Genomic DNA, 45901 nt, shown 5'->3' on the forward strand with positions numbered 1-45901 from the left:
GAACCCCTCTTACCAGGATGAAAACCTGGCGTCCTAACCGATAGACGAACGGGCCGTTGTTTGTCTAATTGCGGATGCAAAAATACAACTATTTTTGAATCGCGCAAGTGTTATTTTGTTTTTTTTTAAACCTTAATACGCCTTTGCAAATAACACCCTGATTTTGGATGGTTTACCGCTATACACACAAACACCATTTTCTTCTTTTGCATCAAAAGGAATACATCGTATAGTTGCTTTTGTGATTTCTTTAATCTTCTGTTCTGTTTCTGCAGAACCATCCCAATGTGCCGATATAAAACCTCCTTTAACCTCTAAAACTTCCTTAAATTCATCAAAAGTGGTCACTTGCGTAATGTGCTCATCTCTGTAATCAGTAGCTTTTTGATGTAAGTTTTCCTGAATTTCACGAAGCAAAGAAGATACAGTATCTACCACCTGTTCTTTCTCTACAAATTGTTTTGTTAATGTATCTCGTCGAGCAAGCTCTACTGTACCTTTTTCCAAATCTTTAGGTCCTATTGCAATCCTAAGAGGAACTCCCTGTAATTCATATTGAGCAAATTTTGCTCCTGGACGATGTGTATCTCTGTTATCAAACTTAACAGACACCCCTCTTGATATTAAATCAGCTACTAGTTCATTAGCTACTACCGAGATCTCTTCTAATTGATCCTCTCCTTTGTATATAGGAACTATTACAACTTGAACAGGAGCCAAGTTTGGTGGTAATACCAACCCATTATCATCACTATGTGTCATAATTAACGCTCCCATCAAACGGGTAGAAACACCCCAGGAAGTTGCCCATACATAATCTAACTTACCTTCTTTAGAAGTAAATTTAACATCAAATGCTTTTGCGAAATTTTGCCCTAAAAAATGTGAAGTCCCCGCCTGTAAAGCCTTACCATCTTGCATTAAAGCCTCTATACAATAGGTATCTTCTGCACCTGCAAAACGTTCACTTTCTGTTTTTCTTCCTTTAATTACAGGTATCGCCATAAAATTCTCAGCAAAATCAGCGTATATATTATTCATTTGTTCTGTTTCTGCAATTGCTTCTTGTTTTGTAGCATGTGCTGTATGCCCTTCTTGCCATAAAAACTCTGCTGTACGTAAAAACAATCGGGTACGCATCTCCCATCGAACGACATTTGCCCATTGATTAATCAACAAAGGTAAATCCCTATACGACTGAATCCATCCTTTATATGTACTCCAAATAATAGCTTCTGAAGTTGGCCTTACTATTAACTCTTCTTCTAACTTAGCATTTGGATCTACAATAAGCTTAGATGCATCTTCGGGATCTGTTTTTAATCTGTAATGAGTAACTACTGCACACTCTTTTGCAAAGCCTTCTGCGTTTTTTTCTTCTGCTTCAAACAAACTTTTAGGCACAAATAGTGGAAAATAAGCATTTTGATGTCCTGTTTCCTTAAATTTTTTATCTAATTCTGCCTGCATTTTTTCCCAAATAGCATACCCGTAAGGTTTAATAACCATACAGCCTCTAACTGCCGAATTCTCGGCCAGATCTGCCTTAACGACTAATTCATTATACCATTTTGAATAGTCTTCACTACGTTTTGTTAAATTCTTGCTCATATACTTCTATTTGGCACAAATGTTGTGGCTTTGTTAAATATAATTTAATTAGCGCAAAACTAACTAAATTTGTAATGTTCAACAATAAAATAAGAAGATATGCGACTTAAAAATTATTTTCAGAAGAATGGAGCTAAAAGATTTTTATTTCTAGGCACCATACTAATGTTGACATCCTGCGGTTCGTATGAGTATGTTCCTTATAGAGATGGCATTTATGGCGAAACAGGTCATAATGATACAGGAACAAGCACAGAAAACAGTGCTCCTAATACAAACGAGAAATCTAATTATTATGCTGATTATTTTTCAGAGAAATCTGCCCAAATCGACAATGCAATACAAGATGATCCGGTTTTTACCGATATAGAGTCATATTCGAGCAAAGATTATAATCCTGCAGATACTACTGCCACAGCTTTAAGTTATGAAATTGGACAACCCTCTTGGGGCAGCAATCCTTCTGAGATCAACATCAATGTCGTTAACACAGGATGGGCTGGCCGCCCATATTGGGGAATAGGATATGGTGTATGGAATACTGGTTGGGGAGGTTTTTATGATCCTTTTTGGAATGGCGGATGGAATTACTGGGGTATAGGATGGAATACTCCGTACTGGTATGGTGGTTTTTATTGCCCTCCTTACTATAACGGTTATACCAGTTACTACAGAGGTTATTACAGCAGATATCCTTATTATGGAAGAAGTCGCTATTATGCATACAACAGAGGATCCAGAAATGAGTATGCTTATTCTAGCAGAAGTCGCAGATCCTACAATTCATATTACAATTCAAGATCCAGAAATGCTTCAGACTATAGTAGAAGCAGACAAGGATATTCCAGAGAAAGAGTTAATGCAACAGGAAGATCAAGATCTTCAAGCAATTATTATAACAGATCCTCAAACAGTACAAATTCTCGTTCCCGATCTTCTATAAACAACACAAACTCTCGTTCGAGTTATCCAAGTACTGCTCGTTCCAGAAGTAATTCTTCCTCTGGCAGAAGCCAAGGATACTCTCCTTCTGGCAGTACCAGATCAAGGTCTGGCAACACCTCTGGTTATTCAAGAAGCGGCTCCTCATCACGCAGTAGCGGGTATTCTTCCGGATCCAGTGGAAGCAGCAGATCAAGAAGTAGCGGCAGCAGAAGCGGCGGAAGAAATTAATTAACCTAATTTAAGATCCAATATTATATGGGATTTCTTTTTATATTTTCCTGAAGTTCTATGAATCTAAAATTAAACTACTAATGAAAAAAATATTTTTATTCATAGGTATATTATCTATGTCTTTTTTAAATGCTCAAGATATTACCGATGCTTTAAGGTATTCACAGCAAGATGTGTTGGGAACTGCTCGTTTTCGAGCTATGAGCGGGGCTTTTGGAGCACTGGGAGGTGATTTATCTGCACTACAAATAAACCCGGCAGGATCTGCTGTTTTTTTAAATTCGTATGGCTCCCTAACCCTTTCAACAAAACATATAGATAATGATGCTGCTTACTTTAATAGGCTTAGTAATCGTAACTCCAAAAATGTAAACTTAAATCAAATAGGCTCTGTATTTATTTATCGAAATCAAAATAATGAATCTTCGGGTGTCAATAAAATTTCTTTAGGGCTAGCGTATGACCAAACCACAGATAATGCCAATAAATTATTTGCTTCCGGAAGAAGTTCAAATTCTGTAAGTGGTCTTTTCCTAAATGAAGCGCAAGGGCTTCCTTTAAAATTAATTTCGAGAAGAACAGGAGAAAGTATTGAGGATTTATACAGTTTTTTGGGAGAAAATGAAGGATATAGAGCACAACAAGCATTTTTAGGGTATGAAGCTTTTATTATTGAGCCAAATGACCCTGACAATCTGGATAGCACTTCTTATTTTTCAAATATTGCCCCTGGATTTTTTGATCAGGAATATTATCTTGAAAGCACTGGCCTAAATGGTAAGTTTACTATAAATGGGGGTGTACAGGTTAATAATAACTTTTATTTAGGTATTAACCTAAATTCTCATTTTATTAACTACGACAAAGTTACTAAGTTTATTGAAGGAAATAATAATACCGGAAGTACTACAAATGAAATAACCTTTATCAATAAGCTGTCTACTACAGGTGCAGGATTCTCTGCTCAAATTGGGGGGATTGCTAAAGTAAACGAAATGATTCGTCTGGGAGTTTCTTATGAGTCCCCTACATGGTATTTAATTGAAGAAGAAACTACACAAAAGCTGGAAACAATAAGTGATACTGATGGCAGATCTGTAGTAGACCCCCGAATAATTAATGTTTTTCCTGAATACAAATTACGAACTCCGGCAAAAGCAACCGGAAGCATTGCCTTGATATTTAGTCAACAAGGACTAATAAGCCTGGATTATTCTTACAAAGATTATTCTACTATAAAAATAAGTTCTGACGAGGGTGGTAATTTTGCGAACCTTAATAACGATATACGTTCTAACCTACAAGGAACTTCTACAATAAAAATTGGAACAGAATGGAGGTTGGATAACTGGAGTTTTAGAAGTGGATATAGTTTTGAAGAAAGCCCCTATAAAAAAGACTTTATCTTAGGGGATAAAACCGGATACTCTATTGGATTAGGATATTCTTTTGGGAAATTTAAAATTGATGCTTCTTATGATTATACAAAACAAGAATACACAGAGCAATTTTACTCAAACCCTAATTTCACCAATTTTGCAATTATAGATAATTACACCCAAAACATTACTGTTTCGGTTGGAATGAATTTCTAGAAAAATGCTTTAGATTTATAAGCAACTATGCTATAGAAAATCAAACTTTTTAATATTATAATTAGAGACTGAAAAAATCATCGGTTATTTAGTCTTTAGTTTTTTCTTTGGATATGTTAAATAACTTATTGCACTAAAAATAATCAAAGGGACATAAAAATATTTATCCCCTTATACATAAACACTCTTCATATTTTTCTGGTATACCGGGTCGTTATAAAACCATTCATTTTATATGAGTTTACCACTATCAATACTATTACAACATCAAATTAATTATGAAACATCATATAAAAAACGAAAATGCTTTTTTGTTTACATCTTTTTGAATTTCTTTTTTTTGATACCAAACGATAATAAAGTTTAGATTTTGTATCTATAATGCCCTATAATTTTAAAATCAAATAAACAATCTGCTAATACTTGACCCTTTCCAATATTGTGGACTATTAGATACCGGTTGCTATCGGATTTTTTATTAACAACCAAACCAATATGTGTTGTTCCTCCTAAGTCCCAACACACAATATCTCCTGGTAAATAGTCTTCTTTATTATTTGTTATTGCTTTTATTTTTCCAAATCGGGAAAAGTATTTCATTAAGTTAGGGACCCGTCTGTGATCAATATTAGTATCTGTTCTATACAACCCCCAATTTTTAGGGTATATATCAAAATTAGCCTTCATATCTTCATGAACTTCTTTTTGTAAGTCTACGCCCAATTTTCTGTAGGCACGAATTACTACATCTGTACAAACACCTAAATCAGAAGGGATATCACCATTTGGATATTTTATCACAAAATAATTAGGGTCATAAACTACTTTTTGATTGGTTAATTCCAAAGCCGCACACGATAATTCTTCAAAGAAGTTGTCTTGTGCGTAAGACGTTTGTACAGATATCCAAAAGAATATAGCTATTTTGGAAATATGTAATCCAATAATTTTCATTGAATTATTTTTTCTTTTAAGTTTATAAGGAACTCCTTTCCATTTTTTTTTCAGAAATAGCATAAGCTTTAATTTTTTCCATACTTTTTTCAAGCAGTGGTGGCAGTATTGTACTATCTAATTAGCGAAAAATTACCTGCAAAAACCCTTCTGCGCATATTTGGGTCTCTTGGCTCGTTAAATTCTACCCTGAACCAATAATCTGCTGAGGGCATATTTTTTCCATTATATGTCCCATCCCAACCCGGGCCTCCTGCTCTTAGCTGTTTCAAAAGCTTACCATATCTGTCAAATATATAAATTTGAGCTGTGGGTTGGTTTTCAATATTGATAAGACTCCAGGTATCGTGAAAGCCATCTCCATTTGGGGTAAAATATTTAGGATATCCCAATATCATAATTATTTCTGATCGTTCTTCACTATCCGGGCAATTAGCATATCTTGCTCTCACAAAATAATCCCCGGGAGGGACATTTGAAAAAACTGCTGAGGATTGATACGATCTGTACTCTATAAATCCATTTCCTAAATTTCTATACAGACTGTACTCAAAATTATCAAAACCAGCTGCTTCGATTTGGGGAGCTGCAACTACCTGTGCTGTAATTGTATAGCTTCCTGCAAAAGATTCTTCTGCAATAGTATATCCTACAGAAACAACTGCTGCAGAAACATCTAATACTACCAACTCATCCGGCGAATCAGGAACCTGAGCTCCCAACGCGTTATAGCCACTTAATCTATATACTCCTTCTGTATTGACTTCTAAAAAGGGAACCATACCTTCCGGATCCGGAATATCTACAAAGTTTGTAGTCCCAACATCGGCTCTTGCCCATCTAAAAGATACTGCTCCGGGTACATCAGGGGGATTCCCCGGAAATCTTCCTTCTATAGTAACCGGAAATTCTCCACAAGTGGCTATATCCGGGCCAACTCCTGGTTCTAAAATACTGCAATCTGTTGTCCCTGCTCCCTGTTCATTCAAATTGGTTTGTTGTAACTGTATTACACCTTGCTCATTTGCAAAATTTGTAATCAAAATAACGTAATACTCGTCAGATTGTGCATTTGGTATTGTAAATGTTTCTGTAAAAATATCATCATCTGGTGTTCTTGCATAGCTACAATCTACAATATTTGTATTGTCTTGATTTTCTGTATAATACAATAAATCATCTACGTTATTTACACACTCTGCGGGTCTAATATTATCTCCGTCTCCATTATTGTCACATCCTCTGGAAAGAATATCGCATACAATAAAAGAAGTATTAAATGGTCCCCATGCTATAAAATCAACATCTAATTGCCGTTCTCCTCTATCCAAAATATTATCTCCGTCTGTATCTACCCATTGCTGAATATTAAATACCAATTTTCCTGATTGGTCTATACGAATAAAATACCAGGATGGATTGGGTGTTGTGTTTAAACAACCTATTTCTCCCAGACCATCAATATCGCCAATGGTGTTAGGAAATGTTAGCTCGCGAGAAGCGTCTGAGCAAAAGGGCTGTGCTGTTCTGCATGCAACATCAAAATCCTGTGCATAAAAAAAAGTGCTTTTAAAAAGAAAAATGCTAAAAAGCAATAAAATCTGAGGTACTATTTTTGCCATTTTTATATAACGTTAAAAACTGTGTTCTTTGTGTATTTTAGTTCTATTCGGGATTTAAATATACGTAACTTCTGCAAGAAATCTAAACCTGCTAATTGTTTAACATAGCTTTTACTAAGTAAAACAACAAAATCGTATCTTTGCAACCCATATAATGAAAGTATTATTTAATAATCTTTCCTTATATACTTAAAAAGGTAGTAAAGTAAAGAATGGTTTTTATAAAATCACTTTACTTTATTATTTTTTAATGAAGTTTTAATGAATTATAAATTTTGAAGTGTGAAAATTGACAAGGCCCTTGAAGCTATTGAAGCGCTAGGTGATAATCATGTAGCTACTAGCGCAACCACTCCTCTTAGAGAAGATGCCTTTAAACTTAGTGATAACGAAAAAATTACTTTGATTAGAGAAGATGTAAAGCACATTATGGAAACACTGGGATTAGATTTAACAGATGACAGCCTTAAAGGAACTCCACAACGTGTAGCAAAAATGTTTGTAAATGAAATTTTTTCGGGACTTCATCCTCAACGTAAACCAGATGCTTCTACATTTAAAAACAATTACAAGTATGGTGAAATGTTGGTAGAAAAAAACATAACTGTTTATTCTACTTGTGAACATCACTTATTACCTATTGTTGGCAGAGCTCATGTTGCTTACATTTCTAACGGTACTGTAGTTGGACTATCCAAAATGAATCGTATAGTAGATTATTATGCCAAACGCCCACAGGTACAGGAACGATTAACTATGCAAATTGTACAAGACCTTCAAGTAGTTTTAGGAACAAAAGATGTGGCATGTATAATAGATGCTAAGCATTTATGTGTAAACTCAAGAGGTATCAGAGATATCGAAAGCAGCACAGTTACTAGTGAATTTGGAGGTAAATTTAAAGAAGACTCTGTAAAAAGAGAGTTTTTAGATTATATCAAACTAGACACGACCTTTTAATTTTTTAATATAAATTTACACGTATTATTCTATCATTATGGCAGCAACTCCGTTGTACAAAACTCAGGAATTACAGATTTACAATTCCATCTCTGGACAAAAAGAAATATTCAAATCTATCATAGAAGGAAATATTGGCATGTACGTTTGTGGTCCTACGGTTTATAGCAATGTACATTTAGGAAACTGCCGTACCTTTATTTCTTTTGATTTAATTTTTAGATATTTAAAACACTTAGAATATAAGGTTCGCTATGTTAGAAATATCACAGATGCCGGGCATCTTGAAAACGATGCAGATGAAGGAGAAGATAAAGTAGCAAAAAAAGCCAGGATAGAACAGTTAGAACCTATGGAAATCGTACAAAGATATACCTTGGATTTTCATCATGTTATGTCTAGGTTTAATGCTATTTCACCAAGTATCGAACCTACTGCAACAGGTCATATTGTAGAGCAAATTGAGATTATCAAAACTATAATAGGTAATGGTTTTGCTTATGAATCTAATGGTTCTGTTTATTTTGATGTTCAAAAATTTAATAAAACCAACCATTATGGTAAATTAAGCGGGCGTAATCTGGAGGATATGATTGCTAATACCAGAGAGCTGTCTGCCCAAAGTGACAAAAAAAACCCTCAGGATTTTGCGCTATGGAAAAAAGCAGAATCACAGCATATTATGAGGTGGCCATCCCCTTGGAGCGATGGTTTTCCTGGTTGGCACTTAGAATGTACTGTAATGAGCACCAAATACCTTGGGGAGCGATTTGATATTCATGGCGGTGGAATGGATTTAAAATTCCCTCATCACGAATGTGAAATTGCACAGGGAGAAGCTGCTTGTGGTCAAACTCCTGTAAATTACTGGATGCACGCCAATATGCTTACCCTTAATGGCAAGAAGATGTCTAAATCAACAGGAAATACTATATCTCCCGGAGAATTATTTTCTGGAGACAACGACTTTTTAAGCAAGCCTTTTGATCCTGCTATTGTGCGGTTTTTTATGCTTCAGGCACATTACAGAAGTATTTTAGATTTTTCTAATGATGCTTTGGAAGCTTCAGAAAAAGGATTTTACCGATTAATAGATGCTATACAAACAACAAACACATTACTTGCTAATTCTGGCACAGATGGTTTTGATGTACAAAAGTGGAGACAGGAATGTTATGATGCTATGAATGATGACTTTAACAGTCCAATCTTAATTGCAAAATTATTTGAGGCTGTTAAGTTTATCAATACTCTTAAGGAGAAAAAAGCTACTATATCCAAAACAGATCTTGATTTACTGCGTCAAACGATGCATAGTTTTGTATTTGATGTATTAGGGCTTGTTAATATAAATGAGACTTCGTCTGATATAAGCGAAAAACTATCGGGTACTGTAGAGTTATTAATTAACCTTAGAGCCGAGGCAAGAGCAAATAAAGATTTTGCTACAAGTGATAAAATCAGGGACGAACTTCTTGAAATTGGCATTCAACTTAAAGATGGTCGTGAGGGAACCAGTTTTTCTTTAAATTAATATATTTTGACTAAAACAACCATAAAAAAAATTCTGATACTTCCTTTTATCGTTTTGGTACGGATGTATCAGAATTTTATTTCACCTTTAACCCCTGCTACTTGTCGTTATCAACCAACTTGTTCTCATTATACTATCGAAGCGTTGCAAAAACACGGATTATTTAAAGGAGGGGGGCTTTCTTTAAAACGCATTTTTAGTTGCCATCCATGGGGAGGAAATGGTTATGATCCTGTACCCGATGTTGACAACAATCATAAAAACACAAATGCAGGTGGCTAAAATGATTTTTATGAGTTGTATTTTGAATTTTATATTCATTCTTTCATAACAATAATACCTCCTGATTTTGTTATATAAATACCTATATTTACTTTCGAAAAATAAAATTTACGCATGATATTATCAAAAATTATATGGAACCCTGTTGAGGGAATAGATCTTGGCTTTTTTGTTATTCGTTTTTATAGCTTAATGTTTGTTATAGCATTTTCTTTAGGCTGGTTTTTAATGAAAAAAATCTACATCAGAGAAAATGTCTCTATGGAGAAATTAGATTCTATATTTATTTATGCTGTGATAGCAACTTTATTAGGTGCTCGTTTAGGACATGTTTTTTTTTATGACTGGGATTATTACAAAAACAACTTGTTAGAAATACTTTTACCGTTTAGATTTAAACCAGAGTTTGAATTTATAGGATTTCAAGGATTAGCAAGTCACGGAGCTGCTATTGGTATTATTATTGCCATGTATTATTATTCTAAAAATGTAATCCAGAAACATATTTTATGGGTATTGGACAGAGTAGTTATTCCTGTAGCTTTTGGGGGTATATTTGTACGTTTGGGTAATTTTTTTAATTCTGAAATTATAGGTAATGAATCGGGGGATTCTCCTTTTGGGGTAAAGTTTCTTAGAGAAGGCATTAGTAAATCACAAGCTATAAAGGAAACTGGTATTAAAAATGTAAATGAAGCTTATAGTGCTATTGCAGAAAACCCGAAGTTTTCTGGTATATTAGATGCTATACCATATCGCCATCCTGCACAGTTATATGAAGCTTTTGGATATATTTTTGTTGCTATTATTTTGTGGTTGATCTATTGGAAAACAGACAAACGAAACAATAAAGGGTTTCTTTTTGGGGTTTTTCTTATTCTGCTATGGACTGTTCGGTTTATGGTTGAGTTTGTTAAGAAAAGTCAAGGTGGGTTTGAAGATGCTTTGGGCAAATCCCTTTCTACCGGTCAATGGCTAAGTATCCCTTTTATTATTGCCGGCATCTATTTTGTAATACGATCTCAAAAGAAAACAACTACTTAACAGAATAAAAGAATCCTTTTTTATAAATAGTATATACCAAAAAATCCGGTTTCTGGTGCAGAAACCGGATTTTTTTTGTAGATCTTTAAAAGCTAAAAAACTTCGTTAGATTCTTTTAATTTTTCTGTATTGGATACTAATTGTAGTTCATCTACAATTTTTTGTATATCTCCATCTATAATATTGCCTAAATCATAAAGGGTAAGACCAATACGGTGATCTGTTACACGACCCTGCGGATAGTTGTATGTCCTGATCTTTGCAGAACGGTCTCCAGAGGACACCATACTTTTACGTTTTTCGGAATCTGCTGCTTGTTTTTTTGCTAACTCTATTTCATATAACCTTGATCGCAGTACTTTAAGTGCTTTTTCTAAGTTTTTATGAGATGATTTTTGATCCTGACAGCTTACTATCATCCCTGTTGGTTCATGATGTAATTTAATGGCAGAGTATGTGGTGTTTACAGATTGTCCTCCCGGCCCTGTAGAGGTTGTTCTTTCAATTCTAACTTCGGCCATATCCAGTTCTACATCAAATTCTTCTGCTTCTGGCAACACCATAACTGTTGCGGCACTGGTATGTACCCGCCCTTGTGTTTCAGTTTGTGGTACGCGTTGTACCCGGTGTACACCTGCTTCAAATTTTAATGTTCCGTAAACATCTTCTCCATTTACTTCAAAAATAATTTCTTTGTAACCGCCACTTGTGCCTTCGTTAAGATCTACAACACTTGTACTCCAGCCTCTTCCTTCGCAATACTTAGTGTACATTCTATATAAATCTCCTGCAAAAATACTTGCTTCATCCCCACCTGTACCTGCACGTATCTCTACTACACAGTTTTTGGCATCTTCAGGGTCTTTAGGAACCAGCATGAAACGTATTTTCTCTTCCAGATCAGGAAGTTCTTCTTTTGCTTCTTCCATTTGCATTTTGGCCATTTCTACCATTTCTGCATCACTACCATCTGCTATAATCTCTTCAGCTTCTTTTAAGTTACTTGTAAGTTCTATATAACGCTCCCTTTCATCCATTAGCGCTTTAAGATCTTTGTATTCTTTATTAAGCTGTATGTATCTTTTTTGATCTGCGATAATATCTGGTTGAATGATCAGATCACTCACTTCATCAAACCTCTGCTTTACAATATTTAATTTATCAATCATAATGTATTCTTCCTAATCTTATAGAATCTACAAAAGTAAGGTTTTTTACCAAAAACACATACTTCCTGTATAAGATTAGGAATCATTTTTTTTACAATCTCCTTTTTTTTATTTTCCTAAAAAACAGAAAGATACCCTTCTTTATTTTCTGTCATAAATAACTTGTCTATCAAAAACGGTCATATCTACTTTTGTTTATGAATTTGAGCCGGAGTCACTAAAAAAATATTTTGATCTAATATTATAAAATCTGCTTTTTTACCGACTTCAATAGACCCAACTTCGTTTTCTTGTCTCATAACATAAGCATCATTAATGGTATATGCTTTTCCTGCTTCTTTTAATAGATATATTTTGTAGAAATCTGGTCACTGCATTTTGCATTCCTATAAAAGGGTTTATACTACTTACATCCCAGTCACTGCTTAATATTATTCTTCCTCCTGCATTTTTGATATTCTTAACGGGGACCAGATTTTATAAATTTGTTTCGCCTATGAGCTCTATATTTTCGTGCCAATTATCTGGTTGTGAAAAATCTCCTGCTACTTGAAAATCTGCTGTAACATTTAATTGTGAAAAACGATGTATCTCTTCTGGATTTACAATTTCTACATGGGTTATTCTATGCTTGCCAGATAAATTGTCTGCGGTTTCTATTGCGTTTAACGATTCTTTGATAATTTTGATAAAAATTCGCTTTCTTTCAAATCGTAATATTGTTTCATTCTACTACGATTTTTCGTATGTAACTTTTGCCCGGAGTTTCAAGCATCAAAAAATAAATCCCTGAGGATATTATTCCTTCTAATTTAAAGGGAACATTATATGATGTTGCCCCATTATCCTGATAGTGATCAATCATGGTATTATTTACTACATTAAACAATTTGAGATCTATGGCTGTTTCTTTATCAAAAGTAAGGTTGACGGTAAAATTTCCTGATGTTGGATTAGGGAATAAGATATACTCTTGTAGTCCTTGTCCCGGGGTTTTATTTTCATTTAAAGAACGTTCTCTTACTATGATAGTTTTTACTGTATATTCTTCGCAATCTCCTGAATAAGTTTGTAATCCTATCTTGTATTCTCCTGGTTTCTCTAATTTAATTTCGGCATACTGTTGTGTGTTTTCTATTATTTTTGCTGTATCAGGAATATCCCATTCGATAGTATCGGGTACTGGGTTACTTAGATTTACTATCGTAAAATTTTCATTTACAAAAAGATCGCTGGATACAATAAAGTCTGAAACAATAGTATTATTTACTGCTGTAATTTGAATAGACTTGCTAGTTACACAACCATTTTTTGTGGTTACAAAAACTGTATATGTGCCACTTTTTGATACTTCAATTTTTGCTGTCGAAGCTGTAAAACTGTTATCTGCCTGCCACTTATAAGTTGCCAAAGGGTCATTTATAGTAGCATCTACAATATAGGTTTGATCTTTACATAATGTTTTATCTTCCCCCAGTTCAATAATCAGGGGATCGGGATCTTTAAGAACATAGGTTCTTTTCAAAATTCGATTACCAAATCCTTCTATCGTTACAGAGTAGGTTCCTTTACACAGACCGGTAATTGTATTTGTAGTTTCTCCTGTACTCCATAAGTAGCTAAAACTGCCATTACCCTGGTCTACAACAATGGTAATACTACCACTACAATCATCGATACATACCGGGTCTTGTAAGGTTGCTACTACAATATCGGGTTCTGCTATGGTATATGTTTGTTGGATACTACATCCTTCTGCATCTACTATATTAACATGATAATTTCCTTCTTTCAGATTTGTAATTGCATTTGTGTTTCCGATTAGAGTATTATCTAAAACTCGAGTCCAATTTATTATATATGGAGGCAGTCCTCCTTCAACGCCAATGGTAATAGCTCCATCTGTTCCATCAAAGACTGAAACATCTGTTACCATAGTATTTTTTATATTCAATTGGTCATATTTGTGTGCTACTGGTATCTTTCTTCTTAGTAAACATCCATATTTGTCTGTTACTTCTACAGTATAGTTCCCTGCCAGAAGATTATACAAATCTTTGACAACTTCTCCATTCTCCCAAACAATAGTATATGGCGGAGTTCCTCCAGAAATATGCAAATTAATAGCCCCAGTAGCTTCTCCAAAACAGATAATGGGTGTTGTATCATAATCCACAATCAAATCCTCTGGTTGGGACACATAAAACAAATCTGAAGAAACCATTGCCGTATTTGCATCTATAATATCAACACGATACATTCCTTCAGCCGCACCTAGGAATAAAGAAGATTTATCTGTTAGTATGGTAAAAACACCTGCTGTTGTTTCTTTTAACCATGTATACGTATAAGGTTCTACTCCTCCCGTTACTGTTGCCAAAAGTTTCGCATTATCATCCCCATGACACTTTAGGTCACTATTTGGGGTTTCATACCCCAGAGTTACTTCTAATTTGTCTGGTTGTATTATAATAAAAGTTTGTGTAGTTGTACACCCGGAATTGTCTGCTATTGAATTGTAATTAGCATCTTTGATTACTACAGTATATACACCTGTATATAATTTTGCAATATCTTTACTTGTGGCTGTAAACCCGTTAGGACCAGTCCAACTATAGGTAAATCCTTCGTTTCCTCCACTTAGCTGTAGTTGTATAGCCCCGGTATTTTGACCATAGATACCAACGTCTGTTACTGTATTCGCTATTTGAATAGGATCGGGAGCATATACCAAATGTTCTTTTTGATCTGTACTACAATTATTGACATCTTTTACCAAAACGGGATATAATCCTCCTGATATATTGGTAAAGGTGTTAGATCCTTGATAGTTTGCACCGTTATCTATAGAATATTGTAAAGTACCTGTTCCACCAGTAGCATTAATGGTCAGGGTACCATCACTACCTCCATAACATGTTACCGGGGTAGTGACAACTTCATACTCAAGCAATGCTGGTTCTACAATATTATATACTGGCGAGGTTACCAACGTTCCTTCTCCATTAGTATCTGTAACCGTAACCACATAATCTCCTTCTGTTAATCCTTGTATTGTTGCTACTGTACCTATTACAGTTGTTAAGTCATTTTGATTATACCAGGCATAGGTATATTGTTTATCTCCTCCTACAGGGTTGGCTGTAAGTCCTGCCAGATTACCATGACATAGCAATTCTTCTCCCGGGGTAGTCGTTATGGTCACTGATAATTCTTCTATTATATATTCTTTTATGGCAATACAACCGTTAGCATCTGTGGCTGTTATGGTATAGATGCCATCTGGTATATTGGTAATAGCAGGTGATGTTTCTCCTGTATTCCACACATACATATATGGCCCTACGCCTCCTGTTGCTTCTACAACAATTCTTCCATCGGCGTTACTTGCTGTTGGGCTTGTAATTTTGGTAGTATTGATCTCTAGTTTTTCCTGAGGCTCCGTGATTGTAATCTCTCCTTGGGCGATTGGAGTAATTGCCGGGCATGTTGTAGAATTGGGATTAATTGTAGCTCCTTTAACAATCAGGATATAGGTTCCTGCTACAAGGTTTTCAGGATTTTGTACTGTACTATACAAAATGGCCCCGTCTTTATACCACTCTGTGATATAGTTATCCCATCCCCCAGTTATAGTTACGGCTGCTTTACCTGTAGCTTCTCCTTTACACAATACGTTTGTAGTACCCGTAATAACAAATTCTATGGGATTTGGTTCTTTAATTTCTATTACTTCAGATTCTATTACTATCTGCGGATTGGTAGTCCCTATATTATCGATAAGACGTACCTTATAGTTTCCTTTTGAAAGATCCGTAACTTTAAAAACATCACTCAAAGTATTGGTATTAAACACATCTCCTGTAGTGTTATACATACCTGTTCCATTATCTTTAAGAAGCTCAAATCGGTAATTTGGCAACCCTCCTGATCCTGAAATAGAAATAGCTCCATTGGTTTTGCCATTACAATCTATATTAATAACTGATAAAGAATGTAGCAGTAACTTATCTGGTTGGGTTATTGTATAGTTTTTTGATGTGCTACATCCTTTACTATCGGTTATAGTAAGGGTGTATACTCCTGCATAAAGATTGTTTATGTTAAACTGTGATGATGAATATCCATTTGGACCTGTCCAGTTAGCTCTATATCCTCCATTGCTCCCATTAACAGTTACATTGACAAAACCATTATTTCCTCCAAAATAAGTAGTCATCCTCATTGTTTCTGTTATGGTTATCGGGTTTGGAGGGTTTGCTATTGTGATTTCTTTTGTAGCAGACACACAACCTTTGTTGTCTTTTATTACTACACTATTTTTTCCTGGATTTACATTAGAAATGGTTGTATTACTTCCTGAAAATGGAACCCAATTCACAGTATTAAGGCTATAACTATATCCTCCGTTACCTCCATTAGCATTGATAATAGTTATGATACCTTTATCAGAATAGCACTTAGGATCTGTTTTGGACAGGGTAAAGGTAATTGCAGAAGGTGCCCCAATGGTAAACTCATAAAAAGAAGATGGGATACCAATGGACGTTCCTTTAAAAAAAGACTGGTATCTAACTCTATAACGTCCAGAAGCCAAAGAATATGGCCAATTGTATTTGTTTCCTCCAACTAAATGTGAAGATTTTATAGGGAATTTTACAAGGGGATCGGACTGTTGAATCCATTTATTTTCAATATCCAACATCCATAATTCTGGATAAACAGATTCATCTGTAACAAAAGAACGATCAAAATCCAATATAAATCCTCCGTCTCTATTATCTGAACATGTAGTGTCGGTAACTTGAGGTACAGTATCTAAACCCGGAGAACAACTAAAAATATTATAACTGATAGTATCAGAAAATTGATTTGTTGAGTTCAAATATCCAAATCTTATATATAAATTGTTTTTCCCTTCTATATCCTTAAAATTGCTATAGACAAGGTCATAAGATGCACCATGATATCCATACGGAATAAGCTCGAACCAATCCATATTATTGTAGCTATAGTTGATTGAATAAAATTGATCATCGCAACCAGAAGCTTTCAAGGTGGTTTTTCTTACAGGACAAATCTCTCTGGGTAAAGGATTTAGGTTTTTTAAGGGTTCTATATAGTGAAGTTTTAAAGTACTTATATTTAAAGATGTTCCATTTGTGCATTTATTCATAGATGATAAATCTAAAATACAAGAATCATTAAATTGAAATGTAGTAGATCTATCACATCTGGTGTTCCCGCAATCTCTTATGTTATTCATTCTATGTTTTGTCACAATCGAGATAACTTTTTGAGTAAATTCGAGATCATTTATTCCTTTTTTTCTAACAGTGCTAAAAGATTCTCCTTCTTTTAATAAAACTGTGTTTGTACCATCTTCAAAAAATGCAGTGACTTCAAAACTTGAAGAGAAATCACCATTACACCAGGCTTTATAAGTATAATCATATTCTAATTTATACTTATGTTGTGAAAACAAGGTTGTTCCATAAACAAAGAATAAGGCGAATATTATAAAATGAATGTTCTTCATAACGATCAGTATTTTATGTTGATTTCACTGGGTTGAGAATAGGCACCGTCTGTAAATACAACCCTAATAATATATTTGTATACAGAATTAATGAGTAATCCACTATCTGTAAATCGGGTACTACCCTGTGGTATTACTCTGTATAAAGAGGTAGGTGCATCTCCTACAGCACGATATAACTCAAATGCCGATATGTCTACTTCTTTATACCGCCAGCTTAGTTCTATTGTTTTATCATACGTATTTACAGTACCATAAAATCCTTTTACGGCTGGTTTTAAAGTTGTTTTTGGTATTATAACTGTGACAGGAGAGGCTGGATTTGATTCGAGACCGCTTTGATCTCTGGCTATAATAGTATAGTTATACAATTTTCCTTCTGTTACTTTTTTATCCATAAAGGTAGTGTGCTTTAATTTTGGGCTTTGAAACACCAAATTCCAGTTTGGGTCTTCTTTCCCCTTTCGATATATATAATGTGCATCTACATCATTGCTAGAACTGTTTGCCCACTCCAGGTGTACTGCTCCATCCACAATCCTGTAGGATGTAAACACCGGATCTGTTGGAGGAATTATATCGGGTTTTATCAGCTCTAAAATCTCAGAAGGTTTCGAATTATTATAGCGATGATCTACTGCAATAATCCTGTAAAACACCTTACTATTCAAATTATTTACTTGTACTGTATCGATATACGTATATTGCTCATGAGGAGATTGTGTGATTTGCGAATATTCCTCATTTTTTAAATTTCCACGATATATACGATAGCCCATAAGATCTTCTTCGGTATTAGGAGTCCATTTAAGATGTACCACCCCTGTACTATCCACTACACCTTCTAACCCTATGGGTTGTTCTGGAGGTATCGAATCTACTGGTTGTACCAACATTGCAAAAGAATCTCTTTGGTTATTTTGTTTCCCATTGGCTGTGATCTTAAAATAATTAGTAGTTCTTAATTTTGTGTATTTTACTTTTCTGGCTGTTGCAGGAATATGAGTTACAACTGGTTTGTATGCTCCTTTATCTGTATCTGCTCTTTTGAGTGTAAACCCTGTAATGTCTTCTTCTCCTTCTACAGGAAACTCCCAATGCAGTTCTACCTCGTGTTCTGAGGATAGATTTTTTGTGGTTAAGTGCGGTACATACTTAAGTACTTTTTTCCCTGATCCAGATACAACATTAGATACCGGACCAATTTCGCCAAAAGAAGTAACTCCTTTAATTCTATAAAAATACTCGGTATTATTTGCTATAGAATCTATGTATATTGTTCTGTTATTCTCTTTATTTGGTTTATGTATTGCTGCATAGGGTATATCATCCAAGCGTCTATAGCTATTTCCATCATTAGATCGTTCAACAACATAGCTATTATAGGTGTTTTTGAGAAGTTTAGAATTCCAACTCAATAAAGTATTCCCTTCCTGAAAAACCCCTACAAAATCTATCGGTTCTGGTAATGGCTCATGATCGATAATACCTATAAATACCCCACCTTCTTTTGTTTTTAGTTCGAATTCCGGGATATTGGAAATGACTTTATACAGATATTTCTCATTAGGTTTTACTGTAGTATCTACATATCCTAGCCCTGCTTTTTGGGCGATATCAAAATCCTGATCTGCTGCATATAGTGCAAAGGCAAAACGCTGCTGTTGTTCTTCTGCTCTATTGACCATTGTAGCTAACCCATCACCACCTTCGACCACAAAACTCTCTCCCCATAATGCCTGTGCCATAATTGCTCCTTTATCACTTGTATTTGCAATCCCTTCCCATTCTGCCATAGGAACGGGCATAAAATTCTGGGCAATGATTATTTTTTCGGGTTGTGGTAGTGTTTTTCGATTTCTCGAAATGGTATGACGCTCTACTGTATATCCATATCGATTTCCTTTTTTCCAGGATACAGGAGTATTTAATGCCCAACGTAATAGAATACGATCTTCTTGCGCTCTGGCAATTACTTTTACTTCCGGGATTTGCTCTATCGACTGCGCAATCGCATTCTTCTGCGCATAGCATAGGATTACTAGTAGTAAGATTAATTTTTTATTCATTTTTCTATATCTAAATGCTCATTTTTTCTATCTCTATTTTTTTACAATACTCTGGCAACGCTTCGGGCTAGCTCAGCGTAATAGCTCAGTATGATCACTTGTTATAACTCTATTGTTTGTTTTATTTAGGGTTTATATATATAAACCTATTTTGCGTTCCATTAATCCCTCCTGGTAATATATATGTATACTTACTATTATAATCTCCTGATTTTATATATGGAAAAACACCATTTATGATATGATTATATTTCCTTATTTCGGATTGATACTGTTCCGAGTTTCCTAAATAGGCATTTACTACTTTATATTGAATATCTATAAAATCTGATTTATAATATACTGGCAAATTATATGAGTGTGGTAACCGTTCCCGTAAGTACTTACTATTTGGATCATGTTCTAAATAGGTTTGATACCACGTTAGTTGATCCATTCCTTTCTTAGGAGGTAACCCTAATTTAGAAACATCTCTATTTACTGTAAATTGTGGTTGCAAGGGATACTCTTTATAAATCAGCGGATAAATTTCGTGTATGTAATAGTAATCATCTAATACAGCTTCTACCTGTACCAATGGTTTTTCTTCACTATATTTAGTTCCTACCAGTTCTGTTAGGTCAAAAGGCTCGGTATTTGCTACTACAGCTTTTAACTTGTGTACATCTGCATAAATAATTTCACGCAATGGAGAAATAAGATCTTTACTCTCTATTTTCTCTCTAAATGTATTATGTGTACTGGTTATAAACTTATAGGTTAACATTTCTATAGTTTCTGGATTGGTCGATAACCCATCGATACTTACAGTTTTGGTTTCTATAGTACTCTCTCCGTCACCCAGATTTTTTTTGGTATAACTATCTGATGTACCACTGGATACTGCTGCAGGAGGAAGAGTTAACAAAGTCATTGTATAGGGCTTTGTGTTTTCTAGTATTGGTAAAGGGATCATCACTTTTTGCTCTCCTGAATTATAGGATAGTGAACTCTCTAAAGCATTGCCATATTCATCTGCAAAATAAGCACGTTGTGACCACCCTGCATCAATAGTAAAGAGGTATCCTTGTCCTCTTTTTAATTTTACATAGGCACTGTTATGCTCTTTGGGGAAGAAATATTTTTGCCCTACCACTGGATAGCAATACGCAATATTAGACATTGGTATATAATCTGGTGCTGTACCTGTAGTAAAAGTTCTTTTTTCTTCTTCTTTTACCACTTTTCCATTCTCCTTGATCGCTGTCCATGTACCATTAATCTGTTCTTCAAAGGTTACCGATACATATAATTGCATAGTTTTTTGTGGTGGTAAAATTTCATCAGAAGTAAAACTCAATAGGTCGTTAGAAGAATTCCAACTTTGCGCTCCCTTGATCTGTTGTCCTGTTTCATCTTTGAGATAAAATTCATCGATTTTAAAACGATATTTTCGCAACCTCCCTTCATCATCTTCAAGCTCTATTGGTTGCTCTACCTGCATATTAAAAGCTACTTGTGGTACTGCAAATACATCTACTGCCGATGCATTGTCTGTTGGTTTTATATCGGCAATGATTTTCATACCGTCTAATGGAGATCCTCCCCTGCTAATCACATCACATTCTTCACCAAATTGCAATTCGAAACGAAAACGTCCTTTTATCGCTCCTCCCAACAGGTTATAATATCCACCCAGATATCCTCTAAACCAGGTTGGGTTAGGCAACTTGGCTTGTAACAGGGCTGCTGCACCTGCTTTGATTATAGGTATCTTTTTACGTACGCCCATAAATTTGATATTGATCCCCATTTCTCCTTGCAGATATACATAGGCTTGCCCATTGGCATACCAACCGTTTACCCCTATTTGTCCGCTGCCTCTACAAATCGTTTCTCCATAATCTTTTATCATGATATCAAATCCAAAACCTGCCTGAAAGCTAGCATAGAAGATTAAAAAGGTTATATCCCCGGTATCGAAACTAAATCTGGATCCAAAAGCGATTCCACGGCCTCCTTTTAAGGCATTTTCATCCCGCATATAATCCAAAGCAGAAGTGTCCAGTCCTAATATTTCTGCTACTTGTGCAGGTGGTGGTGGTGATCCCGGCATATAATCTCCCAGCATAAAATAACTTTCTGATCGTAATGCGATATCCCCCACTCCCATTTTTAACCCGATAGGATCGGTTGGGGTTCCTACATGAATATACCATTCTCCCGGACCAAAATGTACTACTGCCCATCCTGCACGACCACCATCACCTACTCCTTTAAGCACTCCTCCTAATACATCGATATATAATTCGAAAGTACCATGAAAAGTGTTTGCTGTAAAGTCAAATTCTATAGCCACATAAGCATTCAATCCTTTTTGCCCTTGCATGGTTGCCGGGTAAATTGCTTTTGAAGCGCCAATAAGGTCATTTTGCTTTAATTGATTTTGAATGGCGGGAGACATATTGGATTCTTTTTCTACAATACCCTTTAGGTTTTTAGTTATTTCTTTTTCAGCATCATCAAATCCAGGTAATTGCATCATGTGTGCTTCTCCATATAAACTCACCCTATTAATCCCCCCATTGGTGTTAAATGCGATCTCAAAACCAAAGCCTCCATTGGCAACACTACTACCTCCTGTTACTGTAAATAACATCATTGCCTTAACTCCTAAGCCCGAGTTTTTATCTGGTATATATTCTGCTCCAGAAGCTCCCGGGCTTATTGCAGAACTAAAGCCTTCTTTCTTCATTCGATACGAGGCTCCTCCTCCAAACCCTGTAATACTTATTCCTGTTGGTACAGGGATATCCAAACCACTTACCAAACCATCTACATACCAATATCTAAACTCTTTTTTACCAAATGTAGCATTGATCTTTACCGCAATCCCACCACTAAACTCTGCAGTTACCTGCCCGGCGAACCCATCGCCATATACGGGATCGTCTTCTCTAAAGTCTACAAAACCATTTATTTTAAAACCTATATCGGCGGCTAGTTCTATCCTTTTCAGTTTAATACGTTTGAACTTCCATTTTTGGAATCCTTCACCTTTAGGCATACCGCCTTCAATAGATAGACTGGTAGCACCGCTAAACCCAGCACTATCCATCAAATTGATATTTATTTTAAAATCTAGTGCGGCTATATTATCCTGAGCACGAATCCCAATCTCGGATATAGTTACAGGAAAATTAGCTATTTTAACCTCTCCACTATATCCTGCATACCCAATTTGTATTATCGGGCTTACGGTTTGTAATTGAAAATCCTGAAATGTGATGCCTTCAAAATCTGCTGTGGCAGTCTTGGTAGTCGATCCACTATTAGATCCTTTGATTGCCATATTACCATGCAGTATGGCTTTGGGTTTAAATGTGCCTTTACTTAATCGTAATTCTATCATACTATTGGCAGCTATGGTAGCTTTGGCTTTAAAAATATCAAAGGCTATATTTTTGCCAGGGCTGGCGTTTAAGACATACTCTTCATTTACCGGATCGATTAATGCGTTGTAGGCAATTACCTGACTCCCCCCTCCAGACTCATTTCCTTGTTTCTTTAATCGAATTTGTTCTACACCATCACTGTTTACAAACTTTTCTGTGTGTGATCCTGATACGGTTTCTGTAGTTACCGGTAGTACAATGGCTCCACCAAACCCAGCAGCAGTTAGGTTACCTGCCATAAATGTAACCTGAAACCTATCTACAGAAAATTGCCATCCATCTGCATTTCCTACACTAATGGGCAAAATATTTTCTCCTTTAAAAGTTCCTGAGACTCCATTGGCATCGATCAGCATTTTTTCTGCACCAAAAGAAATACGTTTACTACTTCCTTTTTTTTGAAACTGCTTGGGTAATACCACGGTAAGGGATTCTACATATACGCCATGCCATAGGTTTTCTTCACCAGATATGAGATATTTTTCTTGATATCCTTTTGGCCACTGTATATTGGATGAGTTACGGGTATCACTAAAATCAAAAACTGCTGTATTCAACTCAAAAATGGTATTTTTTAAGGATGGCACCTGAAAACGAGGCAGGTTTACTTCTACCAAAATATCGTTCCAATCGGTAGCGACCACTTCAAAACTGGTGGTTACTTTTTTCTTTATTGTAGTACCTGGTATTGTAGTATGATCTACTGTATTATCTGCTTTAACTGGTAAGATTTTCTTTCTGGAAAACTCTACATCTACTGCCAGTCCTAATTCTTTGAATCCATTACAATCAATGGTTACATAGGTTTTTTTATCCAGATTACCTGTTTTTAAATCAAAACCACCTTTGAGTACCATAAGGACTTCTTTACCTTGAAACGGGATTCCTACATCTCCCAATAATACCAGATCTGCATCCCCAAACAATCCTCCTTTATGGGATAGTTTTACTCCGCTGGCACCAAAAAATAGTTCTCGCTGTTTCCCTTGTTCGTCTATTTGAGGGAGCATGATTCGTACAAATATCTCTAGTTCTGAGTATTCTGTACCAATCTCTATTTTACTAACTCCCATGATAAATTGTGAGTTCCCTACTTCTTTTTTGATTCCGATAGGCAAAGTAACAGGGGTTTGCCCAGTAAGGTATTGTGTTAAGTTCTCAAGAAACTTATCGCCTTCTACCAGTTCATTAATTACCTGTTCTGCTTTTTTTCTAAGGTTGATTGCTGTAGTATCGCTATCAAAACGTGTAAATAACTCATCGGGCTGAAACTCTCGTGCCGAGGCTTTTGCTACTAGTTGTTGTATGTTTTTTTCGATTTTGGTATCCAGACTGGCAAACGAGCGACGCATTACTACTGGTGGTCGTACTGTTTCTCCCTTTTTGGCTACCGGATCTTTGGTATGATCTCCGGTAGCTGCAAAAGAGAGCGTCGATATAATTAGGGTAATTAAAAGGTAAAACTGTTTCATAGTATTTCTCCTATATAATTTTGTATTATCTATGTTTAATTCTTATCGCATTTAGGGCTATCACATTTTGGCAACACTTCGACAAGCTCAGTGTAAAAGCACTGTGTGGCAAATTAGTATAACTTCAATTTTATATCCATTTTTATCTTCATTACCTTCTCCATTTTATCCTCTTGTTTCTCTCTATCAAGCAAACCCCCTCCTTGTGCGCTCCTTTTTGAGGAGTACATTTTTAATAATTTCATCAATAATTATTGTCTATGAAAATTCTGTAAATCAGAAAAAGTTTTACCTCCAACTACTTCTATTTGAATTATTTCATCAATAACGATTATCCCTGGACTTCCGTAAGGATTATTTCTTTCAGGTTCTATAGGATATACCTGATTAATTCTGCATAAATATGTCGAATTACACTCTAAACACTCATAATACATAACTAACAATGAAGATGTTACAGGATAATTTTCCTGAAAAACACCATTGCAAATGACATATATTTCATCTTCAAAATACTTTAGGCTTGAATCTTTAAAAAGATCTGGGAAAAATTTTAAGAAATCCTCGGTATAATATTTTGAACATAAATATTTTGTTTTAAAATATTTTACATGAACAGATGAGTTTCCTTCACCAAAACTAATTACTTTTTTACAACAACTACAGGTATGCTTTACACTCCAATTACTGTTATATTGAAATTTTAATGGAATATTATTTTTATTAAAATTTCCTAATGTTACTTCAGAAATATTTTTAATAATATGTTCTCCATATAATGAATAATCAATTTCATCAATGCTATTTACTTTAATTACCATCTATAACAACATCTTTAAATTTTAGATATTTCCCATTTGGGGATTTTTTAATCGTTATCTTTACATATCCCTCTTCTACTAATTGGTTCCATGTTTTTGGATAACCATTAGCTCCTTTATCTATTTTCCAAAAAGCTTGTTTTCCTTTTCCTACCTGACCAAACCATGGTATTACATCTGCAATTTCTGCTTTAAAAGGTAAGTCTTTAAGAACTTCTATTTCATAATAAAAATCATAGTCCTTTTCTGCTTTATTTAAAGCTCGTTGGCCAAAACTATAACGCTTACCATTTACTATTGGGCTTGTAAACTCTCCTCCCAAAGGAGGTAAACCTGTTCCATCCCAATGACTCAAGGCTCCACCGTAACGATCAAACTTATCACCAGCCCTTATCGAAATCTCTTTTATATTATACCCCCCGTAAGCAGGAGGCCATCCTCCATTCAAATTATATTGCTTAAATAACTCTTCGAGATCTTTCCAACTATGGTTTGCATATAAAATATAAGCTTCCTCTATAATTGACTGATTAACATTACCTGCCTTATTAAAAGTCTTTGCAAATTTGTCTGCATCTTTGAAAAAGTCTGTAGAAATAACAATATTTCCCAGTTTAGAATATTTGCTATTCGGAGATTTTTTAATCGTTATCTTTACATATCCCTCTTCTACTAATTGGTTCCATGTTTTTGGATAACCATTAGCTCCTTTATCTATTTTCCAAAAAGCTTGTTTTCCTTTTCCTACCTGACCAAACCATGGTATTACATCTGCAATTTCTGCTTTAAAAGGTAAGTCTTTAAGAACTTCTATTTCATAATAAAAATCATAGTCCTTTTCTGCTTTATTTAAAGCTCGTTGGCCAAAACTATAACGCTTACCATTTACTATTGGGCTTGTAAACTCTCCTCCCAAAGGAGGTAAACCTGTTCCATCCCAATGACTCAAGGCTCCACCGTAACGATCAAACTTATCACCAGCCCTTATCGAAATCTCTTTTATATTATACCCCCCGTAAGCAGGAGGCCATCCTCCATTCAAATTATATTGCTTGAATAACTCTTCGAGATCTTTCCAGTTTCCTTGCTTATATAATTCAAAGGCTTGGTTTCTGATTGTTTGACTTAAATTACCTGCTCTATCAAAAGTATTCGAAAACTCATCTGCATTTTTGAAAAAAACATTACTAACAACACTTCCTATATTTGATGTTTTCCAAAACCCAATTACATTACCATCCTGAAGTAAATTATAACGTTCATCTCCAATCTTCGTACCTTGTGCTAAAAACTTGTTCTTCCCTAATTTACCATTTGTAATAGTCGCTATTAATTCTTTGGTATGCTTGTTGGTAATTTCTAATTCCCCAGATAATTTTGCAGCCGTATATTTTATGTTTTGTATATCTGTCTTAAAAATCTCATCTGCCTTAGCAAGATTATCTATTAACTTTTGTTTGACATTGCTTTTCTGAATTAACTGGGCCACTTCTTTAAAAAAATCGTCTCCAAAAGATCTCGATCTTATTTTAGATAAGATTTCTAAATTCCCTTCCTTTACACGAATTCTTGGAGATTTTTCTAAAGCCTTCCATGCCTCGACAACATTTGGATCTTTGGCAAATTTTGCAAGTCTTTGAGATGATATTGTTTTAAAATCAGCTGCAAATAATTTGATTTGATCTATACTTAAATCCGTTAATATTTTAATTTTTAACCCATTTTGGGTTTTGCTTCTTGTAAGTGTTTTAAAGAAGTCTCCCGTGTTGTACAAGCTTTCATATTTACTATATGCAGCAGGATCTTCGCTAAGAAACTTTTTAATCCCGGGAATATCATAATCTTTAACCATGGCCTCTGCTATAGGGCATGGTCCATTTGCATTACTTTGATAAACAGAAGTAACAAAAAATAGTATTAGTAATAAGTTTCTTAAAATTCTTTTCATCATTATTATTCTTATTTACAAAAAACGGAGTCAAGATTATTTTTTCTAAAGTTTTTCCAACCTTCAAACAGAGCTGAATTTTTCTCATTTAGTGCTTTCCATACATCATCTGAAGAATTCATAAAATCATTTCTAAACAATGTCTGTAATTCTTTAGATAGCCCTTCATAATTAGCTTTAAAACTAGGGTTCCCCTCTAAATACTTTAAGAAATCAACCATTCTAGAATCATTATCCAACACTCTCACGCACACAACGTCATCGGCAGTTTTATATATGGCAACATCTCCTTCTGCAATACTATTGCTGTTCGGTTTTTGATACCGGATATCATCCAATACCCCTACTAATTCATCGCCTGATTTGGTTGTTTTTCTGATATTTAAAAACTTAGAAAATGATCCATTAGAAGAATGTGATATTTTTAATAGCTTATACAATTTGCTACCTATTACTATACTTCCCTGAGTCCAATCCGTAACTTTTAGTTTTGCTTGTTTAATTGTGTTAAAGCTTGCATTTAGTAAGCTAGCTTCTAATTTGGATAAAATATTGGTAGTAAACATGGTTGTTACAGCAGTGTTTCCTAAATTAGATAATAGTGAAGGAACCTTTCTTAATTGTTTTAAAACTTCTCTTCTTTGTACTATGGACAGGTCTTTAATATTATCAAATTTGCTAAAATCAAAACTTATTTTTGTTACCGCATTTGCTCCTTTTTTGGTCATTGCAATACCCAGTTTACTTAAACCAACTCCTCCTTCTATCATTGTAATCGCGGTCCATATATTTACAAATTTCTTACCGTCTTCTGTTTGCTTTAAAGCTTCTTCACTAAATACCATGACCATATCGGCTGTAGCTATTGCCGCACTAATCCCAGATACTAAGGTTATTGACTGGCCTCCTGTTGGAACTGCTGTCATAATCGCAACCAAGTTACCAAATACCCTAACCGCTGTCATTAACTGATCTTTATTATGCTTATTTATTAAATATTCAAGATAATAAGCAGGTAATTGTACTGTTTCATCTTTTTTCTGCCCATTTTTATATTTAATGTATGAGTTACTTACTGGAAATGTGACCTCTACTAGTTCATCCAAAGAGTCAAACTTATAAGATATTCTTTCCCTACTTGAAAATTGTGGGTCCCGTACAAAATCAATAGATAAAGATCCATCTTTGGGATTAAATACAATATCTGTATACTCTTCTCCTAATCCTTCATCAAGTTTCTTAAGCGATATTTTTTTTGCTGGTTTTACTCCTGTATTATCAATCTTGTATATCTCTGTAATTTTATTAATATACTTTTCATGATTTGAAAAATTGGTATGCTCTAATATTTTTCTAAACAATTTAGAATTATCCTTCTTAAACAATTCGGTCAATAGTAGCTTTGCCTGGCCATTATAGGTTACTGCACTCAATAGATTTACCATTGCTTTTTCTTCTCCAGAATCAAAAAATGTACTATGACTTTCTGTTAATTTTTTGATGGCATTAATCCTATTTTCAAAAGTGATGTTTTCTAAAGCACAGGAAGTAGAATTGTTTACTAATTCTACAATCTCTGCAGGTGTCATTGTGGTTGCAGATAATTTTGCATTAAGGGTTTTATGAAGTTCATCTACCTTACTTGGAAATTTCAATAACTCCCTTAACTTAAAGTAATAGTCTAATAATTGTTTAAATTGTGCTTCTCTATGAAGATGTGAATCCTCTGTTCTAAATGTTTTAGTTAAACTTAATAGCGGAACAAAACGTTTATTGCTTTTTTGGATTTGGGCTAACGATCTTTTTTGATTATTTGTTATGTCTAGAACTTCGCATTCTATTAGTTTTTCAAGGGCTTCATTACTAGAAAAAACCAACGCAGCAGAAATGATTACTGGAGCAAACATGCTTCCTTCTTTTACTAAATCTTCAGAGAAAGATTCCAAAAACCCTTCAGCAAAGGGAGTTAATTCAATATAGTCAACATCTTTAATTTGTTTTCCTTTATGAGTTCCTGATAAATAATACCCTCCAACAACACTTTTTGGGTTGTTAAAATCTTTGACCACACTAAAATTGTATGATATAGCACCAAAATAAGTCACATCATTAGTTTTACTTCTAATTTGGCTAGCTTCAATTTCCATTTTATTAACATAAAGTTCTATTTCTTCAGCCTCTGTATTATAGTATGGAAGGGCTATAATAGCATCTGTAAGATTCTCTATGTTTTTAGTATATGTATCCGTATACTTTTCTTTATTTTTTGGATCATTAGTATTTACATAAGCCGATTGGTTGTCGTTTATCTTAAAGGAATAATATTTTTTGTTTAAGGTAAACCCCAACAAACTTCCTAATGGAGCATGACTACCTGAGTTTTTCCCTGATTTGATGTTGTAATATGCATCATAAGTAGAAAAATTAACATCTGTAACATTAGGAGGAAGGGTTACCACCTTATTAGAAGGAGTAATAAAAGAATAGGATATAATCTTGTTATTTTTATCTCTGTTTGCAAAATCTTTTAAATATTCTAGACCAGTAGAAATCTGTTCTCCATCCTCATCGTCCTGAAACAAGTACAACTGTATCCCCGGCGCATGCATTTTTTCCCAATCCATGTGGGTAAATGCAGTACCATCTCCATAATCCATTAGTAGATCGGTAGCTCCTTTGGTAGTGTTATACTCTGTAAAAGGGTGTTTTAAACCAAATATCCCATGGCTTAATTCGTGAGCTATGGTATGAACTTGGCTATTCTGATTGAATATAAACCCGTATTGCCTTTTAAGAGGCATAAAACCGTTTACCCCTGGTTTTGATGGTGACATATCTTCTCCCAACACAAAAATGTAATAAGTCTTGGGATTATAGGTAGTTTGGGTTTTAAAATAGTTTTTGATCGCCCGTTCTTCTTCGGTATACTGGGCTAGTAATCCACTGTCTCCTATATCGAGTTTACCATTTCCATTAAGATCCCATATAGTGTTATCTATAGTTAGCTTCTCCTCGGCAGACATCGTAAAATGAACCCCTGCCTGGTTATAGATTGCATTAATCTGATCTTTTATATTGGGCGCTATTTTTGCATTATTTACACTTACTATTGTAACATTGATATCGGTTACCTCTTGGGATGCCAGATGCCATAGGTTGGCCACTCCTGCTACTTCATGTTTTTGAGTACTATCTTTTGGTTTTATGGTAGCAATGATCTGCTGTTTACCAAAATCAAATTGCTTTTTAAGCGATAGCGTGGCAACATCTCCCTCTGTATTCCACGTAAAAGGAATCTTAATTCCTTCTTTGGTTTTAAAAACGATATCCTCTTTGGTATATGTACTGGTATTAAAAGTAGCCTTGGCTTTTATAATATCCGACGAATATGTACCTATATTCGAGATCGCTTTATAAGGTATTATATACGCATTACCACCTGTTACCGGCACTTTATCGTATTGATCCGCCAGTGTACCTCCTGCATTTTGGGGTGCTTCATCATACGAGTAATATCCTGATTTTATAAATATTACGGTAACATCGGCAGAAGTGATTTCGTTTACCCCACCGCTTCCTACACCATTGGTATTATGAGAAGTTGCAGGTCCGCCATCAGCCATTTGCCCTTTGGTAACTTTACCATCTTCACTTACCGACCAGGTTTCGTTTGTTTTATCTACAAAGACTACATCTTGCCCGCCGGGTTGTTCTATTTTTACTCCTTCAGAGGTAATCAGAGTGATACTGCCATCGGCAGCAACCTGTACATCGGTAATATCAGCATCTACCCTAATTACATCTATATCCCCATCATCTCCAACAATTTTTTCGATAATATCATCTGTATCTATAATACTGTCCCAATTAGGGTCGTAGGTTGTACTTACTACACCTGCTACCAATTTGTTATCGGTATTGATTTTTATATTTTCGAAGGTTACCGGGATTCGCACTGTGGCTAGCCACGGGGTACTGATATACCCCTCTCCGGTAAAACTGTCACCAGAAGCGGATGCTTTTTTTACGTATACAGGAAAATCTCCTGCTGTAAAAATATCATTGGGATATAGTTCTGTTAGTAATTCTTGATTAGAAAGATCTACAGGATCTGCCTCAATACCACAGGCAGTATAGTCTGATACCTCTTCGCTTACTGTTCTGAAGTTTTCTATAGTGGATTCTCCAAAACTATCTACTGCACAATTACCTGCAATTTTATACTCGTAGACGGTATCTGGCTTAAATTCATCTATGGTGATGTATTCTCTAGGGGTAGTTTTTTTGTACCATTCTTTGCTTCCGGATTCTCGATAATGTATGGTGTAGTCTAAGTGATTGGGGTGCCCTGTCCAACTAATCGTAGCACGACCTAGTTGTACATCTTCTACTTTGATACTTGTCGGGATCTCACAGTTTTTTTGATAATCAAACCAAAAAATCTCGCTATTGCCGTAGTTATTAAAAACCGAAACTTCTTCTCCGTTATTGGTGGTAAAAGCCCGTACCCGCCAGGCATATCGTTTTCCTGGCAGCAATAAAGGTTGCATAGGACCGTATAGTAAGGTAGTATTGCTGATTGTCTCCTTATATAAAGGTGGAGAGGATACAAATATCGCCTGGGGGTTGATATAAGTATCCCACACCTCTACCATACTAAACTCATAGGATATATTGGGGACATTGACATGTCTTGGTGTCCATTGAAAAATAATATTGGTTGGGGTATGCTCTGTTATTCTGGATTCGTTATCTGGTTTATTTAAGAATGGAGGATCATTATTGATTAAAAAAACAGTTGTGCAAGTGGTTCTAGACATTCTATTACCCGTATGTATATCATAGACATCAAAACAAAATTGGTAGCTCCCGTCGGGTAGCGAACTATTATACTGTGCCGATGAAATCCCTTGCAGGTTTTGCCTTTCAAAATAAGGAGCTAATTCTGCGATCGTAAGTTGTAATGGTATTCCTGCATCTAGCGTTAGGTTTGGTGCCCCAACAACTACCGGAGCACTTTTAGCTTGTATTCCGTTTCCTGTAATAGAAACTTCTAGCCGTACATTTCGGGTTGGTGAGGTTATATCATTTAATATTAACTGTGCTCTGATCGGGCTATTTACCACAGTAGGGTTAGCATAGCCCGAAAAATTTGTTGGGTACGGTGGTATGACCTGGGGAGTTACCCGAACAGGAAAGTTTTGAGCTACTAAAAAAGTAACCTGCAAACATGTGATTAATAAAAGTAGTACTTGTTTTTTCATATATTACTTTTTAATATCCTCCATAACCTCCTCTGTACTTTGATATAGCGTATCAAAGTAACCGATGATTTGTCCTTGAAGATATTGGGTAATTGTATCTATATTCTTAGTTTCTGAATACATCTGAAATGCATTCTCTCTTGTCATTTCTTTTATTTGGGTAACACGCTTCTTTTTATGATCTATACCTCGATCATTCAAAAGTTTGTCTACTTCAAATCGTAAAAAGAGATAGGCTTCTAATCGTTCTGCTTGTACAGCGTATTCTTTTTGTATTTTTTTATAATGCGCTTGCTCTGTTTTACTGTATGTTTTATGTTCAGATGCTTTTACAGTATATAAAGAGTGTGATTCGAGGGCATCTTTTGCCTGTACATACTCTTCACGCATGGATTCGTCTTTATCAAGAAGTTCTTTTCTTAAGCTAAGCAAAGCATATTGAAGGCTTTCATTATACGGTAGTATAAAATCTTTGCGGTGATACACATCGTCCAAATAATCAAAAGCTGCTTCTTTAAAGTCTGTATCTGCTACTGCTCTTTGTTTTATTTTGGATAATTGTACTTGTAATGTATCTCTGGCAAAAGCATCTTCATGTTTAAAATAATGTCGCTGTGTTACTGCTTCAATTTTTTGTACTATACTATTGGCATTTCCTTCATATATTTCGTTTCTATACCTGAAACGATAATAATTTTCTTTCTCTAGTTTCTCTTCTAATTTTTGAAGGGTATCTTTTGGTTTTTTCTGTATTTCTTCTTCCGAGGTTTTTCTTTTAAAACCCAGATCTGGTTTTTTAACATCAAAAGAATAGCTGTAGCCAAAAGTGACTGTAAAATCATTGGCGCTTGATACGTTTGGAGTATTACGCAATAAGGTTAGTGCGCTAAGACTAAGATTATGCTTTTCTTTATATACATATCCGGCATTACCTCTAAAACTGATCACATTACCTTGTGAATCCCCGTTAGTCAGACTTTCGTTATAGGAAGCAGAAAGCCCGGTCCTTAATTTTTTATCAAAAAACTGTTTGTTTACAGATACTGTGGGACCATAGGTTAATGCATCATTACCCAGTATGCTATTATACGTTACATTTAAGGCTCCATTAATGGTTAGTGTTTTTTCTGGATATGCAATAGTATAATTTGCTCCTGCGTTATAAAAGTTTGTTTTTGTATTGGTCGCTGCGGCAGTTCCTTGCGCATCTTTGGTAGTTTGATAGGTTAAGTTGAACCCTGCATTTTGTTGCTTCTGTTTGGTTTGTGATACGATATATCCAAATTGTAAGGATGCGTTTTGGGATACTTGTTTAAAATCCAGAGTATCCAGGTTCTGTAAAGGATCAACTTGGTTTATTTCGTCAAAAACACTTCTAACATTAGTATAGGATTGAAAATTTGAATACGACGCACCAATAGTCATCTTCTCTGATGCTTTAATAGTAGTATTAATTGCAGATACGACCCTATTGGATTGGGATTCTTTTTCGTTTTTAAGATCATCTCGCTGTAGTCCTGCATTGACTGCCAGAGATACCTTACCATTAAATAGCTCCTGAGCTGCATTAATGGTAATATTTTCAAGATCATTATTAAAATAGTACGCTCCAAAAGTTCTATACTGCGGATCAATTCTTTCGTATCCAACTCCTACACTACCTTTACCATAGGAATACGTAAAATCACTATTAAATGCTGTATAATAATCGGTAGATGCATTTTTGTTTATTAAAACACCCAGCGCATTAGTAGTTGTACTACCTTGTTGATTTTGTATATTTTCGGTTACGGCACTTTGTGCTATTTCTACATTAAAGGTGAGGTTTTTGGTAACCTTAACACTTGATTCGATACTTGCAACCAGATTCTCTTTAGGATCCAAATTTAGTTCTTCGGGTATTGGAGTATCAAGTGATTTTACCTCATCACGAGCTTTAAAAAATATAAGCCCTATAGAAAACTTATCAAATTCATACGACCCTTTGATACCATATCCCATTCTTTTATATGCAGGAATAGCTTGAGGAAACTCTATGTCATATTCTGTAGCTTTTAGCAACCTGCCATAAAACGCACTTACTTTAAAAGGCCCATTGGGGGTTAAATCAGTGCCAAATCCTGTAAATTGATGACCACTAACCGTATAGGGTGAAAATGTCATCGAAACATCTCCTATATGTGTTGTTACCCATTTGTAAGATGGATGAATACTTAAACGATTTATCTTAAAAGGTGTGCTGTGTTCAAATTTTTGATTGGTATAGGAAAAGGATAATGGAATATTATAAATACCACTAATATTAAAATTGAGATTACCATTAACAAAATATGTTAGTGGTTCTCTATTGGCTGTTCCTGCATAATATACAGAATTAGCAGATACACCTCCATTAATTTTAAGTAATGGGGCTTTACCTATTTGATCTAGGTTTTGTCCATAAACTATAGAAGTGATGCTACATAAAAACATGAGTAGTTTTATTTTCAATAGATACTATTTTTTTCTTATTGTTGATTTAAAAAAAAGTGCTGTGACTTTAGTATTTGTTGAAGTATTTTTTACAGAAATGCTGTAAATTAAAGAGAAGGTTTAACGTTTTGATATTCATAACTATTTAGGTTTATTAAGAGTGTATAGGTACTTTTTGGTTGTATTACATATCAAAAGTATGTTGCTTTTATATTTTAAAAACCTTTGATTTATAATCGCATTGATTATACGGATAAGTGTCAAGACTAAATTGATAAGTGTTAAAAACCGAAAGGATAGAGGGGATTCTCTTTTTTTAAGTAATTAATTTAACCTTCAAATTACATATAAACAATATGGTATTGCTTTTTGCTTGCCCAAAACAAAAAATTGTGTCAGACTTGATATAATACCAAGCACCTGTACTGAAGCTACAAAGTATAGTCAGACCCCTGTTTTTTGAGCAGCAAAAAATAAAGGGTTAGCAAGTTCTGTTTCGAAGTTAAATTAGTACGAGAAGATAAAAAAAAACCTCTAAGATACGTAACGCCCCAGAGGTTATAAGTGCTCTATAATTTTTTAAGCTTTAAAAAAATATTGTATTTACTACTGTATCCCTACCATTAGTTTTTTTATGATTGGTGCTATTAAAATTGCTACAACACCTATAATCATAGTAATAACTCCAAAATTGGCATATACTGATACATAAGAATATAATTGCTGAAAAGCCTCTGCATTATCTCCATTTGCTGTTGTACCAGACAGCCCTGTAATTGTTTCACTAATGGTGCCAAAAAAGCCTTTAGAAAACACTCCTGTTTCTCCCTCTCTTACTGTGGTAAGCTTTGCTATTTTTCCTGCAAAAAAATGCCCGTAAAAATTGGCCGAAAACCAGACTCCCATAATAAAAGTAGCATATTTTATTGGGGATAACTCTGTGATTTTTGAAAGCCCTATAGGAGATAAAAACAGTTCTCCTATAGTTAAAATAAGGTATCCAAAAATTAAATAAAACATAGGGGTTTTTGCATATTCATTAACTTCTTGGGCAGACATCCCAAAAATCAAAAACCCTAATCCCAGAAACAACATCCCCAATCCAAATTTAATAGCAGAATGAGGGTTAGATTTTTTCTTACTTAAGAACGTCCATAACATTGCAAAAGGAATCGCCAGCAGTACTATCCATGTAGAATTTATACTATTAGTTTGTGCTGCATTAATACCTATTAAATCTACATTTCTATCTGCAAATAATGTAAGGGAACTTCCTGCTTGTTCAAATACTGCTGCAAAAATTGCGTATAGCGTAGTAAAATATACTGCGACTAGTAATCTTTTTCGTTCCTTGACACTTACTTTTGTTAGTATATACCCTATATATCCTATCAAAAACAAAGATGCAACCCACACCAGATAATGCTCAAATTCATTAAATTTTACTATTAATGCAAATACAGGAACCGATAACCATGCAAGAAACCAAATTCTACCCCCTTTATTAAGTCCATAAATCTTTTTTTCATAATTCTTTATATCGGGTACCAAACCTTTATCTCCAAAAACGGCTAATTGGGTACCTCGTTTAAAAACTAATAAACCAACAAGCATCCCTATCCCTGCTAACAAAAATCCATAATGCCAGCCATAAATCTCTGCAAACCATGCGCATAACAATGGTGCTATAGCTCCTCCTAAATTAATTCCTAAATAAAAAATAGTAAACCCAGAATCTCTTCTCTTGTCTCCTTCTTCATAAAGAGTTCCTACCATAGTGGATATATTAGGTTTAAAAAAACCATTTCCAACAATTATCAAGGCCAGAGATCCATAAAAAAACAAAGGGGTTTCGATGGTAAGAAAAAAGTGCCCTGTTGCCATTAAAACCCCTCCTAAAAAAATGGATTTTCTATATCCTAAATATTTATCCGCAATAATACCTCCGATCATTGGGGTTACATATACTAAAGACATATATGCCGCCATTACCCCAAAAGATTTATCATCAGAATATAAAAGATGCTTGGTCATATATAACACTAAAAGTGCTTTCATTCCATAGAATGAAAATCGCTCCCATAATTCTGCAAAAAACAGGTATAACAATCCCTTGGGGTGTCCTAATACTTCCTGCTTATCTATTGTGTTTTGATCTACGCTCATATAATGTGTTTAAATTATTTGTAACACAAATCATGAATAGTTTGGCGATAATTAAAAGGGAAGTTCTAAAAAATAGCTAATTATAGTAAATTGTAATTGTCACACAAGCAATCACAAATAATAACAATCACTAAAAACCAACCAATTACAAGGATTTATTGAATTCTTCTAATAGTGTTTGATCTATAACAATATTTTCTGGGATAACTCTTAGCCTGTATTTTCCTTGCCCCATAAAGGTGAATAAATCTTTTCTTTCCAACTGAGATATAGGAGATAGCTGTAATATGGTATTGATATTTTCAATAATTCTACTTAGATACGTTTGGCTTTTTATTTCTCCTCCGGAGCTCACCAATAAATACTGTTTTTCTCCTTCTTCATATTTTCGCTTTACAGCAAATCTTAGCAGGTTTTTATATTGTGTGGTTTTAGAACCAAAATCTATGGTTTTATCATAAATCTCTTTGGATGGTATCGTTATTTTCACCAAAGACCAGTCCAAAAATTTAATAGTCATTTCGCTTGGTTTTGGGGTTAATGCCAATTGAATCACCCAACTGGTTGCCAATACCAAAAAAATAGAAATAAAAGATGTTTTGGCAACAATCTTGATCAAATTACGATACAAAGTATCTCCTATGTTTACAAACACATCGGGAACCTGAGAAAGCAGCATAAATAAAAAGGCTAATACAGAGATGACTGCTACTAATTTTAAGTCCCTGTTCATAAATGTTTTATAAAAAGAGATCGTTAGTAAATAGGTTAAAAAACAAGACAGTATTAAATCTGGAATACCACTTACCCGAACTCCGTTTATAACCGGATTGTCTTTATTATATTGAATTAAAACAAAGGTTATTACCGATACTAGTATAGTAATAATGATTAAGATGAACGTGTTTCTCTTATTTTTATACAAAAATTGCGGAGCAAAATCAAAATAAAATAGTGCCAACAATAAAACCAAAGTATTTAAAACAGAAAAGAAACTATATCCTATATCAAACAGAATCGTATTTGTAAAAGCAAAAAGGTTTGCCATATATATCCATGTACCAGAAAACACCCATACAAAAAGAGCCATACTTAGGTATAAAAGTCCTTTATCTATTCTTTTTTGAGAATCATCCTCTTCTAAAAATTGCCTAAAGCGTTTTTTAATATTATACCAAATCGCCAATAACAATACTCCTCCTATCAAAGCAATATAAATATGCGCAAGGCTATAAAATTTAGTAATATCTGACATAAAATTGTATCTAATTATCCATGACCAATTTACATATATCTTTAAAAAATATGTGTATGCATTTTAAAATCTTATATTTTGGCTTTGCTTAACCCCAAATAATACAGGAGTATAATTAAAAAACGGCTCTGAAGATACAGAGAACTGCCCTCCAAAAAGATAGAATGTATTACCCAACTTTCTGGCTATACAAATAGTAAGCTTTGAGTGCCTTAACTCACTATTTATTATATACCGAAAGGTGAGGTTCCCGAACCCTGAGATCAATTTTCACCTCATTTTTTAAAAGAGATGCAACCTTATGGCTTTACATTTGTCTATAGGTTTGTTAGATTATATAAACAATAAAAGTAAAACAATTTTTAAATGATTAAAACTAGAATTACTACCCTGTTGCTACTGCTTGTTTCTCTGGCAGGTATTTCGCAAACAGAAGAAACGTCTGCCATTTCGAGAAAAGAGTGGCGAAAAAATATCCCTGCATATATAGGAGTTAGTGCAGGTCTGGGAGGCTCTGTTTTTAGAGATTTTGCAACCTCTCCGCTTTTTTACAAAGGAGTCGCAAAATATATAGCCCTGTCCTACTCTAAATCTAATTTTGAAAGAGAGTCTGAAATCGGACTATCCTACTCTTTTGGAAATCATCACAATAATTTTAACAACCATTTGCAAATTAGCAATGTTAAAAGCGTATCCTTATTTTACTCCAGATTATACCAGTTACAATCGCTAAGTTCCCCCAAATTAAATGTAAAAGTGGGTGGATTAATTAATGCTACCGGTAATTTTAGAATTAATGAAGGATTAGCAAATAACGGTATCGGATACGAGATAATCCCTACTCTTTTTGGTTCTGTTAAAATCGAAAAAGACATAAGTACTAAGGAAGAAAAAAACAAAAAGTTTTTATTTATTAAGTATAATTCGAAAGAAAAAACCAGAAACCTGGCCTTTAGGCTAAATGTTGGTTTGGTTAACAGTTCGTATCGAAATGGGTATGCATACTCAGGTCAAGCAAGCCTTTTAAATAAATTTGCGCTATTTGATGATTATCAGTTCAAAGTTTTTTCAGGATTTAGAATGAGTAGTTCCTTAGACTATACCGTATTTTTAAAAAACAAAAACGCTCTTCGATTTTCGTATGCCTGGGATGCATATAAAACTGGTGGTAATCTTGACAAATTCGAAATGGCAACCCATACCCTTAAATTTTCCCTTTTATTTAATACAAACAATAAACAATGAAAAAGTTATATTATATAGTACTAGCAGGACTATCTTTTGCCTCTTGCGAAAAAGCAATTTTTGAAGAGGACTTGGCCTCTACAAACCCAAAAGAAAATTTTGAATATTTATGGAAGGAATGTAATGAGAAATACTCTTATTTTGATGTAAAAAACATTGACTGGAATTCTATAAAATCAAAATACGCTGCCAAAATATACGATGGTATGAGTCAGGATTCCCTATTTAAAGTGTTAGGTGGAATGCTTACCGAATTAAAAGACGATCATACCAATCTTATATCTAATTTTAATATTTCGACTTTCGGGGTGGATTATCTGGGCCAGGATAATTTTGATTGGCGTGTGATCAAGGACAATTATTTGCCACGTAATTATTATGTTTCTGGTCCCTTTGCCCATAGTTTTTTGAATAATAAAAAAATAGGATATATTCGTTTCTCTTCTTTTCCTGGAACTGTAGGTGAAAATAATCTGGATTTTGTTTTAGAAAGGTACAAAAACACGAAAGGGTTAATTTTGGATTTACGAGAAAACGGTGGTGGGGCAGTAAGCGATGTCTTTGAGATTCTAAGCCGCTTTGTAGAAAGCAAAACACTGGTTAGCTATTCCAGAATAAAAACCGGTCCTGGGCACAATGATTTTTCGGATGCCAAACCTGTATATGTTTCTCCGTATGATGGGATACGGTATAAAAACAAAGTAATTGTATTGGTAGACAGGGGGACCTATAGTGCAGGATCGTCCTTTTCGCTTGCTACAAAAGCGCTTCCCAATATGGTACTTATGGGAGATACTACAGGAGGGGGGCTTGGCTTGCCCAATGGGGGGCAATTACCTAATGGATGGACCTACCGGTTTTCAATCTCCCAAGAATTAACGCTGGATAAAAACCCTGATTATGAAAATGGGGTTCCGCCGGATATCAAAGTGCTTTTTAACTGGAACGATCTAACCAAGGATGAAATTTTAGAACGAGCAATTCTGGAATTACAATAAAAACAGCATCAAATAATACCAAATGAATTTCGAAATGATTGGTCAAAGTTGTCATTATTTTATTTTTTTACAACGCTGGGATTTTTTTGCATAGCCATAGCTACGGAAAGAAATAGCAAGGCAGTAAAAGGAGAAAAGAATAAGACGACACCGGTCATTTTGATGTTTATTTGGTATAAATCAACAACCGCAGAGCACACTTATGGGGTATGCTTCCGAAAATATATTTTGTTTTCGAGAAAAGTCTCTGCGGATTACCCCCCCTCTATGAGGGGTTAAAGATTTACAGGATTAACGGCCAAACTATTAAAAAGTTTGGCTTTTGCATTTAAAAATTTATTTTGTACTTCTATTTCTTTAAGCTTTGCTTCAATAAAGCTTTTTTCTCTTGAATTGATTAAAAACAACGAGCTTTCTCCAAAACTAAACTTACGCTCTTCGGCACTAAGTAATCTGTTGTAATCGGATACTATATCTTTAATAAGCACGTTTTGGTTTTTAAAGGATTCTAATTCTACATAGATAGCCTTAATTTTATTTTTAATCTTTAGCTCTGTAGTTACCAAATCAAATTTAGCATCTTGCACCTTATACTTTGCTAATTTTAGGTCTCCTCTTTCTTTTCTTAAAAACAAGGGGAAACTAAAATTAATACCTCCTTTATAATTTAGGGTATTAAACGTCTCTGTTTGTTCTGGAGTTGTACTTAAAAAATTATATTCTAAATCGATAGTGGGTAGTAGTTTATTTGCTTTTAATCTTCTGTCTACTTCCAAGCCTTCAATTTTATAGTTTAAAGATTTAAGTTTAGGATGGTTCTCTAATGTAAAAGTTTGTAATGGATTGCCGTTAATTTCGAGAGCATTATCTATGTTATCTTCGATATTACCTTCTGGAACAACATTAGGTTGTAATTCTACAGGGGTATCTTCTAACCATAAAAAATTAGACAGCACTAAGGTTTTTTTTGCCAGCTTTACCTTTGCTTGCTCTAAACTAAGTTTTCTGTTTTGAAAAGAGATTTTTGCTTCTACGGTATCTATAGCTGCTTTATCTCCTGCTAAAGCACTCTTTTTAACGCCTTCAAAACGTATTTTGGCATTATTTACAAAGTTAGTATATATCTCTTTTTCTTGATATACCTGTAACCAGTCAAAATATGCTACAGAAGCATCATACAGAATCTGATTTACAAAAAGATCTCTATCTGCTTTTGTTTGCTCTCTAAAGAATTTAGCTTTTCGCAAGGTTGCCATTCTATCATTTATTAACAGACCTTTTGCTACAGATACAGAAATCCCTGCATTAAAAAGCCCGTCTTGTGGCACTGTGTTTTGGAGATTCAAATATTCTCCGTCATTTTGTTCAAAGCCTCCTTTAAACTCAACTCCATACCAGGTAGGGATTTTAAATGTGGCATTTAACAAGTCATAATATTCTTTGTCTTTAAACTGTTTACGATCATAATCTATTTCTATTTTAGGATCAAAACCTCCTCTGGCTTTCATAAGGTTTGCCTGCCCAATACTAATATTAAGTTCTGCTTGTTTCGCTATTGGATGATATTTTTTTACATACCCTAGATACTCTTTAAAATTTAATACAATGGTATCTTTTTGTTGTGCATACATCGATGTCACCCCAAAAAACAAGTATACTATGACCAGATTTTTCATTTTATTTCTTTTCAGGTTTCACCTTTTTAGTAGTGGGTTGGTAATAATTAGGAGGAAATCCGTTTAATTGTCGCCAAAGCTCATACCAGATTGGAACATCTTCTAACAAAGCCATAGTTGCTGCACCAGAGCCTACTTGTATTTTTGGCCATTCGTGATCGTCCGGATCGGGGGCTATTAAAATTCTGTATTTACCATTATCACTTATAAAAGTTTCTATTGCTACAATTTTACCCCCGTAGGTGCCGTAAGATACATTAGGCCATCCACTAAATACAATTGCTGGCCATCCATCAAATTGCACACGTACTTTTTCTCCTACATGAATTAAAGGGATATCGATAGGTCTGACATACGTTTCTACTGCCAAATCATATACCGATGGCATAATATTAACTAACTGATCTCCTTCTTTAAAGGTTTCACCAACACCAGATCGTAGTGTTTTATTGATAAACCCGCTTTGTGGTGCTTTGATATAGTGCATATCATTACGCATTTCGTAGTTTGTGTACGCATTTTCTAATTTAGTAACTTGTGCTTTAGCATCAAACTGATTAGACTGTGCGGTAAATCTATCACTTTGCGATTTTGATATTTTATCGGTATATTCTGCTTGTACTCTATTAATCTCTACCTTGGCATTGATGATTTCATTTTTACTTGCCAACAGTTTATTTTCCTGAGAAATTAATTTTGCTTGTGTTTCTTGTAGTTTTAACCTTTTTTCTTCTATATCTGTAAGAGATTTCAATCCTTCTTTTTCTAATTGTACAATACGCTCGTACTGCCGTTCTGCAATGGTGATATTCGTTTTTGCTGCCTCAAAATCTATACTATCGCTTTGTACTTTTAACTTTGATTGCAATAGCTTGTTTTTTGCTTGTTGCAATTTTAGGCTTCTCTCATTCGCCAATGCTGCTATCTGGTTTTCGATAGCTTTTACTTTACCTTCATAAGAGTTTACAGACATCGTTTTTGCTTCGATTTGTTGCCCTGTTCTTGCTACCAGATCAGGATCAAAGTATTCATTCTTTACTTCTGAAATAAATAAAATGGTATCTCCTTTATTTACAAAATCCCCTTCTTTTACATACCACTTCTCGATTCTACCCGGAATTGGAGACTGAATTGTTTGTGGCCGTTGGTCTGGTTTTAAGGTAGTTAAAAATCCGGTTCCTGAAATATTCTGGGTCCAGGGAAGAAACAATATAACCATCATCAAAACTGCAAATACTTTTAAAAAGCGATTAAAATATTTATAATGCCTTTTGTGAAAAACTTTTTGAATTGCGGTATAATGAGAAAGATCTACTTTCTTATTTAAAGAATTATGAGATATATTCAACATAGTTATGACTTTTCACTTATGATTTTACCTTTTTCAATATTAATAATTCTTTGGCATCGGGTTATCCATTTTTGATTTTGACTTACCACTACCAACGCCCAAGGGTTAGAAGGATCTGTAAGAAAATCCATAATCCTGTTTACTTCTATATCATCAAATTGATCTAAAGGGTCTTTTAAAAGTAATAGCTTAGGTTTTCTAACAATACTTCTTGCCAAAACAATTTTTTTAGATACTGTATGTGCTATTTGTTTTCCTTCAGGATGAAGTATGGTTTTTAATCCTTGTGATTGTTCTTTTACAAATTGGGTTAACCCTACTTTTTCTATAGCCCAATACACCTCTTCAGTAGAAATATCCTTATCTCCAAAGGTTATATTTTCTAAAATACTTCCTTCAAAAGGAGATTCTTCTATTAAGGATTGCCCTAAATGGGATCTGTAATAGTTTAAATGAATACCTTTAAGGTCTATATTATTGATATATATACTTCCGCTATCCGGCTCTATAAGTCCGGCAATTAATCGTAATAAGGTCGATTTACCAGAGCTATTGGGACCTTGTATTAAGGTAGTTGATTTTTCGTTTATGGTAAGAGATATATCTTCTAATATTTTTCTTTTTCCATCAGGAATACTATAGGAAACATGATCTAACTCTACTGTAAACCCCTGGTTTTTTCTAAATGGTTTTTCCCCATCCTGTGCTTCTAATTCTTTATCTACAACTTGTCCTAATTTTTCTATAGAAGTTAAGACATCATAAAAAGATTCTAAGCCAGTTATTAATTTTTCTACAGAGCCTATCACTAATAGAATTATAATCTCGGCAGCTACAAACTGCCCAATATTCATTTCTTGATTAATAACCAGTATACCACCTATTAATAAAAGTCCTGCTGTTACCAAAACTTTAAATCCTATCATTTGGATAAATTGGATCATCAAAATATTAAAATGACTTTCTCTGGCAGATAAATACTCTGTAACCAATGCATCATTTTTTTGTAGTGCAAGACTTGTTTTTCCTGAAAGTTTAAAACTAACAATAGATCTGGCAACTTCTTGAATCCAGTGTGCTACTTTATATTTGCTTTTAGATTCTTTAAGGCTGGTTTCTAAACCTTTTTTTGCGGTGTATTTAAAAACCACATATACCAATAGTAGTAGTAATAATCCATAAATAATAAAAAATGGATGATAAAAAGACAATAACATTAGCCCAAAAATAATTTGTAAGAGAGCTGCCGGGAAATCCACCAAAATTTTGGCAATTCCTTTTTGAGCGGTTAATGTATCAAAAAAACGATTTGCCAGTTCTGGCGGATAATAATCTCGCAATTCGCTCATTTTGATTTTCGGAAATCTATATGAAAATTCGAAAGAGGCTCTGGTAAATATTTTTTGTTGTACATTTTCTATAATACGAACCTGCATTAATTGAAGTAATCCAACAAACAAGACCCCTACAGTAACCAAAATCACTAAAATAATCCAAGAAGTACTTATCTGGGCTCCTTGCATTAAATTAATAATAGCTTGTATTCCTAATGGTAAGGATAAATTTACTAACCCCGCAAATATGGCATAGTAAAATGTTTGAAGAATATCTTTTTTATCCAGCTTAAGAAGCCCTATCAATCTTTGCCAAGCTGTTAAAATGTTTTTAGACATACACTATTTTTTATAGAGTTAAATACAAGATCAATAAAATACTTTGTAGGGGTAACTTTTTCCTTACAATCTGTTAAGGATAGAAAATGTTCTTTTAAAAAGTAATGGGGTAATGCTACTGGATAAACTAGAAGGGTATAGATTGTGTTATCTACTTCTTTAATAATATCCTGTAACCTTATTGCTAAACGTTTGTAAATAGAGCTTTCGTCAGACCTGTTTTTTTTTTCTAATTTCTTAAATATAAAACTCTCAAAACCCATTTCATATTTCATTTAAAATATTTTATTGCAAATATAATAGTAATACTATTGCAGTGTGACAGTTTAACCTTTATTTAACCCAGGTAATATTTTTTACTACTTTGATAATTAATAATTTTACGATAAATACATTACAGGATATTACCAATTTAATTTATTATGAAAAAAATATTTTTATTTTATTTCTATCCTTTTTTTGGATATCAGGGCAGCAAAATGAAAATGATATTCAAAAAAAATAGAAACAAGGACTGTTTTATACCATTTTAACTTTGAAATAGCACTAATAAATTATTTCTTTTTCATCT

General features: G+C 34.3%; 26 protein-coding genes. 8 read left to right on the top strand and 18 right to left on the bottom strand.

Features of this window, described 5'->3' with window-relative positions; translation table 11 throughout:
* Positions 1-132: 132 nt before the first annotated feature.
* The gene (proS, locus tag ACZIYX_RS17445) at positions 133-1611 is read right to left on the bottom strand and encodes a proline--tRNA ligase (protein ID WP_462683536.1); all 1479 of its coding nucleotides are present in this window, start codon (positions 1609-1611) and stop codon (positions 133-135) included.
* Between the two features lie 99 nt (positions 1612-1710).
* Between proS and ACZIYX_RS17450 the strand changes: the two genes are divergently transcribed.
* Both ACZIYX_RS17450 and ACZIYX_RS17455 read left to right on the top strand, forming a co-directional pair.
* On the top strand, positions 1711-2784 hold the full coding sequence (locus tag ACZIYX_RS17450; protein WP_462683537.1) for a hypothetical protein: 1074 nt from the start codon (positions 1711-1713) through the stop codon (positions 2782-2784).
* A gap of 83 nt (positions 2785-2867) precedes the next feature.
* Positions 2868-4382, top strand: coding sequence for an OmpP1/FadL family transporter (locus ACZIYX_RS17455; RefSeq protein ID WP_462683538.1), 1515 nt, complete (start codon positions 2868-2870; stop codon positions 4380-4382).
* Between the two features lie 363 nt (positions 4383-4745).
* On the opposite strand, the gene ACZIYX_RS17460 is transcribed toward ACZIYX_RS17455, so the two are convergent.
* Positions 4746-5399 (bottom strand): DUF1287 domain-containing protein, encoded by a 654-nt coding sequence (locus tag ACZIYX_RS17460; protein WP_462683539.1) that lies wholly within the window; start codon positions 5397-5399, stop codon positions 4746-4748.
* A gap of 50 nt (positions 5400-5449) precedes the next feature.
* Positions 5450-6958 carry a T9SS type B sorting domain-containing protein gene (locus ACZIYX_RS17465; protein ID WP_462683540.1) on the bottom strand — a complete coding sequence of 503 codons (1509 nt, stop codon included), beginning with the start codon at positions 6956-6958 and terminating at the stop codon, positions 5450-5452.
* A gap of 282 nt (positions 6959-7240) precedes the next feature.
* Here ACZIYX_RS17465 and folE point away from each other — a divergent pair, with 282 nt between their 5' ends.
* From folE to lgt, 4 genes are all read left to right on the top strand, one after another.
* Positions 7241-7918, top strand: a complete 678-nt coding sequence (folE, locus tag ACZIYX_RS17470; protein WP_462683541.1) for a GTP cyclohydrolase I FolE — start codon at positions 7241-7243, stop codon at positions 7916-7918.
* A gap of 37 nt (positions 7919-7955) precedes the next feature.
* Positions 7956-9452 carry a cysteine--tRNA ligase gene (gene cysS / locus ACZIYX_RS17475; RefSeq protein WP_462683542.1) on the top strand — a complete coding sequence of 499 codons (1497 nt, stop codon included), beginning with the start codon at positions 7956-7958 and terminating at the stop codon, positions 9450-9452.
* Between the two features lie 21 nt (positions 9453-9473).
* Positions 9474-9734, top strand: coding sequence for a membrane protein insertion efficiency factor YidD (gene yidD, locus ACZIYX_RS17480; RefSeq protein ID WP_462683560.1), 261 nt, complete (start codon positions 9474-9476; stop codon positions 9732-9734).
* A gap of 114 nt (positions 9735-9848) precedes the next feature.
* Positions 9849-10778, top strand: coding sequence for a prolipoprotein diacylglyceryl transferase (lgt, locus tag ACZIYX_RS17485; protein WP_462683543.1), 930 nt, complete (start codon positions 9849-9851; stop codon positions 10776-10778).
* Between the two features lie 92 nt (positions 10779-10870).
* Here the strand turns inward: lgt and prfA are convergent, their stop codons facing one another.
* The 11 genes from prfA to ACZIYX_RS17540 form a co-directional block, all read right to left on the bottom strand.
* Positions 10871-11947 (bottom strand): peptide chain release factor 1, encoded by a 1077-nt coding sequence (gene prfA, locus ACZIYX_RS17490; RefSeq protein WP_462683544.1) that lies wholly within the window; start codon positions 11945-11947, stop codon positions 10871-10873.
* 185 nt (positions 11948-12132) lie between these two features.
* Positions 12133-12300 carry an amidohydrolase family protein gene (locus ACZIYX_RS17495; protein ID WP_462683561.1) on the bottom strand — a complete coding sequence of 56 codons (168 nt, stop codon included), beginning with the start codon at positions 12298-12300 and terminating at the stop codon, positions 12133-12135.
* A 371-nt stretch (positions 12301-12671) separates the two neighbouring features.
* Positions 12672-17486 carry a T9SS type A sorting domain-containing protein gene (locus tag ACZIYX_RS17500; RefSeq protein WP_462683545.1) on the bottom strand — a complete coding sequence of 1605 codons (4815 nt, stop codon included), beginning with the start codon at positions 17484-17486 and terminating at the stop codon, positions 12672-12674.
* Between the two features lie 5 nt (positions 17487-17491).
* Positions 17492-19555, bottom strand: a complete 2064-nt coding sequence (locus ACZIYX_RS17505) for a fibronectin type III domain-containing protein (protein ID WP_462683546.1) — start codon at positions 19553-19555, stop codon at positions 17492-17494.
* A gap of 121 nt (positions 19556-19676) precedes the next feature.
* Positions 19677-24461, bottom strand: coding sequence for a hypothetical protein (locus tag ACZIYX_RS17510; protein WP_462683547.1), 4785 nt, complete (start codon positions 24459-24461; stop codon positions 19677-19679).
* A gap of 251 nt (positions 24462-24712) precedes the next feature.
* The gene (locus ACZIYX_RS17515) at positions 24713-25282 is read right to left on the bottom strand and encodes a hypothetical protein (protein ID WP_462683548.1); all 570 of its coding nucleotides are present in this window, start codon (positions 25280-25282) and stop codon (positions 24713-24715) included.
* Positions 25272-27233: a glycohydrolase toxin TNT-related protein gene (locus ACZIYX_RS17520; protein WP_462683549.1), complete on the bottom strand. Its 1962-nt coding sequence runs from the start codon at positions 27231-27233 to the stop codon at positions 25272-25274. Before ACZIYX_RS17520 ends, ACZIYX_RS17515 begins: the two co-directional genes overlap by 11 nt.
* A gap of 8 nt (positions 27234-27241) precedes the next feature.
* Positions 27242-32494: a hypothetical protein gene (locus ACZIYX_RS17525; RefSeq protein WP_462683550.1), complete on the bottom strand. Its 5253-nt coding sequence runs from the start codon at positions 32492-32494 to the stop codon at positions 27242-27244.
* A 3-nt stretch (positions 32495-32497) separates the two neighbouring features.
* Entirely contained in the window at positions 32498-34984 is a 2487-nt protein-coding gene (locus ACZIYX_RS17530) for a TonB-dependent receptor (protein WP_462683551.1), read from the bottom strand.
* Positions 34985-35572: 588 nt separating this feature from the next.
* Entirely contained in the window at positions 35573-37132 is a 1560-nt protein-coding gene (locus tag ACZIYX_RS17535; RefSeq protein ID WP_462683552.1) for a peptide MFS transporter, read from the bottom strand.
* A 145-nt stretch (positions 37133-37277) separates the two neighbouring features.
* A complete protein-coding gene (locus tag ACZIYX_RS17540) occupies positions 37278-38387 on the bottom strand; it encodes a hypothetical protein (protein WP_462683553.1) in 1110 nt (369 codons plus the stop codon).
* 366 nt (positions 38388-38753) lie between these two features.
* Between ACZIYX_RS17540 and ACZIYX_RS17545 the strand changes: the two genes are divergently transcribed.
* Positions 38754-39632 carry a hypothetical protein gene (locus ACZIYX_RS17545; protein ID WP_462683554.1) on the top strand — a complete coding sequence of 293 codons (879 nt, stop codon included), beginning with the start codon at positions 38754-38756 and terminating at the stop codon, positions 39630-39632.
* Complete coding sequence (locus ACZIYX_RS17550) at positions 39629-40630, top strand: S41 family peptidase (RefSeq protein WP_462683555.1); 1002 nt, start codon at positions 39629-39631, stop codon at positions 40628-40630. Before ACZIYX_RS17545 ends, ACZIYX_RS17550 begins: the two co-directional genes overlap by 4 nt.
* Before the next feature lie 275 nt (positions 40631-40905).
* Here ACZIYX_RS17550 and ACZIYX_RS17555 read toward each other — a convergent pair whose 3' ends face one another.
* From ACZIYX_RS17555 to ACZIYX_RS17570, 4 genes are read right to left on the bottom strand one after another with little or no spacing between them, the layout of a single operon-like run.
* Positions 40906-42306 carry a TolC family protein gene (locus ACZIYX_RS17555; protein ID WP_462683556.1) on the bottom strand — a complete coding sequence of 467 codons (1401 nt, stop codon included), beginning with the start codon at positions 42304-42306 and terminating at the stop codon, positions 40906-40908.
* 1 nt (position 42307) lies between these two features.
* Positions 42308-43657, bottom strand: a complete 1350-nt coding sequence (locus ACZIYX_RS17560) for an HlyD family secretion protein (RefSeq protein ID WP_462683557.1) — start codon at positions 43655-43657, stop codon at positions 42308-42310.
* Positions 43658-43659: 2 nt separating this feature from the next.
* Positions 43660-45330 (bottom strand): peptidase domain-containing ABC transporter, encoded by a 1671-nt coding sequence (locus ACZIYX_RS17565; protein WP_462683558.1) that lies wholly within the window; start codon positions 45328-45330, stop codon positions 43660-43662.
* On the bottom strand, positions 45312-45605 hold the full coding sequence (locus ACZIYX_RS17570; protein ID WP_462683559.1) for a hypothetical protein: 294 nt from the start codon (positions 45603-45605) through the stop codon (positions 45312-45314). The genes ACZIYX_RS17565 and ACZIYX_RS17570 overlap by 19 nt, the downstream gene beginning before the upstream one ends.
* Positions 45606-45901 lie beyond the last annotated feature (296 nt).

It is taken from the genome of Aquimarina sp. (assembly GCF_977115655.1).

Excerpts from the sequence above, each read along its gene's own strand:
- proS (WP_462683536.1), bottom strand. The coding sequence starts at position 1,611 with ATGAGCAAGAATTTAACAAAACGTAGTGAAGACTATTCAAAATGGTAT.
- ACZIYX_RS17450 (WP_462683537.1), top strand. The coding sequence starts at position 1,711 with ATGCGACTTAAAAATTATTTTCAGAAGAATGGAGCTAAAAGATTTTTA.
- ACZIYX_RS17455 (WP_462683538.1), top strand. The coding sequence starts at position 2,868 with ATGAAAAAAATATTTTTATTCATAGGTATATTATCTATGTCTTTTTTA.
- ACZIYX_RS17460 (WP_462683539.1), bottom strand. The coding sequence starts at position 5,399 with ATGCTATTTCTGAAAAAAAAATGGAAAGGAGTTCCTTATAAACTTAAA.
- ACZIYX_RS17465 (WP_462683540.1), bottom strand. The coding sequence starts at position 6,958 with ATGGCAAAAATAGTACCTCAGATTTTATTGCTTTTTAGCATTTTTCTT.
- cysS (WP_462683542.1), top strand. The coding sequence starts at position 7,956 with ATGGCAGCAACTCCGTTGTACAAAACTCAGGAATTACAGATTTACAAT.
- lgt (WP_462683543.1), top strand. The coding sequence starts at position 9,849 with ATGATATTATCAAAAATTATATGGAACCCTGTTGAGGGAATAGATCTT.
- prfA (WP_462683544.1), bottom strand. The coding sequence starts at position 11,947 with ATGATTGATAAATTAAATATTGTAAAGCAGAGGTTTGATGAAGTGAGT.
- ACZIYX_RS17500 (WP_462683545.1), bottom strand. The coding sequence starts at position 17,486 with ATGAAGAACATTCATTTTATAATATTCGCCTTATTCTTTGTTTATGGA.
- ACZIYX_RS17505 (WP_462683546.1), bottom strand. The coding sequence starts at position 19,555 with ATGAATAAAAAATTAATCTTACTACTAGTAATCCTATGCTATGCGCAG.
- ACZIYX_RS17510 (WP_462683547.1), bottom strand. The coding sequence starts at position 24,461 with ATGAAACAGTTTTACCTTTTAATTACCCTAATTATATCGACGCTCTCT.
- ACZIYX_RS17515 (WP_462683548.1), bottom strand. The coding sequence starts at position 25,282 with ATGGTAATTAAAGTAAATAGCATTGATGAAATTGATTATTCATTATAT.
- ACZIYX_RS17520 (WP_462683549.1), bottom strand. The coding sequence starts at position 27,233 with ATGATGAAAAGAATTTTAAGAAACTTATTACTAATACTATTTTTTGTT.
- ACZIYX_RS17525 (WP_462683550.1), bottom strand. The coding sequence starts at position 32,494 with ATGAAAAAACAAGTACTACTTTTATTAATCACATGTTTGCAGGTTACT.
- ACZIYX_RS17535 (WP_462683552.1), bottom strand. The coding sequence starts at position 37,132 with ATGAGCGTAGATCAAAACACAATAGATAAGCAGGAAGTATTAGGACAC.
- ACZIYX_RS17540 (WP_462683553.1), bottom strand. The coding sequence starts at position 38,387 with ATGTCAGATATTACTAAATTTTATAGCCTTGCGCATATTTATATTGCT.
- ACZIYX_RS17545 (WP_462683554.1), top strand. The coding sequence starts at position 38,754 with ATGATTAAAACTAGAATTACTACCCTGTTGCTACTGCTTGTTTCTCTG.
- ACZIYX_RS17550 (WP_462683555.1), top strand. The coding sequence starts at position 39,629 with ATGAAAAAGTTATATTATATAGTACTAGCAGGACTATCTTTTGCCTCT.
- ACZIYX_RS17555 (WP_462683556.1), bottom strand. The coding sequence starts at position 42,306 with ATGAAAAATCTGGTCATAGTATACTTGTTTTTTGGGGTGACATCGATG.
- ACZIYX_RS17560 (WP_462683557.1), bottom strand. The coding sequence starts at position 43,657 with ATGTTGAATATATCTCATAATTCTTTAAATAAGAAAGTAGATCTTTCT.
- ACZIYX_RS17565 (WP_462683558.1), bottom strand. The coding sequence starts at position 45,330 with ATGTCTAAAAACATTTTAACAGCTTGGCAAAGATTGATAGGGCTTCTT.
- ACZIYX_RS17570 (WP_462683559.1), bottom strand. The coding sequence starts at position 45,605 with ATGAAATATGAAATGGGTTTTGAGAGTTTTATATTTAAGAAATTAGAA.